Origin of the sequence: Paraburkholderia sp. (assembly GCF_050742655.1) — a bacterium.
Lineage (GTDB): Bacteria > Pseudomonadota > Gammaproteobacteria > Burkholderiales > Burkholderiaceae > Paraburkholderia.
In genome coordinates this window covers 229344-287014 of record NZ_JBOIGG010000007.1, presented here as the reverse complement: position 1 = coordinate 287014, position 57671 = coordinate 229344, and the positions used below count along the sequence as shown (strand labels likewise).

The following is a 57671-nucleotide window of genomic DNA, read 5'->3' as shown; positions in this document are numbered from 1 at the left end:
GATAGACATCGACCGCGCGGCCGATGTCCGCATCGCCGCAACCGGCGAGTGCCACCGCGAAATAGTTGACGAGCGCGCGCTTCGCTTCGTGCCGCACCGCTTCCGGTATTGCATCCCATTGCGTACCGGCGACGAACGCCGACAACGCGGCGGTCGGTCCGGATGCGCGCTTCACGTCGTCGATGGGTTCACGCTGCAAGCCAGCCTCCTTCGATCGGCATCATCGCGCCGGTGATCTGGCTCGCCGCGTCGCCGCACAGAAACACCGCCATCGCACCGACGTGCGCGGCGTCGACGAGCTCGCCGGTCGGCTGCTTGCCTTGCAGGAACTCGCGCACCGCGTCGTCGCGAGTCATTCCTCGCTCCTGCATCAGCGCGGCGATCCGGCCTTCGATGTTCGGCGTCGATACCGAGCCGGGGCAGATCGCGTTGCAGGTGATGCCGGTGTTGACGTTCTCGATCGCGACCGCGCGTGTCAGACCGAGCAGCGCGGTTTTCGTGGTCACATAGTCGACGCGGTTCGCGACGCCGCGCGCGCCATACACCGACGTCATGTTGAAGATGCGCCCCCAGCCGCGTGCGCGCATCGCGGGCAGCGTCAACTGGATCGCGCGGAACGCGGCGGTCACGTTGACCGCGAGCGCGGCCTGCCAGTGCGCGAGCGGGAGCGTCTCGACCGGCGCGAAATGACGGACGACCGCGTTGTTGATCAGGATGTCGAGCGTGCCGGCGCGTGTGTTTGCTGCATCGACGAGACGATCGGCGCCATCGGGCGCGGCGAGATCGGTCTGCACATAGTGCGCGTCGATGCCGTGACGCTGTGTCAGCGTCTGCGCGGCCCGCGTGCCGTCGGACACGGGCTCGAGCCCATGCAGCACGATGCGGCAACCGGCCTGTGCGAGCGCGTCGGCCATCGCGAAGCCGAGTCCGCTCGACGAGCCGGTGATCAGCGCGGTTTTTCCTTCGAGTGACATCGCGTGCCCCGGATCAGCGCGGCGCGACGTCGAGCCGCGCGATCCAGCCTGCGGTCTCGCGGTCGTGTGCCGCGTAGCGCTGCAGGACCTGCGGATCGTGACCCGGCACGACGTGTGCGGGCGAATCGGCGAGCTGGTGCACCGCGCGGAATCCCTCGAGCATGTCACCGACGTTGTAGACCGCCGGAAACGGCCGGCTCTCTTCCATGTTGGCGTAGAAATGCGACGCATCGGACGCGAGCACGACCCAGCCGCGCGCCGTGTTCACGCGCACGACCTGCAGCCCGTCCGTATGGCCGCCGACCCAGTGCAGGCTCAGGCCCGGCGCAAGCTGTGAGACGCCGTCGTGAAACTGCACGCGACCATCGAACACACGTCCCACCATCGACTTCACATCCTCCGGCTCGAACGGATGATTAAGCGGGTGATGGCACATGCAGCGCCCGGTGCAATACGCCATCTCGCGATCCTGCACGTGATAGCGCGCATGCGGGAACATCGAGCGATTGCCCGCGTGGTCGTAGTGCATGTGCGTGATGATCACGTCCTCGACCTCGTCGGGACGAATACCGATCTGCCGCAGGCCGGTATCGACCGGATGCGTGATCGTGCGGCCGCGTTGCTGTGCGCCGCTCTGATCGAAACCGGTGTCGACGAGAAACACGCGCGATTCGCCGACCACCGCCCAGACGAAATAATCGAGCGGCATCGACACGTCATGCGGATCGCCGCCGATGAAGTTGTCGCGCGCGGGGCGATCGTGAAAAGCGTATTTGACGGCGAAGATCCGGTACTGCTCGATCGGCTGGCTCATGCATGTCTCCATCGAAATTTCTGATCCGGTTGGCGGTGTGCGCTGTGCTTCAATGCTTTCAATGTGGCGCAGCGCTCGCGTGCGCTTCGCTTCGTCCGGCGATCACGGCGTCCTGCGCTTCGACCGCGAGGTCCTCGAGCGAACGATGCTTCGTCTCGGTACCGAGCACGCCGACGATCAGCGCCTGCACCAGCAACGTCCCCACGATCAATGCAAGCACGCCCGCAATGCCAAGGCCCGTGTATGCAGCTGCAACTGCATACGGCACCAGAATGCTGACGCCGCGCCCCACTGTGTTCGCGAGCCCGGCGCCGCGCAACCGCAGCGCGGTCGGGAAAAGCTCGGGCACATAACTCGCGACGCTGAACGACGACAGCACGTAAATGCATGCGGTGATCGCAAAGCCGAGTGCGGTGATCGCCGTCGCCGACTGCGCGAACGGATAGGCGACGCCGAACGCCGCACAGATCAGCGAAAAAATTACTGTGCCCCACTTGCGCCCGACGCGCTCGGCGAGTGCGAACGCGATCAGAGAGCCGATCGGACCGCCCGCGAACATCACTGCGGTGAGCCCGAGCGAACTCGACACGCTGTGGCCCTGCTTCACGAGAAAGGTCGGAATCCAGCTGACGAACGCATAGTTCACGATGAACAGCGAGACAAGCACGGTGATCGCGGTGACGGTGCGCGTGAGCATCCCGCGGGCGAACAGATCGCGGATGCGGGCGGGTTCCTGCGTCTGCGTGATGAATGCGACCGACGAATGCGGCACAGCATCTGTTGAAGGTTTGACACCGCTCGCCGCTTCGATCGATTGCACGATCTCGCGCGCTTCGGCTTCGCGCCCTTTCGATGCGAGCCAGCGCGGCGACTCCGGCATCGTCTTGCGCAGGAACCACACGACGAGCGCGCCACAGCCGGCGATCGCGAACATCCAGCGCCAGCCGAAATGCGGGACGATCAGCCAGCCGAGAAACGTCGACAGGAACAGCGACGTATTGATGATCAGGTTGAGAATCGTGCCGAAGCGACCGCGCCACGCAGGCGGAATGAATTCGCTCAGCGTGCCGTAGCCGACGACGATCTCTGCGCCCATCCCCAGACCCATCACGAGACGGAAGAAAATCAGCCAGTAGATCGATGGCGCGAGCGCTGCCGCCAGCGACGCGAAGCCGTAGATGCCGAGATTGAACTGGTAGCAGAAGCGCCGGCCGTAGCGATCGCCGAGCACGCCGGACAGCCACGCGCCGGCCATCATGCCGATGAACGTCACCGAGACGAACGTCGCGTTGAGCCGCAACGTCGACTCGCCGCTGTGGATCATCGCGGCGAGCACCGTGCCGGCGATGTAGATGTCGAACGAATCGAAGTACATGCCGGCCGCGATCAGCCCCAGCAACCGCCAATGGAAGCGGGACAGCGGAACGCTGTCGAGGCGTGCCCCGATACGGGCTTCAGCAAGCATGGCGTGTCTCCGTCCATGGTGGTGGCACGACGGGTGTTCTGTCGGGCTCGATGCGGACTGATTATATTCGTGTCATACAATCTGTCAATCTTTTAAGCGTTGGAGGAGGATTGCTGTGAAGGCGGTCTTGCGAGACTGCCGGGCTAACGCTTTCGTGCGTGGCTGGCGCGGTACGTCGTCCGGGTTCAGCCACTTTGAGACGTTCGACAGCGCCAGAGAGATCATTGACAATCGGCAAATGCAAACCAGATAGCGGCTGTCATCGGTCGTTCTTTCGTCGTCCGGTACTTTGGTTTCCCTTTCGCCCTGTTTCTTCAGCCATGACTATTGCCTTCGAATCACCCGATCAACCCGACGTGATCGCCCTCATTGCCGATCTGGACGCATACCAGGACACCCTGTACCCGCCGGAGAGCAGGCACGCCCTGGACCTCGCGTCGTTGAAGCAACCCAATGTCCTGTTTGCCGTTGCGCGGGACAGTGAGGGCCAGGCAATCGGCTGTGGGGCGATTATCCTCCGCCCTGAATTCGGCGAACTCAAGCGCATGTATGTCAGTCCTCGCGGCCGAGGACAAGGCGCCGCCAGGAAACTCATGGCTCTGCTCGAGTCAAGGGCAATAGACCTTGGCTGCAAGTTGTTCAAGCTTGAAACGGGACCATACCAACATGAGGCGCTGGCTTTGTATTCCTCAACCGGTTATGAGCGCCGGGGACCGTTTGGCGATTACACGAACGACCCACTGAGTGTGTTCATGCAGAAACACATCACGCCCTGAGACGTCGCTTCGAGATGATGAAACTGCGATAATCGACCGCTAATAGCGCAACGCTTAGAGCTGACCTCGATGTATCAGCAGCGAGCCGGAGGTAACCTATGGCCGAAGATGTCCAGTACAGTCGCCCGAGCGACATCCCCGGCTTGATTCTCAGCACGGCCAGGTATGCTGAATTTCGATTCGAGCCTCATTTTCACCTCGACTGCCATATCGGGCTGGTCGCCAGCGGCGCGCAGCTTCAATCGTTTCACGGCGAATCCCTGGTGCTCTCCCGTGGCGCAATTCAGCTTATGCCGCCCGGCGAAGTCCATGACAGCATTGCAAGTGCGGACCAGCCATACACTCTGCAAACGTTTCGCCTGTCGCCCGCCCTCCTGGACGGCTTAGGTGAGGAAATCACTGGCAGGCACTATTTCCCGTCACAGGCTGCCGCGGTGATAGAAGATAGCCGCCTCGCTGACCAGTTGCTCAAAATACATTCCGCTCTGCGACAGGGACCGACCGACCCGATGCGGAACGAAACCGTCGTTCTGGAGCTGCTGGAGTCGCTGTTTGCACGCCTGAAGCAACCAGCCCCTCAGACGATCACGGGAAATCTGTCCGCACAGCAACTGCGTATCGTCCGTGACTTTGTGGATGACCATATTTCCGACAAAATCGTTCTTGAAGACCTGTCCGTTCTTATTGGTCTCGATCGGTTCCGTTTCCTGAAACAGTTCAAACGAACCATCGGAATGACCCCTCACGCATGGCTATTGCGACTGCGGCTGGAGAAGGCAGTCGCGCTGATCAACGCAAACCGGACCATGCCGATTACGGAGATAGCACACGCCGTTGGTTTCTTCGACCAGAGTCATTTCACACGTGCGTTCCGCCATGCCTACGGCGTGACTCCGGCGCGCTTCTAGTGAAGCGTGCAGCAATTTTTTACAAGGAAACTGGATAGCGGATCGGTAACCTGCGGTTTTTGGTTTCGCGCCCCTGTCGCGTTACCTCTATCCAGGGCAGAAGCATCGAATGACTACTTTCAGCTTTCTCGACGATTACAGCGAAGGCGCACATCCCGACATCCTCAGTGCGCTTACTGAATCAAACTACGTCCAGCAGGCGGCCTACGGCGAAGACACGTACTCGGCCGATGCAACAAACCGGATCAAGGCTCGCCTCGGCAGCACGTTCAACGGCGCGATTCATTACGTTGCAAATGGGACGATGGCAAACATCGTCGCGATATCGAGCTGCCTGCGTCCTCATGAAGCCGTCATTGCGGTGAACTCCGGGCATATCGTGGTGCGCGAAGCTGGGGCGATTGAAGCAACGGGTCACAAGCTCATTACCGTTCCTGCCGTTGACGGGAAACTCACCCCCGAAAGCATCGAAGCGGTGCTTTCCAGCAACGCCCATTTTCCGCATATGGCGAAGCCACGGCTCGTCTACATCTCAAATGCCACCGAAGCGGGCACTGTCTATACCCTCCCGGAACTGCGGGCAATCTCCGCACTGGCAAGGCAACGCGGGCTAATCCTGTTCCTCGACGGCGCGCGATTGGGCGCAGCGCTCGCTTCGAGCAAGAACGACGCGACACTGGCCGATATTGCGTCCCTCGTCGATCTGTTCTGGATTGGCGGAACCAAGGTCGGCGCGCTTGTGGGTGAAGCAATCGTTGTTTGCAATCCAGCGTTGGCAGACGATTTTGCATTTCATATCAAACAGCGTGGCGGCATGCTGGCAAAAGGCCGCTTGTTGGGGATTCAGTTTCAGGAATTATTCGGCGTCAAGAATCTGTTCTTCGAAAATGCAAGGCATGCCAACGCGATGGCCGCAAAGCTGGCCGCTGGCATCGTGTCTCACGGTTACGCGCTGGATGCCGAAACGGCTACAAACCTGGTGTTTCCGATCCTGCCTGATTCCGTCATTGCCGCATTGAAAGAGCACTTCTCCTTCCACTTATGGGCGAAGGCCGGCAGCGAGTGTTCCGTGATCCGTCTGGCTACGTCATGGGCCACAGATGAACGGCAGGTTGATGCGTTTCTGGCCCGGATCGCTCAACTTGCAAACGCTGCAAAAGGTGGCCTTCGTCCTGTCGACGAGAGTCGGTGACAGTCCATCGATCACACAGGCTCTTGATATCCCGCAACAAAAGCATCCATCAGGTGGCGCACGGCCGGAACCATACCTCGTCGCGTGGGAAAGATCGCGTGCACGAGACCCGGCGTCGTCGCCAGATCGGGCAGTAGCCGGTTCAGGCGACCCGCGCGTATGTCCTCCTTCACGAACTCGCCTGGCAGCAGTGCGACGCCCACTCCCATCATTGCTGCCGTACGCAGGCTGGCAAGGTCGTCCGTCGCCAGTCGAGGTTTGTGCGTCATAGACGTCCCCTGCCCGTTGGGATCAACCAGGTTCCAGGTATAGCGGTCACTCTTGTCCGCCATTGCAAGCGTTGGCCAGTCCTTCAGTGAGTCGATGGATGTGGGGGCTGCACGCTGCGCCACCAGTTCAGGGCTGGCCACCAGAACGAGCACGGACAATCCCAACTGGCGCACGGCAAGATCGATATCGTCCAACGGCGGAAGCCGGACTCGAATGGCGAAATCCAGGCCTTCCTCGATCACATCCACCCGGCGGTTGGTCGCGTCGATCAGCACCTGAACCTGGGGGTTCTCCTGAACGTATCGGGCGACCATCCCGGCGATACCGGAACTCAACAATCCCAGGGGGCAACTGATTCGCACGGTGCCCTGTGGCTGACTCCGCGTCTGATCGACGAGGTCTTTGGCCGCCCTGGATTCCGCCACGACCGCCAGACAGTGCTGGTGGAACTGCCGCCCCGTTTCCGTCAGCGACAGGCTGCGGCTGGTGCGATTGAGCAGCCGTACTCCCAACTCCTCTTCCAGCGCGCGAACGTGCCTGCTCAGCTTTGACGTCTGAAGGCCGAGGCTGCGTGCAGCCGCGGTAAAGCTGCCGCGCTCGACGACTTCAGCAAAGAGCCGCAGGTCATTGAGATCCGAGATCTGGTCCATGGGCTAAGGGTCCGTATGCGTCCTTATCGTTCTACTGAAAGCAATGATACTTTGCAATGGCGGAGATATGCAGCACATCGTTGCGTGAATAATATCCTCTCCATCGGGAAAGGCACCTGTCGAATTCGATGCAGGGTCAGGGCGCCCGAACTACGGAGATTGAGATGCTTGCACACCGGCGCTGGAAATCGCTCGACATGGCTGACCACGGTTGGCTACGGGCGAAGTACCACTTTCAGGTCACCCCGGCAGGAAACCCTGCCCACCATGCCCTCGGTCCGCTGATCGTCTGGAACGACGATGAAATCGCGGTGGACAACGGCTTTCCCCTTCATGGGCACCGCGATGTCGAGATCATCACCTACGTCCGCGAGGGCGTGCTCGGACACCGCGACACGCTGGGCTCCGAAGGAACGATCCGCGCTGGCGACATACAGGTGATGAGCGCGGGCACCGGTATCCGGCATGCCGAGTTCAACAAAAGCGAGGTGCCGCTAAAGCTCTATCAGATCTGGCTGCGGCCGCGCGAGGCTGGCGGCAAACCTCGCTGGGATACCAGGTCGTTTCCGAGGAGCGACGGCGCCGGGCGTTTCACCGTGCTGGCCAGCGGTTACGACGGAGACAAGGGCGCGCTTCCCATCCGTGCGGACGCGCGCCTGCTGGGGGCAACGCTCAAGGCCGGAGAGACGATCCGGCACGAGTTGGGGCTGACACACAGTGCTTATCTCGTGCTGGTCTCGGGACAGATTGCCATTGATGGCGAACCCGTGGGGCCGCTCGACGGCGTGGCCATCACGGATGTGTCGGCGGTTGAGATCGAAGCTTTCGAAAACTCTGAACTGGTCATGGTGGAGACCGGCTGAGAGACTTTTTTCTTCCACCTACGGATTTTCATTTCTTAGGAGAGTGTCATGAACAGCTACAAGTTTCTTCCCCTGTTGGGCCGTATCCTGATCGGCGCGCCGTTTCTTTTGAGCGGCTTCAGCAAGCTCGCAGCGTATGCCGCGACCGTCGGGTACATCTCCGCGATGGGGTTGCCGGCACCGTCGCTCGCATACATCGTTGCAGTGGTCATCGAGGTAGGCGGTGGTTTGCTGCTGTTGTCGGGGTTCCGGGTCCGCTTCGCGTCGCTGGTGCTGGCGGTCTTTGCCATCGCCACGGCAGTGTTCTTCCACCATAACTTCGCCGATCAGAATCAGATGATCCACTTCCTGAAGAACGTGATGATGGCTGGCGGTCTGCTTCAGATTACCTACTTCGGAGCCGGCGCATTCAGCGTGGATGCCCGCTTCAAGGCACCGGCCTTGCTCAAAACGGTTGCGAGCGCGTCGTAAGGCTGACTTTCCATGTGGGCGCGCTTCGCACCGGCGTAGCGCTCCACCCTCTCCGGCGTCGCCGGGGACCTCAACAAGGAGTCGTTCAAATGTCCAAGGTTCTCGTTCTGTATTACTCGTCTTATGGGCACATCGAGGCACTCGCCGATGCGATTGCGGAAGGTGCTCGCTCCACAGGTGCCACGGTCGACGTCAAGCGCGTTCCGGAAACGGTTGCAGAGGACGTAGCCAAAACTGCGTACTTCAAGCTCGACCAGCAGGCCCCAGTGGCCACGGTTGACGAGCTCGCCCACTACGACGCCATCGTCGTCGGTACGCCAACCCGCTTTGGTCGCATCTCCTCCCAGATGGCCTCCTTTCTCGATCAGGCAGGCGGTTTGTGGATGCGCGGCGCCTTGAACGGCAAGATCGGCGGCGCGTTCACTTCGTCTGCCACCCAGCATGGGGGACAGGAAACGACCCTGTTCTCGATCATCACCAACCTGCTGCATTTCGGTATGACCATCGTCGGTCTGCCGTACAGCCACCAGGGGCAGATGACGCTGGACGAAATCGTTGGCGGCGCTCCGTACGGCGCGACGACGATCGCCGGCGGACAAGGGCAACGGCAGCCCAGCGCCATCGAACTCGCCGGTGCCCGTCATCAGGGCGAGCTGATCGCCAAAACGGCGAACAAGCTGTTCGACTAACTGGCGTCGAGGAGGGACATACCGATGATCGAAGTTCACGCATTTGCCACGGCCAACAGCGTCAAGGTCCCCATCGCACTGGAAGAGATGGGGCTCGACTATCGGCTCGTTCCCGTCAACCTGCGCGAGGGCGAGCAGAAAACTGAAGCCTTCAAGGCAATGAACCCCAACGCGAAGGTTCCGGTTCTCGTCGACCGCTCCGTTCCCGGGGCTGGCGATGTGGTGCTCGGCGAGTCCGCCGCGATCCTGGTCCACCTTGCGGAGAAGACCGGGCAGCTGCTTCCGAAGGATGGTCCCCAACGCGGCAAGGTCTTCGAGCAGCTTTTCTTCCACGCGTCAGGCCTCAGCCCGGCGTTCGTGCAGGCTTTCGTCGCCGGGAACCAGTCGCCGCCACAACCCGAGGCAAAAGCGCGTGCGCTGGCGGAAGTGGATCGGACGCTGGGCGTGCTCGATCACGTTCTCGAGCATCGTCGTTATACCGCGGGCGACGGGTACAGCATCGCGGACATCGCTCATTTCGGGTGGGTGTGGCGTCATCAGTCGATAGGCGCGAGCCTCGACAAGTTTCCGTTCGTCGCCCGCTGGCATGAAGCGATCTCGACGCGACCCGCTGTTGTTACCGCGATCGCTAAAACGATGGCGCTCGCTCAGTAATCCATTGCATCGATTTGAAGTGATAGACAGGCCGTCGAGAGACGACCATTTGCCTTAAGGAGGCAGCCATGTCCAACAGCATTTCGACCCTGCTGAGACGCAATCTCGACGTCTTCGGTGAGAACGATCCCGCGCGCCGGCGCGCGATCATCGACGAAATTTTCACCGAGGATTGCGTGTTCAATGACCCCAACACCGGCATCTCCCGCGGCCGTGACGCGATCGATCGGATCGCGGGCGTGATCAAGGCAACTCACCCTGACTTCCAGTACCAGCCGATCGCTGAGCCCGACGTGTTGGGCGATGGTGGGCGGATCCGATGGGTATCCGGCCGCCCAGGTGAAGCACCCGCTTACGCTGGAACGGACTTCATCGTTACCCGGGAAGGCCGCATCGCCGCCGTTTATCTCTTCTTCGACGCGCTGCCCTGATACGTGGCGGCGTCGCGCGACTCACGCAACCGCCGCCACGTCCCTACCCGACTAGAAGCGATGAATGATCCCCACGCCCGCCGCGAACTGGCTGCGTGAAGTCGCCGGCGTGCCGTTCATGCCGTCGCCGATACTCGCCGTCGCGTTGATGATGCTGCCCGCGCCGGCCGTGCCAAGCGTCTGGCCGCTGGCACGCTGATACGCTTCGAGCGCATACAGCCCCGTCCGCTTCGACAGACTGTAGTACTGCGACAGATTGAACTGCTGATAACGGGCCGAACTCGTGATGCCGTTCGACTCCGTCGCACGCGTGTAGCTGTAGCCCACCGCGAGATCGAGCACCGTGACCGGCTTGAAGTGCAGCACCGCGCCGCCGGTGTTGAAGATCGCCGTATCGTGGAACTTCGAGCCCGTGCCCGGGATGTACTGCACGTTCGAGTACGAGAACGACACGTCCCACTGCGAATTGAACGTGTAGCCGCCGGTCACCGCGAAGCGCTGTTGCGCCTGCGCCGTCTGGTAGCCGTTGTTGATCGCCGACACCGCCGGTTCGCCACCCGCGTTCGATGCGGTCGAGTCCGCGCCCCACGCACCGCCGCCGTTCGTCGAGTTGTTGATACGCTGGAAGCCCGCCGCAATACCGATCGGACCATTCAGGTACCGCACCGCCGCGCTCCACGTCGAGCCGGCATTCAGGCTACCTGCGACACCACCCAGCGAATACGAACCGCTCACCGTCAAACCGTAGAAGCTCGGTGACGTGTAGACCAGCGAGTTGTTCGCGCGATACAGCGTATCGAGCGAATCGAGATCGCCCGGGTGTGCGCCGTAATAGCCGGTCAGCCACGTGGTGGGACTGTAGGTCGACAGCAGCGTGTAGTACGACGTGTACTGGCGGCCCGCGGTCAGCGAACCGTACGTCGGGTTGGTCACGCCGACGTACGCCTGGCGATTGAACATCAGGCCGGTGGTCGACTGCGCGCCGGTCGCGCTGTTGAAGCCTTCTTCCAGCTGGAAGATCGCCTTCGTGCCGCCGCCGAGATCCTCGCCGCCCTTCAGGCCGAAGCGGCTGCCCGCCCACACGCCGTTGATCATCTTGACCGCCGAGTGACCACCCTTCGTCGCGCCGAGCGTCGACGTCTGACTGCTCTGATAGCCGATACCCGTATCGACGATCCCGTAAAGCGTCACGCTGCTCTGCGCATGGGCGCCAAGGGCGACCAACCCAAGCGCGGAGGTTGCCAGGGCCTGTTTCGTCTTTTTCATTTCCATCTCCTGTTGTTAACGATTGTTTTTGATGATTGTTTTGATGGGTGATGTCCACGTCGTCGCGCGGACTGTCCGTACCTCAATCCCTCCGTCAGAACACCGGGTGTCCGTTGATCAGACTCGGCAGCCATGTCGAAAACATCGGCAGGTAGGTCACGATGTTGATCGCGCTGAAAATCGCGAGGTAATACGGCCACGCCGTCTTGGTCGTCTCGCCGATCGACACGTTGCCGATCGCGCAACCGATGAACTGCACGGAACCGATCGGCGGGTGGACCAGACCCAGCGAGCAGTTGAGCAGGATCATGATGCCGAACTGCACCGGGCCCACGCCGGCATGCATCGCCATCGGCAGGAACAGCGGCGTCGTGATCAGGATGTGCGCCGCCATGTCGACGAACGTGCCGAGAAAAACCTGGATGATGTTGATGTACAGCAGCATCAGCCACGGAATCGTGGTCGCGCCGTCGAGCATCCGTTCGATCGCGCTGGGGATCTCCAGATAGGCCATCTGGAAGCGCAGCATGTTCGACACGCCGATCAGCAGCAGCACGACGCCGGTGGTCTTCGCCGCCTTCGACAGCGCGAGGAACAGCTTCTTCGCGGTCATCGTGCGGTACACGACGGTGGTCAGGATCAGCGAGTACGCGACGGCGATCGCCGCGGCCTCGGTCGCGGTCGCAATCCCCTTCGCGACGCACACGAGAATGATCGCGATCACTGTCAGGCCGGGCACCGCGCCGAGGAACGTGCGGCCCACCGCGAGCCAGCCGGGAAAGCGCTGCAGTTCCGTCGAACCGTCGGGGCGACGCGGATAGCCGTAGCGAACCGCCTGCCAGTACGCGGCGATCAGCACGAAGCCCATCACCCACAGCACCGGCAGCAGACCGGAGAACAGCAGATCGCCGATCGACACGCCGCTCATCGGCTGACCGTTCAGCGTGCCCGCGATGCCCTGCGCGGCGAACGCGTAGATGATCATGTTGGTCGACGTCGGCATCAGTGCGCCGGCCAGCGACGAGTGCGTCGTCACGTTCACCGCGTACGCCGCGCTGTAGCCTTCGCGCTTCATCAGCGGAATCACGACGCCGCCCATTGCCGACGTATCGGCCGACGGCGAACCCGACACGCCGCCGAACAGCGTGCATGCAACCACATTGGCCATCCCGAGGCCGCCGCGGAAATGTCCGACGGCCGCCTGCGCGAAACGCAGGATGCGGTCGGCGATCCCGCCGTGCAGCATCAGCTCGCCGGAGAAAATGAAGAACGGCACGGCAAGGAACGAGAACGCGTTCATGCCGGAAATCATCGACTGCATCGCGGTGGCGACCGGCAGACCTTCGTACAGATAGGTCAATACGCACGACAGCCCCAACGCGAACGAAACCGGAACCCCAGAAACGAGGAAGACGAGAAAACTGATCGAGAGAATGGCAAGTTCCATGGTCTTTCTATTTTTGATTCTTGACGAAGAGCATCAGCAGATGCTCGAGCGAGAACAGCGCCATGCACGCACTCGCGACAATCGGAATGAAGTAGCGCAAGGCTTCGGGCAAACCGAGAATCGGAATGTTGTCGTCGATCGTGGTTTCCGCCATCTGCAGGCAGCCAAAGAAAATCGCCACGGCAAGCGCGATCAGGCAGAGGTGCTGGAACGCTTCCGCGATGCGCTGCCCTTTCGGCGACAGCTTCTTGACGAGCGAATCGAGCCCGATATGACCACCCTCGCGAACCTTCAGCGCGGCACCGAACATCGCGATCACGATCACGAGCAGCAACGCGATCGGCTCGACGAAATCCGGCGCGTCGTTGAATACGTAGCGCATCACGACGCCGTAGATCACGATCAGGCTCAACGCGGCCAGACTCAGCGATGCGACGACGACCAGCGCTTGAAACAGAAAATCATTCGGGCGTGTGATGAATTTCATTGACCCCATCCTTGCATGCGCAAAACCGCGCACGGCAAGGCCGGCAGTGACTGCCTGCCTTGCGTATTGGCGTACTGCTTCGGGTTTCCCGCCTTACTTGATCGCCTGGATTTCGTCGACGATCTGCTTCATCTGCGGCGTCTTCTCGTACTTGGCCCAGACCGGCTGCATGACCTTCACGAAGGCTGCACGGTCGACCTGCGAGGCCGGGATGATCGTTGCACCACCCTTCGTGACCGTTTTGGCGGCGTCGTCTTCACGCGCGGTCCACAACTTCACGTAGTACGGCACGGAGTCGACTGCCGCCTTCTTGATGATCTGCTGTTCCTGCGGCGTCAGCGTGTCCCACACCTTCTTCGAGAACACGAGTACTTCCGGCGTCATCGAGTGCTGGGTTTCCGAATAGACCGTCGCGACCTCGTAGTGTCTGGTCTCTTCATAGGACGGCAGATTGTTTTCGGCTGCATCGACGAGGCCCGTCTTCAAACCGGTATAGACCTCGGAGAACGGCATCGGCGTCGGCGTGCCGCCCATCGCCTTGATCTCGTCGACCATCAGATCGGACGGCTGCACGCGCACCTTGAGACCCTTCATGTCGGCCGGCGAATGGATCGCCTTTTTCGCGTAGATCGAACGCGCGCCGCTTTCATAGAACGTCAGCGCGATCAGGCCTTTCGCCTTGAACGCATCGAGAATCTTCTGGCCTTCCGGCCCGTACATCACCTTGCGGAAATGATCGATGTCGCGAAACAGGAACGGCAGCGACGGGATCATCGATTCGGGCACGATCTCGTTGAACGCGGCGCCGTTGCAGCGGGCCATGTCGAGCGCGCCGATGCGCACCTGATCGACCGTATCGTTCTCGGAACCAAGCGCGCTGTTGCCGAAGACCTTCACCGAATCCTTGCCGCCCGTCGCCTTGCTGATTTCTTCGCCCATGTACTTCACGGCCATGTTGGTCGGGAAGGTATCGCTGTGCACGTCCGCCGAGCGAAACACGCGCGCGTGCGCGGCGCTCGTGCCGAGCGCGAGGACCGCGGCGGCGACGGTAGTGACCAGCGAAATACGGGAAGAGGCGAACTTGTTGTTCATCGTGTCGTTCCTTAAAAGTGGGCCATCCGATCGATCGCGGATGCTGCAACTGGGTTGTGAATGCGTCTCCGGCATGCGAGCGATCTGTCTCTTCGTTGCTTCATCGTGCCGCGCTGCCGGACATCCCCGTGACAGCCGCGCGACCCTGCTCGCTACAACTCGATTTCTTCCTGCTGCATCGGCATGAACCTCGCGCGCGAGGTTGCCGCTATTCGTCCCGCCGCCCTCTCAAACCGCCCTTCAAATTGCGAAAGGGATTTGTTTGGGCTCATATGTTGTACGACGACATATGAAGTCTATAAAAGCTGTCAGATGTTGTACAGACGGTATTTACCCGGACCGGGCGAACGTGAAAACAGTGTTATCGCGCTCTATGGAAATGGCTTGGAAGGCTTTATCAATATAGATAAAAGCGATGCGCGACGCCTCTTCTATTTCTGATGGTCGACGCGCGCTAATCGGAGAAAAGCGTATCCGACCGTTGTCTGACGAGTGATGAATTAGAGATAACAGCGCAATGGCTGTTCTGCAATGTCGCGCAGGCTGAACTGGAATCGAAAATACCAGCGAACCGTGCGACTGATGACCAACGCCGGGACCCGGTGGCCGTGGTACAGCGAGTTCGCCTTTTTCATCGCATCATCCTGGGCGACAGCGTCTCGAACGTGCCGTGCCTGGAGGAGTCGCGCAGCAGATGCCAAAAATTGATGCGAATCAGCATCAATGGAGATGATCATGCGTACCACCGTGACGGTCGACGACGCGCTTTATTCGCGGGCTCTTGAGCTCGCCGAACCCGGGACCAGCGCGGCCGACCTGTTCCGCGAGGCACTGGAAACGTTTGTGCGGATCCAGGCCGGCCGGCGGCTAGCCGCGCCTGGCGGTCACGCGCCCGACATGGCCGCGGTGCCCCGGCGGAGCCCCGCCGGCGTACCGGACGACGACGCCCGGTGAACGTACTGATCGATACTTCCGTGTGGGTCGAGCATTTCAGACGCCCCGACGCACGCCTCCAGCAACTGCTGCGCATCGACGCTGCAATAACCCATCCGCTGGTGATCCTCGAACTCACGTGTGGCACGCCACCGGGACGTACACGGACCCTCGGCGATCTCGCCTTGCTGCGCCACACGGGGCTCGCGCCCCATGATGAGGTTGGCGGACTGGTTGAGCGTGAGCGCCTGTTTGGGCCCGGATGCGGTGCAGTCGACTGCACGCTGCTCGCCTCGACGATGCTCACCCCTGAGACGCAGATCTGGACCTCCGACCTGCGTCTGGCCCGTCTGGCCGACCGGTTCGGCGTGCGATACACATACGCCGGCAGTCAGTGACCAATATGTGGCGCACGCTCTACAGCTTGCCGGCGTACTCGGGCTCGCGCAGACCGCAGACGCCCGGACGCACCGCGAACAGATGGCCGTCGTGTTCAGTGGCGCCTGTCCCCGGTCGGATCGACGTGATGAACAGCGTGTCGAGGTCGCGTCCGCCGAACGCGCACATCGCGGGCTTCGCCGCGGGCACCTCGATCTCGCGATCGAGTTCGCCTTGCGGCGTGAAGCGCAGCACGCGGCCCGCGTCGTTGGCGCAGATCCAGTAGCAGCCGTCTGCGTCGACGGCCGCGCCGTCCGGTCGCCCGACGTGCTGGTGCAGATCCGCGAACACGCGACGGTTGTGCGGCACGCCGTCGTCCGCGTCGTAGTCGAAGGTCCACACGAGCCGGCGCGATGGATGCGAATCGGACAGATACATCGTGCGGCCATCCGGCGACCATGCGAGCCCGTTCTGCACGATCAGCGCGTCGATCACCGGCGCGGACAGCACGCCGTGTTCGTCGAAGCGAAACAGCGCACCGGCAGGCGTTGCGGCGGCCATATCCTGCACCATCGTGCCCGACCAGAAGCGGCCCTGACGATCGCAGCGGCCGTCGTTGAAACGCATGTCGGTTGCGGGAAATTCCGGTGCCGCGAGCTTTCTGACCGACACGCCCGACGGCTCGTTAGCATGGGGCGCATCGGGAGCCGACAGCGTCACCGCGAAGAGTCCGCTCTCGCAACCGGCCAGCACCGTGCCGTCGCGATCGAACGCGATGCATGCGACCTTCTCCGGCAACACCCATTCGCTGCACTCGCCACTGTCCACCTGCAGACGCACGATCTTGCGCGCCGGAATGTCGACCCAGTACAGCGCCTGCTCTGCAACACGCCAGACGGGACTCTCGCCGACCGATGCCGGCACGACCGCCTCGACGCGCTCCGCTTTCATGCTGGAACGCACGCTCACTGCTTCGGCTCCATCGGACCGGCAAGCACAAACGCGCCACCCTGATAGTGCTGCGTCGGATCGTCGAGATTCGTGGTCGGCGCGCCGACCGGGAACAGATGCTCGAACTGCTCCGAGCTGTCCTGCGGCTTGAAGCCGAGGAACGCCGCCTTCGTGTTGTCGACCCACTTCGTGCGGTTATCCGACACGCCATACACGATCGCGTGCCCGACGCGATTCGTGAACAGCGAGCAGCGCACGAGCTCGATGAAGTCGCGATAGCTCAGAAACGTGACGAGCATCCGCGGATTCTTCGGCTGCTCGAACGACGAGCCGATCCGCAGACACACGGTCTCGAGACCGAAGCGATCGAAGTAGTAGCGCGACAGCGATTCGCCGAAGCACTTGGTCACGCCGTACAGGCTGTCGGGCCGCAGCGGCGAGTCGATATCGACGACCGACGTCGTCGGATGAAAACCCACCGCGTGATTCGAGCTTGCATAGACGATGCGTCGCACGCCATGTTTCTGCGCCGACGAGTACAGGTTGTACAGCCCGCGAATATTCGCTTCGATGAGATCTTCGAACGGCGCTTCGATCGAGATGCCGCCGAGATGCACGACCGCGTCGACGCCTTCGAGCAGCGCGTGCACCGCGTCGCAGTCGGCGAGATCGACGACGGCGGCTTCCTCGTGTGCGGCCACGTCGCCGAGCGGAGCGATGTCGCTCACGCGGACCACATCCGCCCACGCGGCGAGCGCCCCGCGCATCTGCTGGCCGAGGTTGCCAGCCGCGCCGGTCAGCAGAATGCGCCGGAACGGCTTCGAAGCGGCGCGCTCAGGGTTCTGGGAGTTCGAATCGGTCATGTCTTTGTCTGTCGGTCAATGATGATTTCAGGCCGGCGCGATGTCGGGCATCGTGCGATCCGTCCTGCGTGGTTCGTATGCGGCTCATTCACAGGCAACCGTGAGGCAGCCGCGAATCAGGTTACCGGCGCCGGATTGAACAGTACCAGCGCGTTGTGCAGCTTGAGCTTCTCCGCGCAGGTCCGCTTGTGCCCGCTCGCGATGTCGAGCATCAGGCGGAACAGTTCCCAGCCCACGTCCTCGATGCTCGCGGCACCGGTGGCGATCGTGCCGGCATCGACGTCCATCAGGTCGTGCCAGCGGCGCGCCAGATCGGAACGCGTCGCTACCTTGATGACCGGCACTTCGGCAAGACTATACGGCGTGCCACGGCCGGTCGTGAAGACATGCAGGCTGATGCCCGCGGCGAGCTGCAACGTGCCGCAGATGAAATCGCTCGCGGGCGTCGCTGCGTAGATCAGCCCTTTCTGCCGGACTTTTTCGCCGGGCGACAGCACACCCGAGATCGGCGCGTTGCCCGATTTGATGATCGAACCCATCGCCTTTTCAACGATGTTCGACAGGCCGCCCTTCTTGTTGCCGGGCGTCGTATTCGCACTGCGGTCCGCGCCGCCGCGTTTCAGATAATCGTCGTACCACTGCATCTCGCGGATGATCGCCGCGGCGACATCCGCGTTGGCCGCGCGCGCCGTCAACTGGTCGACGCCATCGCGCACTTCCGTGACCTCGGAGAACATCACGGTCGCGCCAGCACGCACCAGCAGATCGGTCGCGAAGCCCACCGCGGGATTCGCGGTCAATCCAGAGAATGCATCACTGCCGCCGCACTGCACGCCGACGACGAGATCGGCTGCCGGACAGGTCTCGCGACGGCGATCGTTCAACCGTTTCAGATGACCGTCCGCCATCTTCATGATGGATTCGATCATCGACTGGAAGCCGACGTGCGCGTCGTCCTGCAGCACCACGACGTCGCCGTTCGCGTCCGGCGCGGTCGTCGCGTCCGTCGCGGTCGTCGCGATAGGGATCGTGCCGGGCGGCATCAAACGCTCCGGCTGCAGTTTTTCGCAGCCGAGGCTCACCATCATCACCTCGCCGCCGAAGTTCGGATTCAGGCTGATGTTGCGTACGGTGCGGATCGGCACCATCGCATCGGGCGCGTCGATTGCCACACCGCAGCCATAGGTATGACCGAGACTCACGACATCGTCGACGTTCGGATAGCGCGGCAGCAGTTCGGCCTTGATGCGCGTGACCGCGTGCTGCACGACGTCGGCCACGCACTGCACGGTGGTCGTGATCGCGAGGATGTTGCGCGTGCCGACCGAACCGTCCGCGTTGCGATAGCCCTCGAACGTGTAGCCGTCGAGCGGCGGCATCTCCGGCGCACGGACGGTCGCGATCGGCAGATTCTCGAGGCCGGGCGGGCTCGGCATGCGGATCACGTGCTCGTTGATCCAGCTGCCCTTCGGCAACGCCTCCAGCGCATAGCCGATCACGACGTTGTAGCGGACGACTTCGTCGCCTTCGGCGAGATCCGTCAGCGCGACCTTGTGCCCTTGCGGCACGCGCTCGCGCAGGACGAGGCCATCGGGGAAGACCGCGCCTTCGCCGAGACCGCCGTCGTTGACGACGATCGCGACGTTATCGTTGGGGTGAACGCGGATGTAGAGCGGAGAGTGTTCCATTGCATCGATCCTTCGTAGCCCCGCGTCGGCCGCGCGAGACATTTATACAAGCATTCATACGTCATCCTACAACACATGACAAACCGGGAACGTCCCGTATTTACCCTATGGCCGGCATTATGCCGCAAAAGGGCGTTGAGTTCGCCTGATCCTTGTTGTACGATGACATATAAGAAATCTCTCATCTGATCTCTTTATCGCCCGAGCCTTATTGTCGAGCCACACCCAGGATACTCACCATGACGACACCGCAGGAACTGAAGCAGATCGTTTCCGAAGGCCTTCTGTCCTTCCCGGTCACCGATTTCGACGCCCAGGGCGAATTCCGCGCCGACACCTACGCCGGACGCCTCGAATGGCTCGCACCGTACGGCGCATCGGCGCTGTTCGTCGCGGGCGGCACGGGTGAATTCTTCTCGCTCACGCACGACGACTACTCGCAGGTCGTGCGCACCGCGAGCGCGGTCTGCAAGGGCAAGGTGCCGATCATCGCCGGTGCGGGTGGCCCGACGCGCGTCGCGATCGCGTATGCACAGGAAGCGCGACGTCACGGCGCGAACGGCGTCCTGCTGATGCCGCACTACCTCACCGAAGCGAGCCTCGAAGGCATTGCGCTGCATGCCGAGGAAGTGTGCAAGTCGGTGCCCGACATGGGCGTGATCATCTACAACCGTGCGAACTCCAAGCTGAACGCCGATACGCTCGAACGTCTCGCGGACCGCTGCCCGAACCTGATCGGCTTCAAGGACGGCGTCGGCGAGATCGAGAACATGGTGTCGATCCGTCGCCGCCTCGGCGAGCGCTTCTCGTACCTCGGCGGCCTGCCGACCGCGGAAGTCTATGCGGCGGCGTACAAGGCGCTGGGTGTGCCGGTTTACTCGTCGGCGGTATTCAACTTCATTCCGAAGACCGCGATGCAGTTCTATCGCGCGGTCGCCGCGGAAGACCACGCCACCACCGGCAAGCTGCTCGACGAATTCTTCCTGCCGTACCTCGCGATCCGCAATCGCCGCGCAGGCTACGCGGTCAGCATCGTGAAGGCCGGCGCGAAGCTGGTCGGCCGCGACGCGGGTCCGGTGCGCGCACCGCTGACCGATCTGACCGAAGAAGAGATGGGCCAGCTCGATGCGTTGATCAAGACGCTTGGGCCGCAGTAACGTAGCAAGGGCGTCGAGGCGCTAACGCACACGGCGGCTTGCCTTGCGCCGCGATGTCGCCGGACGCCTCTCTGTTTGTGCGGCCTCGCAGCGCATCTGCGGGCCGCAGCCACAAGAAAGATTCCGGAGACGATCATGGAAATGAGCCGCACGGCGAACCCCGCTGTCGCCGCGACGCGCACCCGAGTCCGCTACGCCATCCTGCTGCTGGTCTTTCTGATCACCACGCTCAATTACGCGGATCGCGCGACGCTGTCGGTGACCGGCTCCGCGATGCGCGCCGAGTTCGGCTTCGATGCAATCAGGCTCGGCTATATCTTCTCCGCGTTCAGCTGGGCGTACGTGCTGTCGCAATTGCCGGCCGGCTGGCTGCTCGACCGCTTCGGCGCGCGCCGCGTGTACGCCGCGAGCATTTTCCTGTGGTCGCTGTTCACGTTGCTGCAAAGCTCGATCGGCCTGTTCGGCAGCGCCGCCGCCGCGGTGACCGTGCTCTTCGCGTTGCGCTTCGCGATGGGTGCCGCCGAATCGCCGGCGTTTCCCGCGAACGCGAAAGTCGTGGCCGCGTGGTTCCCGACCAATGAACGCGGCACCGCATCGGCTATTTTCAACGCGGCGCAATACTTCGCGGCCGTCATCTTCACGCCGTTGATGGCGTGGCTCACGCATACGTTCGGCTGGCATTCGGTTTACGTCGTGCTGGGCGCGGTCGGTCTCCTGCTGGCGCTGACGTGGCTGAAGGTAATGAAGAACCCGGCCGATCATCCGCGCGTGTCGCGTGCTGAACTCGAGTACATCGAACAGGGCGGCGGGGTCGTGGACGGGCAGCGGCAACCGGTGCAATCCACGCAACCCGGCGCGGCGAAATCCGCGGGCTGGTCGCTGGTCCGTCAGTTGCTCGGCAACCGGATGCTGGTCGGCATCTATCTCGCGCAGTACTGCATCAACGTGCTGACTTACTTTTTCCTGACGTGGTTTCCGATCTATCTCGTGCAGGCGCGCGGCATGACGATCCTGCACGCGGGTCTGGTCGCGTCGCTGCCCGCGATCTGCGGATTCTCCGGCGGCGTGCTCGGCGGCATCCTGTCGGACGGGTTGATCCGGCGCGGCCATTCGCTGACGCTCGCGCGCAAGGTGCCGATCGTCGGCGGGATGCTGCTGTCGACCTGCATAATCGGCTGCAATTACGTATCGACCGACTGGATCGTCGTCGCGCTGATGTCGCTCGCGTTTTTCGGCAAAGGCATCGGCGCGCTCGGCTGGGCCGTGGTCGCGGACACGTCGCCGAAAGAAGCGCTCGGCCTGTCCGGCGCGATCTTCAACATGTTCGGCAACGTCGCCGGCATCGTCACGCCGATCGTGATCGGCTATCTGGTCGCGAAAACCGGCTCGTTCAACGGAGCGCTGGTTTTCGTCGGACTCAACGCGCTGCTCACCGTGTTCAGCTATCTGGTGATCGTGAAGGACATCAGGCGGGTCGAACTGCGTCACGCTTGAATCGGCGCTCACACCGGGTAAATCGATTGTTCGGCCGATCCTGCAAGTCAATTCGTTTCGAGCCGCTTTATCCCCTCTCGCGGAGTCTCTACATTCGTACCGTCTCCGGCTTGCTGCTTCGTGCGGTTTCCGCTGCAGCGCCGGTTCCGGTCGATATACGACTCTACGTTGAGGGAACAGATCATGAGCAAGCTTGCAGGCAAGGTGGCTGTCGTCACGGGCGCATCGAAAGGTATTGGGGCCGCCATCGCGAAGGCGCTCGCAGCGGAAGGCGCTTCAGTGGTAGTGAACTATGCGACGAGCAAGGCCGGTGCCGATACCGTCGTCGCGGCGATTACGTCGGCCGGTGGCAAAGCGGTTGCGGTTGGCGGCGATGTGTCGAAGTCAGCCGATGCGCAAGGCATCGTCAGCGCGGCCATCGAAACGTATGGCCGTCTCGACATCCTCGTCAACAATTCCGGCATCTACGAATTTGCGCCGCTCGAAGAGATCACTGAAGCGCACTACCGCAAGCAGTTCGATACGAACGTGCTGGGCGTGCTGCTCACCACGCAGGCGGCAGCGAAGCATCTCGGTGAAGGGGCGAGCGTGGTCAACGTGAGTTCGGTCGCGTCCAGCATTACGCCACCGGCAACCGCGGTGTACAGCGGCACGAAAGGCGCTCTCGATGCGATCACCGGCGTGCTCGCACGCGAACTCGGGCCGCGCAAGATCCGCGTGAATTCGATCAACCCGGGCGTCGTGGTGACCGAGGGCACACATACCGCGGGCGTTATCGGTTCGGACATGGAGACCCACGCGATCAGTCAGACGCCGCTGGGCCGCTCGGGTCAACCCGACGACATCGCATCGATCGCCGTGTTTCTCGCTTCCGACGACGCACGCTGGCTGACCGGCGAACAACTGATCGCCAGCGGCGGTATGCGGTAATTGCTGGGGCAAGCGAGGTGCGGCTGCACCTCGCCTGGTTCGAATCTGCGTTTCACCGTAAGCGGTTTCAGCTCGCGACGAATCGCGAGCCCGCTTCGCAATCAAGCCGGATGTTCTGCGTGCACCGCGCCGAACGTCCGGCTTTTTTCAGTCGACGCCAGCCGTTAAAACGGCGGAATCGCCATTTCCGCACGTCTCCCGATCGCTTCGCGTACGCTCGCCGATTACATCGGATGTAATTGGCGCACTGCACCTTCACCCCTACTCTTCGACCATCGCGTAGCCATTCCGGCCGCGCTGACCATCGAGGAGAGATACCATGGCAAGCTATTCCGTTTACACGCTCGAATCGGCACCGGAGCAATCGAAGCCCGTGCTGAAGCAATTGCACGAGGCGTTCGGCCTGATTCCGAATATCGCGGGCACAATGGCCGCTTCGCCGGTGCTGATCAACGGGTTCATCGGACTATTCCAGCGCGTGCATACGAGCAGTCTTAGCGAAGAGCAGATCCAGACGCTACTGCTAACCAATGCAGTCACGAATGCGTGCGAGTGGGCAGTCGCGTTTCACACCGCGCTCGCGCTGCAGCAAGGCGTTCGGCATTCCGACGTCGACGCGATCCGCCACGGCGGGTTGCCCGACGATGCGCGGCTCGCGGCACTGTCGTCGCTGGCGCGTGCATTGATCGGCAAGCGCGGACGCGTTTCGGAAGCGGACCAGCAGCATTTTCTCGACGCGGGGTTTAGCGCCGAGCAGATACTCGAAGTCATTGCGGTGGTCGCCGCGTCGACGATCACGAACTACACGGGCAGCGTCACCCAGCCGCCGCTCGAAGCAATGTTCGAGGAATTCGCGTGGCAGGCTCCTGCATAACGAGAGCGTTAGCAAAAAACCCTGAGGAAACCCGATGAACGTCGCCCAGTCCCGGCAGAAATCCACAGCGAACGAACTCGGCGAGCTGCTGCGTTACTGGCGGGATGTGCGCGGCGTGAGTCAGCTTGCGCTGTCGTTCGAGGCCGGCGTGTCGCAGCGTCAGATCAGCTTCATCGAAAGCGGACGCAGCGTGCCCGGCCGGCAGACGATCCTCGACATCGCGCAGACACTCGACGTCCCGTTGCGCGAGCGTAATGCGCTGCTGCTCGCCGCGGGCTACGCGCCGCTCTATCCGGACACGCCGTGGAATGCGCAGGAAATGCAGGGCGTCGTCCGCGCGCTGGAGCGCGTGATACGCCAGCACGAACCGTTTCCGGCGATCGTACTGGACCGTCACTGGAACGTACTGATGACGAACGACGCGGCGCCGCGTTTTTTCAGCAGCTTCATCGACATGGCCACGCGCAAGGAGCCACGCAACATGCTGCACCTGATCTTCGATCCGCAGGGGATGCGCCCGTTCGTCGCCGATTGGGTCAGCGTGTCGCGCAGTCTGCTGCAACGCGTGTACCGCGAATCGGTGGGTCGTGTGATCGATGCCGGTACGGGACGTCTGCTCGACGAACTGCTCGCGTACCCCGACGTGCCGCACGACTGGAAATCGCGCAGCACGTCGTCTGCCACGCCGACGCTGCCGGTCGTTCCGCTCGGCTTCGTCAAGGACGGCATGGTGCTCAACTACTTCTCGATGGTAACGAGCGTCGGCACGCCGGAAACGATCGCCGCGCAGGAGCTGCGCATCGAGTGCATGTTCCCCGCCGATGAAGCGACCGAGGCCCGTCATCGGCAGTTGTTCGCGAGCGAGAAACCCGCGAAAAATTCACGTTGAGTTCAGCCCGCAAGCGGGCCAAGCTTGACGCCAGCAACACAGCCGATGATGACGATCAGAAGCACCAGCGCCGCGATGCCCGCGAAGCGGTACTCGCGCCCGGCGCAATACATCGCCAGCATGAGGATCAACCGCGCGACAGGGAGCAGGATGACGATGCATACGCCCGCCGTCATCGCCACCGATGCGAACCTCGTGGCAAGTACGCCGTGAAGGCCCGCACCAACGCTCGCGCTCAGCACGACACCGACCGCCATGACGACCGAACCGGTCCAGGTGCCGTATTCGAGCAGCGACGCAAGCCATCGCTCCAGCTTCGACATGTGCATCGTGAACCACTCCTAGAAAGGATCGATGCCGGCGCCCTGCAGCAACATCTGCACGGCAACCACCAGCAGGACGACGACGAAGAAAACGCGCAGCTTGCGGATCGACGTCTTCATCAGAATGCGTGCGCCGATCATCGCGCCGACGACCGACCCGAGCGCGATCGGCGCCGCAATAGACGTGACGATCTCTCCGCGAAGGAAATAGGCGCACGCACTCGCGGCGGCCGTCACGCCAATCATGAAGTTCGACGTCGCGGTCGAAACCTTGATCGGCAGCCGTAGTGCTGCATCCATCGCCGGGATCTTCAGTACACCGCTGCCGATACCGAGCAGCGCGGACACGAGCCCCGCCACAACCATCAGCGACAAGCCCGCCGGTACGCGCTTGACCTCGTACGGAATGTCGCGTCCGGTGTCGGCGTCGAAATAGCTGGCGTTCAGCCCGAGACGCGACAATGAACGTGGCGCAGCGTTAGGGTCCGGGTCGATTGCGAGAGCAGGATCGGCACGTCGTATGAACATCTGCCATGCCGAGATCAGCAAGATCCCCGAGAACAGGAAATACAGTGCCTTGACGGGCACGGCTCCCGCGAGCAACACGCCGGTGAGCGCACCGAGCGTGGTTCCGCTTTCCAGCAGCACGGCGAGCCGCACATTGGTAAGACGGCCGCGAAGATAGGCGGAGGCACTCCCGCAGGAGCACGCGATCACCGACACGAGACTGGCGCCGACCGCCGTGTGAATGCCCATGTGACCGAAGACAGTCAACGCCGGCACGATGAACAGGCCGCTCGCCATGCCGAGCATTCCGCCCAGCGCGCTCGCACCGAGTGCGACCGTGAAAAGCCAGAGTGTGAATTCGATTTTCCAGACTACCTGTAACGACCGAACAGGTTATATCTTGTCATAACAAGTTGCGAAAATCAATCCATTCGCCCACGCCACCGGGCGCAATGTCGCTCCGCAACGCAGCGTTATAATCCGACGACCTCAAGTCACGCGCTCCGACGTGCTGTCGCCCGTCCGCTCATCGCTCATGCCGACCCGTCGCCCGACCTTCGAGATCGACTCTCCGGTCCCGCTCTATCAGCAGATCAAGAACACCTTGCGCACCGGCATTCTCGAAGGCCAGTATGCGCCGCACAGCCGCATGCCTTCCGAGAGCGAGCTTCAGCATAGGTTCGACGTGAGCCGCATCACGATCCGGCAGGCGCTTGGCGATCTTCAGAAGGAAGGTCTGATTTTCAAGGTGCATGGAAAAGGTTCGTTCGTCTCGCAGCCGAAGGCGTCCCAGAACATCACTTCATTGCAAGGGTTCGCCGAGGCGATGGCGAGCACCGGACACGAAATCGTCAATCGCGTGCTGTCGTTTCGCGTAGTGCCCGCGCTCGCGGAAGTCGCGGCGAAACTCGGACTGCCCAAAGGGGCCAAGGTCGTGGAAATTCATCGGGTCCGTCTGCTCAATCGCGAACCGGTGTCCTACGAGATCACGTTCCTGCCGGAGAGTCTCGGCAAGAAGCTGCAGAAGGCCGATCTCGCCACACGGGATATCTTCCTCATCCTTGAGAACGATTGTGGCGTAACCCTGGGCAGCGCGGACCTGAGCATCGACGCGATATCGGCAGAGGCCTTCGTCGCCCGAGCGCTCGATATCAAGAAGGATTCGCCGCTGTTACGGATCGAACGGCTCACGCACGATAATCGAGGCCAGCCCGTCGACTTCGAATACCTCTATGTGAGAAGCGGCACGTTTCAGTACCGGCTGCGCATCGACCGCAAGCGCCCTGCGAAAGCGAATCGAAACGCGAAGACATCGAACTAGAAAAGCATGGCTCTCGATTATCCAGCGTGGAATCTTCACGCCGTCACCGCTCCATGCCTGCAAGGCATATCCCCCAACCTGCAAAGTATTATTCGCGCACACAACTGATGCCTACAGTGGGTACCAGGGACGCAGAGATCGTCGATAGACCGACAGGTCGCTGCTCTTCAGGACGTTACCTTCATGTACGAGTTATCAGGAGTCGTGCCATGAACACGCAAGTCGTTTTGATCACCGGAGGCCTGACAGGCATCGGTCGCGCCGCCGCTGTCGCCTTCGCTAAAAAAGGCGCGAAAGTCGTCGTTGCCGGCCGGCGTGACGAAGCCGGGAAGACGCTCGTCGAGGAGTTGCGTACGTTCGGTTCCGAGGCCGAGTTCATCAACACCGACGTCCGCAACGAAGAGGACGTGCGCGCACTGGTCGACAAGACGGTCGCGCGATTTGGTCGTCTCGACGTCGCGGTGAACAATGCCGGCACTGAAGGCCAGGTGGGTCCGATCACGGACCAGACCGCGGAAAGCTATGCCGCAACATTCGACACGAATGTGCTCGGCGTGATCCTGAGCATGAAGCACGAAGTGCGCGTCATGCAGAACCAGGGAAGCGGCAACATCATCAACATTTCGTCGACCTACGGGCATGAAGGTGCGGCGGGCGCGTCGGTGTATGTCGGCAGCAAGCACGCCGTCGAAGGCATCACCAAATCCGTGGCGCTCGAGATCGCCGCTTCGGGGATTCGTGTGAACGCTGTCGCGCCGGGTCCCACGGACACGGGTATGTTGACCCGCTTTACCGGCACGCAGGAAAACAAGGCGGCACTGGTGACAGGTGTCCCGCTGGGTCGCCTCGGTCTATCGGAAGAGCTTGCCAACGCGATCGTCTTCATCGCGTCGGACGAAGCGTCGTTCATCACCGGCCATGTCCTCAACGTCGATGGCGGTCACTCCGCGAACTGATCACGTCCGTGCACGAGCGCTCGCTCCGCGCCTGGTTGCGGAGCGAGCGGACGTCCAGGCACCGGCGGAAACGCGAACGCGATGGCCATCGCACCGAACGCGACGCAGGCCATGCTCGCACCCACAATCACGATGATCCAGCGGTAGTTGCCCGTCGATTGGCCCGCGCCTTGCGGGACCGTGTCGTTCCGATCGCGCTCGATGGCACTTCCCCTCGCCCGACTGATATCTTCACAACGAACAGCTTGGCCCGAGATCGACAGCGTGAAAAAAGTCCCGGCCTCTTTACGCCGGTGACCCAATCCCCCCACTCACCATAGTGCCTTCTTGAATATCGTCAATTTACGATATATGATTCGGTCTGAAGCGATACAGACATCCGGGCCTCCGGCTACGGGTCTGCCCCGCTGTTCATGGATTCGAGATCCGGCAATGACGACGATCGACATCGACGCGATTCACAAGGCGCTCGCCAATCCGGTGCGCCGCGAGATTCTTGCGTGGTTGCGCGAGCCGTCGACGCACTTCCCCGATCAGGAGATCACGCTCGAGCACGGCGTATGTGCAGGCGAGATCGACGAGCGTTGCGGTCTGTCGCAGTCCACCGTGTCGGCGCATCTGGCCGCGTTGCAGCGGGCGGAACTGGTGACGTCGAAGCGCGTCGGCCAGTGGGTGTTTTTCAAGCGCAACGAGCCGGTCATCACGGCCTTTCTCGAACACATGAACGCGGATCTTTGACACGGGTGCGGCGCCCTTGCGCTGCGCTCTTCCCTGACGTTGTCCTGAAAGCGGCGGACCCGGTCCGCCAGCATGGGTAAATGATTATGCCGACACTTTTCGATCCTCTCCTGATTGGCGACCTTACGTTGCCGAACCGCGTCATCATGGCGCCGCTCACGCGACAACGCGCCGGCGAAGAACGCGTGCCGAACGCGCTGATGGCCCGTTACTACGCCGAGCGCGCCTCGGCCGGTCTGATCCTCAGCGAGGCGACGTCGGTGACGCCGCAAGGCGTCGGCTACGCAGAAACGCCCGGCATCTGGTCGCAGGAACAAGTCGAAGGCTGGAAGCTCGTCACGAGCGCCGTGCATGCCGCCGGCGGCCTGATCTTCCTGCAACTGTGGCACGTGGGCCGCGTTTCCGATCCGGTCTTTCTGAACGGCGAACTGCCGGTCGCGCCGAGCGCGATCGCGCCGCAAGGCCACGTTAGCCTCGTGCGTCCGCAGCGCGAATTCGTGACGCCGCGTGCACTCGATCTGTCGGAGATTCCGGGCATCGTCGCCGCGTATCGCAAGGGCGCGGAAAACGCGAAGGCCGCGGGCTTCGACGGCGTCGAAGTGCATGGCGCGAACGGCTATCTGCTCGACCAGTTCCTGCAGGACAGCACGAATCGCCGTACCGACGAATACGGTGGCTCGATCGAAAACCGCGCACGTCTGCTGCTCGAAGTTACCGACGCGTGTATCGATGTGTGGGGCGCGAACCGCGTCGGCGTACACCTTGCGCCGCGCCGCGATTCGCACACGATGGGCGACTCCGATCCGGCCGCGACGTTCGGCTATGTCGCGCGCGAACTCGGCAAACGCAAGATCGCGTTCATCGCAGCGCGCGAGTATGTCGGCGACGACCGCCTCGGCCCGCTGCTGAAGCAGGCGTTCGGTGGCCCGTATATCGTGAACGAAAAGTTCACGAAGGAAAGCGCGCAGCGCGTGCTCGACGCGGGTGAAGCCGATGCGGTCGCATGGGGCCAACTGTTCATCGCGAACCCGGATCTGCCGCGCCGCCTCGAACTCGATGCGCCGCTGAATGCACCGAACCCGGCGACATACTACGCACGAGGTGAAACGGGCTACGTCGATTATCCGGCGCTCGAAACGACGGCCTGATCGAAAGGGCTTCGCGCTTCACTGTCGATACGCTGTCGATTCGCTATCGATTTACGAAGCCCATGTTGTACCGCACGCGGCGAGTGCCGCCGGACGAGATTCCGGCGGCACTCGCCGCGTTTTCATTTGCCTGACTGAAGTGGCCGGGCGCTTCGGCATGCAGTGGATACTCGACGCCCGTCCGCAAGGGCGACTACACTGCGCACACCGCCCTTGTACCTTCCTCCGCTTCGGATCTGCCCATGCATCTGCTGACTCTCGCGCTGCACTTCGACCGCAATCTCGGCAGCCTGATCGCGCAATACGGCACAGCCGTGTATGCGATGCTGTTCGCGGTCGTTTTCGTCGAGATCGGATTCCTCCCGTTGTTCTTTCTGCCCGGCGATCCGCTGATCTTCATCTGCGGCGCGTTTGCCGCGACCGGTGCGCTGAACGTGTGGATCGTGACGCCGGTGCTGTTCGCGGCGACGATCGCGGGCAGCATCGTCTGCTATGGAATTGGCCGCGCGGTGGGTGAAACGGTTTATACGTCGCAGTATCGCTGGCTCGACCGCAATGCGTTGCGACGTGCCCATGCATTTTACGAAGCCCGAGGCGGGCTCACGTTTCTCGCGTCGCCGTTCATCGCGGTGGTGCGAACGTTCGCGCCGTTCGTCGCCGGTGTGTCGCGGATGACGTTCGCGCGCTTCGTGTCGTACGTCACGGCGGGCGCGGCACTGTGGATCGGCTCGCTGGTCGCGGCCGGCTATCTGTTTGGCAATGTGCCGCTGGTGCGCGATCATATGAGTTCGATCGTGCTGCTGGGCGTGGCGCTCGGTGTCGGTTCGCTGGTGGTCAGTGCGCTGTGGCGCGCGGTGCGGCACACTGGTCGGCCGCGTGCGTGACGGGATTTGAAGCTCGCATAAGCACAACCCGCTTGAAGAAGGACACGTTCATGGCCCTATCCGGTCTGCTGGTATTCGCACTCGCGCTAATCGTCGTGGCCGGTTCGCCGGGCCCGAGCGTCGCGGCACTCGTCGCGCGCGTGCTGACGAACGGTCTGCGCGACGTGCTGCCGTTCCTCGCCGCAATGTGGCTCGGCGAAGCGCTGTGGCTCACGTGCGCGGTTGCAGGTCTCGCGGTGATCGCGCACACGTTCGCGATGGTGTTCATCGCGGTGAAGTTCGCGGGCGTCGCGTACCTGCTGTTTCTCGCATGGAAGATGTGGTTCGCGCCGACCGACGTCCACGAAAATCCGCTGCCGGGCGGTCAGTCGCCGTGGCGGATGTTCATCGCCGGTTTGATGGTGACGCTCGGCAACCCGAAGATCATGGTGTTCTATCTCGCGCTGCTGCCGACGATCATCGATCTGTCGCGCGTCGGTACGGTCGCCTGGATCGAGCTGACGCTGACGATGCTTGCGGTACTCGTGTTCGTCGACGTCGCGTGGGCGACGCTCGCTGCGCGCGCCCGCGCGCTACTGACGAGCCGTCGCGCAGTGAAGATCGCAAACCGGACCAGCGCAACGATGATGGCCGGCGCAGCCGCGGCGATCGCGACGCGCTAAACCGCACCGCCGCGCGCGAATCGGCAGCAGGACTTTTTCTTCAGACCGCAGCAGCCATCCGTCGCAAATACGCCGACGCATACGCATCGACCGCACACAGCACCGCGCCCTGCAATGCCGCGCCGTGCTCGAATGCCGCGGGCACCACTTCGGGCGGATACGGCACCGCGCGCGCGAGCATCGCCGCGAGCCCGGGCAGGATCCGCGGCACTCGCGCCATCCCACCGCCCACGGCGATACGCGAAGGGTCGAACATCAGCGCGACGTTAGCGACCTGCACCGCGAGCACACGCAACGCATCGTCGATCAACGCGGCGACGCGCACATCGTCGGCAGCGATCGCGAACGCTTCACGCGCGCTGACCGGACGCCCGAGCAACGCACTCGTGCGCGCCGACAGAGCACTGCCCGACACGAACTCCTCGAGCGGCGAACCACCTTCGGCAAACGGCGTCTCATCCGGCACGCCGCGCAACTGGTAGCCAATTTCACCGGCCGCGCCATGCGCGCCGCGCAGCACCTTGCCGTCGATCACCGCAGCCGCTGCGAGTCCTGTCCCAAGATTCAGATACAGCCCGCATTCGACGCCCATCAACGCGCCGCATCGCGCCTCCGCGAGTGCGGCCGCCTTCACGTCGGTCTCGACAGCAAGGTCGACGTCACCGAATCCATCGCGCAATGTGCGCACGAGCGGCAACGTGTCCCAGCCCGGATTGTTCGGCGCGAGCTTGATGCCGTCCGGTTCGACGATGCCCGGAGTGACGACCGCGACCGTCCGCAACGTGCCGCCGTGTTGCACGGCCGTTTGCGCGACCAGCGCGTGCGCCGCATCGAACATCCGCGCCATCACGCGCGCGGCGCCCTGCTGCGCCTGCGTCGGCAGTTCTGTTTCGACGAGCCGCGTGCCCTGCCCGGTCGCCGTCGTCAGTGCGATCTTCGTGCCGCCGATGTCAACCGCAAGCACGAAGTCCGCGCCGCCTTCCGCGTGAATGTGCGACCCGTTGCCCGCCGTCGTGCCCGCGCTGCGGCTTTCTTCGCTGTCGTTGTATCGCATGCCTGCCTTATCCGTTCACTGCACTGCACTACGCTTCAATCCCGTTCATTGTCCGCGCGCCGCGGCATCGTCCTCGCCCTGACGCTCGAGAAACACTTCGCGCACTTCCTTTGGCCCGAACGGCCAGACCCGCACGACCCGTGCCCAGATCAGAAACGCAACGACCCCGACGACGATCCACCCGGTCGACAGCCATTGCGATTGCCGGTCGGTCGCGTAGTACACGTACAGCCAGCCGACCAGCGCGACGAGACTCGGCACCGGATAGAGCCACTGCCGGTACGGCCGGCGCAGTTCCGGCTGACGACGCCGCAGCACCGTCAGCGCGGCGATCTGCGCGACCGACTGCAGCAGCACCGACACCGCGACCAGCATGTTGATCACCGTCGTCAGATCGAAGAAGCTGCCCGCCGCAGTGATCACGCCCATCACCAGCAGCGCGACGTGTGGGAAGTTGTGCTTCGGATGCAGCTTGCCGAACGCCGCGAGGAACACGCCGTCGCGGGCCGCGTGAAACGGCACGCGCGAACCGCCGAGCAGCCCCGCGAACACCGATGCGAACGCCGCGATCAGGATCAGGATCGTCACGATTGCCGCGGCCGTGTGCCCCCAGTTGCGCGACACCACCAGCGACGCGACCGAGCTCGACTTCGCGACGTCCTGCCACGGTACGGTGCCGATCACGCCGACGTTCATCGCGAGATAGAACACCATCATCGCGACGATCGACACGATGATCGAGCGCGGCATCACGCGGCCGGGGTTCTCCAGTTCGTCGCCCATGTACGCGGTCGTGTTGTAGCCCGCGTAGTCGTAGATCGCGATGATCAGACCCGCGCCGAGTCCGGTCATGAACTTGCCGACATCGCCGGCACCCGGCGGCAGCGACATCGCGAGATTCAGATGGAAGTCGGAATACGCGGCGGCCGTGGTGAGGCCGACGGCCAGCACCATGATGATCCACAGCACGGCACTCAGCGAACGGATCGACTCGATGCGCCGGTACAGCGCGAACACGACGAGCGCGGTAACGACGAGGCCGATCGCATGGCTCTGCCACGGCTGCAGGTTCGGCAGGAAGAAGCCGAGGTACTGCACGAAACCGATGATCCCCGTGCTCATGATCAGCGGAATCGACAGCATCGCGGTCCAGATGAACAGGAACGGCATCAGACGTCCGGTGCGGTACTGGAACGCTTCGCGCACGTACAGGTAGGTGCCGCCCGCGCCCGGCATCGCGGCGCCGAGTTCGGCCCACACGAGGCCGTCGGCCATCGCGAGCAGCGCGCCCACGATCCAGCCGACCACCGCGAGCGGTCCATTCATCACCGCGACGATCGCGGGAATCGTGATGAACGGGCCGATCCCGCAGATCTGGATCATGTTCACGGCGATCGCCGGGAACAGCCCGACCGAACGACGGAAGTGTGGTGCTGGCGGCGTCTGCGTTGCATCGCCGTTCGCGGAACGGCCATCCGTCCAGGTCGAGGAGGAATCGCTCATCGGTTGTCTCCATGCGGCAGGGCCGCGCTTGTCGTCGAAAGAGGCTGCTGCGCCGTTCGGGCTTCGTCGCGCTTTGTTGTTTTGTTCCGCCTGCTGCTGCTTTGTACGGCTGCGCGACGTCGATGGCCGGATGATAGGAAAGTTTCTTTACGAATGCAAATACGCCAAAATTCGGCGAAGCACCGAGACGCCCCTGCCGGACACCGACGCTTGCCCCGATCCGGCCCGATTGTTAGCATCGCCCGTCACCCGCACGAATCCGCCATGAATCTGCCCACGCGCAAACGCACCCGACCGAAACCGCCCGTCACCCGAGGCCCCGCCTTCGTCCGGCAAGGCAACGAATGGGCGATCTACCAGCATCTGCTGGACCTCGCGCCCGCGTCGAGCCCGCAGCTCGCGGAAACGATCGGGCTGTCGAAGGTCACGATTTCGGCGGCATTGAACAATCTGGAGCGGCTCGGTCTCGTCGAGCAGAGCGGCGTGCGCGCGGGCAACGCAGGACGCGCGCCGCGGCTCTACGCGCCGCGCGCGGACGCGGGATTCGTCGTCGCGATCGACGTCGGCGCGGAGTGGATTCGCGGCGCGCTCGCCGACCTGACCGGCCGCGTGGTCGCACGCATGGACAAGCGCACGCCCGCGCGTGTCGCGCGGCTCGTCGCGCAGATCGTCGAACTCGTCACGACGATGCTCGACGAACGCGGCATCCAGCGCGACGACGTGCTCGCGACGGTACTCGGATCGCCTGGCGTGTTCGATCCGGAGAAAGGCCGACTGCGGCTTGCGGCAAATCTGCCAGGCTGGGAGCGTACAGATCTGATCTCGTCGCTGCGCGACGCGCTCGGTGCGGACATCGTGATCGAGAACGACATCAACCTCGCGGCGCTCGGCGAGCAGAAGCACGGTATCGGCCGCGGCGTCGACAATTTCGTGCTGATGTGGGTCGGCACCGGCATCGGCATCGGCATCGTCACGGACGGCAAACTGCATCGCGGCGCGCAGGGATTCGCCGGCGAAATCGCGATGCTGCCGCCCGCGCCTTCCGGCGCCGATACGCTGCCGGCAACCCGCCATCGCGGACTGTTCGAAGCGCAGGCCGCGGCGAAGGCGATCGTCGCGCATGCGCACCGGCTCGGTCTGCATGTCGCAAGCGCGGAGGACGTGTTCGCGGCGGCGCACGCAGGCGATCGTCGCGCACTCGAATGCGTAGCCGACGAAGCGCAACATCTCGCATGGGCACTCGCGTCGATCGTACCGATTCTCGACCCGACGCTCGTCGTGCTCGCGGGCGGGATCGGCCGCAACGGCACACTGCTGCTGCCGAGGATCCGGGAGTATCTGTCCGAACGTCTGCTGATGCCGGTGCCCGACTTCGCAATTTCGACAACGGGCACCGACGGCGTGCTGCTCGGCGCGATCGAGCAGGGACTGGATCACGCACGGCGGCGCGCGTTTGAGCGGCTCGGCTATTAACGCTACTGACCGGTATTGTCTGGCGTGCGCGTGCGATACGACGCGAGTAACGCCTGCCACCATTCCGCGTGACGCAGCAGGAAGATGCGGTCGGGAAAATGATGACGCGCCACGTGCTCCTGCGGCACGGTGTCCCAGCCGCGATGCTCGACGGTCACACGCGTTTCGTTCCCGACGGCTTCGAAGCGCACGTCGACGTGCGTCAGTTGATCCGCCGCGAAACTCGCCTGACGCCATTCGAATGCGAGCCGTTCACCCGGCTCCCATGCGGTGATGCGCCCGATCTCGAACACACTGCCGTCGGGCTGCGTTTCGATCAGGCGTCCATCGTCGATCGCATCGCGCTCGAACGACAGCACGCCCCTGCCCTGCGGCGTGAACTGGAACAGGTCGTTCGGTTGCCACCACGCGCCGATCTCCTGCGTAAAGACGTCGAAGGCCTGCTGCGGCGAAACCGCGACGCGCAGCGACACCAGCACGTGCGAACTCACGACCACCGCTCCACGTGCGCCTTGAACGCCTGCAGTTGCGTCGACCAGAGTTGCTCGGTCTGTTCGAGCCACGCGCGCAGTTCGCTCATCGGCGCGGACCTCAGCATATAGACGCGTACGCGCGCATCGAAGCCGTCATGTCCATCGCCGTGGCGAGACTCTTCGATCAGCTCGCTCGCGCGCAGCACGCGGAGATGGCGGCTCATCGCCTGTGGGCTCAGACCGGTGGCCTGCGCGAGTTCGCCGGCGCGCATCGGCCGCTCGCGCAACAGATCGACGACCTGCCGGCGATTCGGATCGGCGAGCGCGGCCAGCGTCCGGTCGAGCGAGGCTGGATCTAGCGCAGCGGTAGCCGTGCGTCGCATGCGTCACACCCACCCGTCGATCTTCAGCCCGCTCGCCTGCTCAGCTTCCTCGCGCGACACCTGCCGCATCGTCTGACCGAAGCTCCACACGTGCCCTTCGAGGTCGCGCGCCGCGTAGGTGCGATCGCCATAGAACTGATCCTCCGGTTCGCGCGTGATCACGGCGCCCGCCGCGCGTGCCCGCGCGCAGTGGTCATCGAGACCGGACTGCAGATGCACGTGGATCGATTGCGTGTTCTTGCCGTTGAGCCCGGCGGGACTCACGGTGTACTCGGCGTATTCGCTGCCGATCATCAGCAGGCCGTCGCCGAACTTCATCTCGGCGTGCGCGACGTGCCCTTCGTTGTCGGTGATCACCATCGAGCGCTCGAAGCCGAACGCTTTTTCGAGCCAGTCGAGTGCGGCAAGAGGATCGCGATAGAACAGCCCAGAGGCCAGTGTGGGACGACGGAACGGATCGGACATGACTGTCTCCTTGATTAACCATCGAGTTGATATTTAACATCGTAGTTAAACAATTCGAAGAATTCAAGGACCGCGTTTTGTGCCGCATCACAGACGAAGATCCCTCCGCAAACACGCGGAGCACCATTCGATGTCGAGCAGCCCCGCCTACTGACCTTTACTCCGAGCGGTTCGAGCGGCCAGGAATCCGCCAATCGCGCCGCCAAGATGGCTCTGCCATGAAATCCCGGGGTAGATCGGCAATACGCCGAGCAGCATGCTCAAGCCGTACGTACCCACGACAAAAAGCGCAACCAGAATCGTGAAGACATTGCGCGTATAGATGCCGCGGCCGATAAGGTAGCCGGCAAATCCAGACACGACGCCGCTCGCGCCGATGTGATCGGACGACGCCGAGCCGAAAACCCACGCACAGAGTCCCGCGCCCAGCATCGAGCCAATCAAGGCCGGGAAGAAGTTTGAGATTCGCGGCCACATGGTCAGCCAGCCGAGTATCAGCAGGCCACCCGTGTTGGCCACGATGTGCTGGAGGTTCGCATGCAGCCAGGGGGCAAACAGAATCCCCTGCAAGCCGCTCGCGGTGTGAGGAATAACGCCATGCCGGTTCAGATGAAGTCCCGGTATGGCAACGGACAGAAAGAACGTCAACCATATCGAGCCGACGAATACCGCAAGCGTAATCACTCGCACCTTGATCTGCTCGCTCGTCGCCCGAGAAGTGCCGGGCCTGGCTTTCAAAGCTACCCCTTATATTTTGGCAAAGTAACTTTTTGCTTATACCAAATTAAAGGACTCCCGGTCATTGGCCACACTTTGCGTCCTCACCGTGTGCGATGGCTGATGGTCATTAGCGTCGACGAACCGCGGCCCGCCCCCGACACAGTCTCACAGACCTGCATCGTCGACGGGCCGCACGCTTACGTTACTTCAACGTTATTTCAACGTCACTTCACCATCACTTCCGCCCCTGCACCTTGATCGACACATACCGATCCGGTTGCAGGCAAGCGATCAACGCGCGACTCTCGCCACCTTCCGGGCAATTCGTTCTCGGTTCGCTGGAGCCGACGCCCGTCGCGTGAATCAGGTTGCCGTCGAGTCCACGGTCGATGAGGTAGGTCCGAACGGTATTGGCCCGCGCAACCGACAAAGGCCCATTGATGGATGCCGGACCCAGCCTGTCGGTATGACCGACCACGTCGATGCTAGTCACACCGTCATGCTGACGGATGCGTTCGGCAATTCCGTCGAGTTCGGTTTTGCCGGCCGGCAGCATCGACCCCGCACTCGACTTGTCGAACGGAAACAGCGCATCGCTCTGCAACGTGAAGTCCTCGATCGTCACCGGTTCGGACTTCTTCGTTTCCACCGGTGCGACGGCGGCGGTGTCTGTACCGCACCGGAAAAGCAGATGGCGAGGATCGCTACGCGTGTCGTCGGCGGCGCGCACAAGGTCGGTCTTTTCGATCGGGTGTACGCCCTTGTCACCGCAGATACGCTGCGCCACCTTCATACACGTCTTCGAGCTTTCAAAGAGTCCACCACACTCGACCTTATAGATCTGAACGCCGTTGGCCATGTTGACCGAATACGCGTTGAACATCGGCCCCGAAGATGACGTACAGCCGGTAACGGCAAGCACCCCTGCGGAGAACAGGCCTGCGAAAAAAAGTCGTTTCATCACTTGCTCCATAGATTTGTTGGTGGCGAAAGAGACGCGGCGAGTAGTCGCCGCGCGGTCCTCGCGATTTACCATTGCATTGCCGCACCGACACCGAACGTCGTGCCTCCGGGGCTCATGCCGACGCCGGCCTTCATCTTGATGTTCTCGGTCAGCCGCGCGGTGCCCCCGAGCGCAACAGCCTGATAGCCTCTAAAGCCTCCCGTACCGATCCCGAACGACAACGTCTTGTCCTTGTCGACCTCCGGAATCATGGTCAGCGCCGTTGCGGCAGCGATGCCCGAATACGCGTTGCGCGCGACGGAATTGATGCCGTTCTGCAGATCGTTCACGCGAGCGTCGGTGTAGGCATTCGCCTGCGAGAGCGAGGCGTTCAGCTGCTGGACGTTGACCGCGTCGTTAGGCGCAGTTCCAGCCCCCACGTTGGTAATTTGCCGCGGCGACGTGTCCGAGCCTACCGAGACCACATTGGAGCGCCCCCCATCGTTACTGCCCGCACCGAGCGCAACGGAATTGTTGCCGCTGGACGTGGACCCCGCGCCGATCGCAGTCGAACTGTTGCCCGACGCCGTCGAGCCGTTGCCCACCGCGGAGCTGTTGGTCCCGGACGCCACGGCGCCCTGCCCGCCAGCCGACGAATTCGAGCCGCTGGACGACGGTGACGTCGAGGTTCCCGGACTGGACGAGAAGCTGCCGCCACCGGTGTTGCTCTGGTTGATCAGCGAGAGCAGGTTTTGATTCACCGCCTGAAGCTGACTGACGTTGACGGCATCGGTGCCAGCCATACCGGCTGCGACGCCGGTAATCTGCCGGTTGCCGATGTTGACCTCGCCCGCCGACGACTGCGGACTGCTCAACCCGTACGCGATGTAGTTGCTCAACGCGCCGACCGTCGTCACCGATCCCGCGCCTAGCGCAACGCTGTTCGCCATCGATGCAGTAGAACCGGCTCCGAGTGCGACGCCGTCGATTGCGCTGCTGTTGGACCCCGAGCCGATCGCGATACCGCCGGCATTCGCCGCGCTCGCGTTCGCACCTTGCGCGATCGACTGCGCACCGCTCGCGAGCGAGCCGCTGCCGAGTGCGATCGCATCCGCCTGAGCCGCGCTCGAGCTTTCGCCGATCGCGACACCGCCGGGCGCCGTCGAGTCGACGATCGCGCCGTTGCCGATGCCCACACCGTTATCGCCGTTGACGACTGTCGTCGGTCCGACGGCGATCGATTCCGCGCCGACGGCCAGCGAATCCGCCGCCGTCGAATTCGCGTGGAAGTACAGCTGACCGGTGACCGCAAACGACGACAGCGCGCCCGCCAACTGCCGGATGGTGACCGCGTCGTGCGCCTGCGTGCCGTCGGCGACGTTCGTCAGCTGGCGATACGTGTTGCCCGTCGCGCTGCCGACCGACACGGCACCCAGCAAGGTTTCGTCCGACGTGTTGAACGGGATCGAGTGCGTGCCGTTGGCGATCGAGCCGACACCAGAGAGCACTGCGCGATCGGACACCGAGCCTGAGCCGAGCGCGACGCCGCCGGCTATCGACACGTTCGTTTGAGCGCCGAGTGCGACTGCGTTGTCCGCCGCCGCCGCTGCACCGTTACCGCCGGAGAAACTGCTCACGCCGCTCGCCGTCGCGCCCACGCCAGCCGCGAGCGAGTTGGTACCGGTGGCGCCGTTGTTGTTGAAGTTACCGCCCTGCGTGCCGCCGTCGTTGACGCTGTAGTAGTGCGTCGCGTCGGCCGTCACGGTCGCGGCGAGATTGTTGACCGCCTGATCCGTCGCGAACAGCTGCGAGCCGTTCACCGCGTCCGTGCTCGTCCCGCTGACCTGGCCGGCCGACACGTTCGTGATCTGGCGCGTCCCGGTCGCCGTGCCGACGCTGACCACGCCGGCCGGTGTACCGCCCGCGTAGTTAAACGTGGCGCCGTTGATCGTACCGGTCGCAGTGAGCACGGCGGGAGTGGTCACCGTGGCACCCTGACCCAGCGCGACGTTCGACCCGGTCACGCCAGCGGCGATGCTTGCGCCCTGGCCGAGCACGGTGGAATTGGCGACGCCGTTATCGGTCGACTGATTGCCGACCACCACCGAAGCCGCACCCGTCGCCGTTGCGCCGAAACCGCCGGCTGCGGCGTTCGCTCCCGACGACACCGGCTGGACCGCCGTCACCGAGTTGTTGGACACAAACGGACCGACGGTGCCGCTGGTCAGGTTGCCGACAGCCTGGTTCGTCGCATACAGCTCGCTGCCGTTCACCGCATCCGTGCTGGTTGGGTTCACGCGGCCTGCCGCGAGGTTGGTCAGCGTGCGTTCATTGCCCACTGAGCCGATGCTCACGGTACTGCCTGGCGTCACGCCTTGCACCGCGCTCGTGACGCCGCCCACCGTGACCGTGGGCGTGGCGACCGCGGCGGCGGTCGTGCTGCCCGCGCCGAGCGCCACTGCGTTTGCGTTGCCGGCCGACGCGTTGGCACCCAGCGCGATCGCATCTGCCTGGTTCGCCACCGCCGTGTCGCCGAATGCGAGCGCGCTCGCGCCAGTGGCGTTGCTCGCGTTGCCCAGCGCGACTGCACCCTGTCCGTTCGCGGTATTGCCGTCGCCCTGCGCAATCGCCCCCTGGCCTGTCGCCGTGTTGTTCTGGCCCACCGCGATCGCACCGTTGCCGTTCACGGTGTTGGGATCGCCGATCGCGACCGCGCCGTTGCCAGTCGCAGTCTGCCCCTGACCGAGCGCGACCGCGCCGGTCCCGCCGAGCACCTTCGAGTTCTGTCCGCCGGCGATCGAACCCGCGCCGGCTGCCGCGGCAACGGTATTGGTGTCGCCGAACGCGACTGTCGATGCAGCGAGCGCACTTGAGCCGTTGCCGACGGCGACCGCGTTGGCGGCGCTAGCCGTTGCGGAGGTGCCCACCGCGAGGGCACTGACTCCGTTGGAGATGGAGTTGACACCGAAGGCGATCGCCGATGTCCCCACGGCGCTGGCTGCTCCGCCGATGGCTATGGCATTCAGATCGGTAGCACTCGCGGAGAAACCGACGGCCATCGCATGCGTGCCGTTGGCGACAGCGACATCGCCGATCGCGACAGACGCGTTGCCCGCCGCGGTCGCGGACGTGCCCAGCGCCGTGGCCAGCAGGCTGTTCGCCGTGCTCGCGCTGCCCAGCGCTATCGCACCGTCATTCGTTGCCTGAGACTGACCGCCGGCGGCAATCGCGTTGTTGCCCGATGCGATGGCACCCGCGGTGCCGTTGCCGCCCAGGGCGAGCGCGCCTGCGCCGGATGCCTGAACCGCCGTAGCCGCCGCGGTGCCGCCCATACCCAATGCGGTTGCATTGGCGCCGGTGGCCTGCGAAAACGTGCCGATGGCGGTGGATTGCGCCCCCGACGCGTGGGCGAGGGAACCCACGCCCGTACTCCATGTTCCCGTGGCGACGGCTGAATTACCGATCGCCACGCCTTGCATGCCTGTCGCGGTCGCACCATTGCCTAGCGCAACTGCCTCGAATGTCGTCGCCGTGGTGCCACTTGGAAGTACGGTTCCCGACGCACCGGTCGCCACTGCATTCGCACCGATCGCGATCGGCGAGCCTCCAGCGCCCGAGGCGACGGCCTTGGCCCCGCCGCCGAGGGCGACAGCGGGTCCGTCGACAGTACTAGCCGTCGCGCTAACGCCGATGGCGGTGGCGTTCTGCCCTAGAGCCTGCGCGCCTATGCCCGCCGCGAACGCATTGGCTCCGTTTGCAACGGAATTGGTACCAACGGCGATTGACGCATCGGTCATGGCATTAGCTGCCTGACCGAGAGCAAAGGCGTTCGTGCCAGTCGCGTGGGAGTTGTAGCCGATCGCCATCGCATTGAGGCCATTGGTGGCACTGGTATAACCGATGGCGATCGAAGCCCCTCCACTTGCGATACTGCCGACGCCCATCGCGATGGCAACCGAGCTGTTCGAAACGGCTCCGTTCCCCACGGCCACGGAGGCGATGCCCGCTGACGTAGCCCCGGTTCCCACTGCGGTGGAGTCTCCCCCCGATGCCGTTGCACTCCCGCCCACCGCGGTGTCGCCGGCACTGCTGGCCGTGGACTGAAAACCCACGCACGACGAACTGCCGTTGTAGGCGTTGAATGGCGACGCAGCGCAGCTAACCTGTGCCTCCGCCTGCGCAGCCCATCCGCCCATGCCGACCAGCAACAACGCGGCCAGAACGCGCAGACGGGAACCGGGAAGCGATGAAGCGCCGGGCTGACCGCTTCGCCCGTCGCATACGGCCGCACTAGCCCCCGACCTGCCCTTCCCACACGACTTGTCGAGTTCCGACGCGGCTACAAAAGCGCCTAACGATTTATTCCAGATAGTCCGATATGCCCTGTTCATGTCGATTCCTTGGTAAGTGAATATGACTCTATGCAAATTGCATGGTCACAAGCCCGCGTACTCGTCCATTTAATTAGGATCACTATATGTAGTGATCAAATGGATGAGTTGCGGTTGATGCTGCTTTAGCGTTTGAACTGCGGTGTCTGCTTCCGCTCTCGATGACGAATCTTTAGCGCGAGCGAATCCCGTCCTCCCGGCAGGAGGAGATATTCGTACGGCTGGTGATCGATGAGGGCGGCTAGACGACTTTCGTTTTCGCGCGACCTGTCCGCACAGACGGTGTGCGGGCCGCTATCTCAGGAAGGTCCGAAGGGAAGCGATAGAGGAACGGCATTAGCACCGTGCGGCACTAATAGCCGGGCAGGATGAGGCTTTTCTTGTGCGGGACTTTCTGCCGACTTTGCTATGCCTGGAATACTCATGATTACCGAACCCCCTCAGTAAACTGCCGCTTCCTCGTGCACGACTGGGTAAACGATCTTATGTGACGCAGTCTGCGTCGTATTTCATCGACAGCTATTCAGGCACTATTTGGGACGATGACTACTGGAGTATTTCCGTTGGCCTGGTTATTCTTGTCATCGCATGATGTAACGAATAGTAAGTTCAGTGCCCGATCGAACTTTCTCATATGACTTTTTATTTGTCTACATTGAGTTCCAATTAATGATCGGGTATTGCCAAATTTAACAATTTGACCCTTTGAACCGTCCACAGAGATTCATCGGCGAATCCGCTCCCGGTTACCCAGCGGGACTTCCTCGTCCTGTCCAGTCACGGCGAGAGGCCTACTGGATATGGTCTTCCGACGATCATCAAATAGTGTGTACGCCTTGTTCGCCCGTCGGCCGCGACGCACTACCGGGGTCTACAGCTGGAAATTTCCGGGCCGGAGCACGATGATTGCAAAGGCCTTGCGCCTTCTTCATGACTCAGACATTCATAATAGTGTCATTAATAAAACAAGAGACGATCGCTAATTCCCATAAGGATTTCCTTATTCGGAAACGGTAGCCGGCCAGACACTTTTAGCTTTGCGGCCATAGCCGCAGACAGCACCGACAAGGCTTTGCCGGTGACAAGAGCGAAGAATGAGGACTAAAGGGTGGGGTGGGCGATTCGTGAGCGAATCGCATAAAGCAATAGCACTGCGCATGAAAATGAGCGCTATGCGATTACTGCGCCAATTGCGGGAAGCGGGTTATTCCACTGCTATTCCCGAACCCAGCCCCTGAACGATGGACGAAACAACCCGACGCGCTTCGGCATCGGGTTGCGGGGGGAGCGGTTCGCGCAGGCTTCTGAGGAAGAAGCCGGTGAGGCTGGCATGGATGACCGCCGAGGTACGGCGTGCATCCAGATCGGGACGCAGCTGGTTGCACGACATCGCGGCGCGCAACGCGTGCTCTATCTGCGTTTCGGCATGGCGCCGGCTGCCGTCCATCCTGTGCCAGAACACTTCGGTCTCGAGTGCCGGTTCGCAGCGCGACAGCAGGATCGTATAGAGACGTCGTGCAGACCCGGCAGACAGCACCTGCGTGAGAAGGAAGGTCAGATTGCGTTGAAGCTGTCCGAGCGGATCGTCGCCCGACCCGCCTGCCTCGACGAGAAACGGGTCCACCGGCAACGACGCATCGTCGAACAGCGCTTCGAAGACTGCCAGCTTGTTCCTGAAGTGACCGTACACCGCGCCGCGGGTGACGCCGGCCGCATCCGCAACATCCGACAGCGATGCGCGCGACAGACCGCGCTGGATAAAGACGTGTTCGGCAGCGTCCAATATATGCGCGCGGGTATCGAGCGCGTGTTGCCTGGTTCGTTTCATTGCCCAGAGTCCTGCCGAACATTGGCGCGCGCCGACGTGGCGCCGAACCAGATTGATCCGGCGCGTTCGTGGCGGCAGCGGGTGTGTCACCCGCCAGCGCTCACGAACGCGCCTCCGCCAGGGGCGGCCGGTTCTCTCAGGCCTCGGCTTCGCCGTCGTGCCCTTCCGCAAGACGCAGCTTGTGCGTGACTTCGTCGAGCTTGTCGCCGAGCATGCGGCGCACCGACACGTAGAACACCGGGATCAGCAGCAAGCCGAAAACCGTGGCGAACAGCATGCCGCCGATCACGCCGGTGCCGATCTCGTGCCGCGACGCCGCCCCCGCGCCGGACGAGATCACCAGCGGGAACACGCCGAGGATGAAGGCCATCGAGGTCATCAGGATAGGTCGCAGGCGCAGCTTCGCCGCGTTCAGCGTGGCGTCGTACAGCGTCATCCCGTGAGCCTGGCCGTCCACCGCAAACTCGACGATCAGAATCGCGTTCTTCGCCGCCAGCCCAATCACCGTCACCATGCCGATCTTGAAGTAGATGTCGTTCGGAACGTTAAACAGCAGACAGAACGTCAGCATGCCCAGCAAGCCTAGCGGAACCACCAGCAGCACGGCAACCGGTATCGACCAGCTCTCATACAGTGCGGCGAGGCAGAGGAACACGATGAATATCGACAGAACCGTCAGCAGGGTCGCCGAGTTGCCGGCCAGGATTTCCTGATACGACTGTCCTGTCCAGTCCGCGGCGAAGCCCGGCGGCAACGACTTGTTGACGATGTTCTGGATCGTGTCCATCGCCTGGCCGGTCGAGTAACCGGGCGCCGAGTTGCCGACGATCTCGATTGCCGAATAGCCGTTGTAGCGCGGCAGCGCCTGCGGACCCACACCCCAGTTCGTCTTCACGACGCTCGACAGCGGCACCATGTTGTACGGACTGATCGCGCTGTTGCTGACCGACGGATTGACCGGCGTCTGGTAGCCGCTCGAGTTGGTGGTCGTGACCGTGCTGCTCGAACTGGCGGTAGTGGACGACGTACTCGTCACACCGGTCGGCGTGAAGGTGTGCTGGAGTGAGTCGAGTCCCATCCGGAAAGGTGCATCGGCCTCCAGATAAACGCGCTTCACACGACCTGCATACGTGAACTGGTCGATGTAGTTCGGCGCCAGCTGCATCTGGATCGCTGCATAGACGTCGGTCAGCGACAGGCCCATCGACTGAGCCTGCACGCGATCGACAGTCAACTGCAACTGCGGCGCCTCAGGCAGCGAGTTCGGGCGAACACCGAAGAGCACAGGGTTCTTGCTGGCGAGACCCAGCAACATGCCGGTGGCCTTGCCCAGTTCCGCCCGCGATTGGCCGGCACGCGCCTGCAGGTACATGTCGACCCCGCCGAACTGGCTCAAGCCGCGAATGGTCGGCAGATTCACGACGAAGATCTGCGCATCGGAGATGCCGTGCAGGATCCCGTTGGCCTCCGGGATCAGCTGCATGGCCGTCTTCGAGCGCGCTTTCCAGTCGGTCAGCTTGATGAAGACCATGCCGACGTTTTCGCTGTTACCGACGAAGCTGAAGCCCTTGACGTCGAAGATCCCCGCAATGTCCTTGCCGATATCGCTTTTCTTCAGCTTGTCGCCGATCTCGGCCATGACCGTGCTGTTGCGCTCCAGCGTCGCACCGGTCGGAAGGCTGACGAGTGCCAGCATGAAGCCCTGATCCTCGTCGGGAACGAAGGACGTCGGCAACCGGGTAAACAGGAACCCGGTCAGCACGGCGACCAGTGCAAACAGGATCATCCAGCGCGGCGCATGACGAACCGCCCGGCCGACCTGGCCGAAATACGTGGTGCTCAGCCGGTCGAATGCCTTGTTGAACCAGCGGTAGATGGTATTCGGTTTCTCGTCATGAGTCGGCTTCAGGATCGCCGCGCACAGCGACGGCGTGAACGACATCGCGAGGAACGCCGAAAAGCCCATCGAAATCGCGATCGTCAACGCGAACTGCGCGTAGATGATGCCGGTTGCCCCCGGTTGAAAGGCGGATGGCACGAACACCGCGATCAGCACCACCGTAATCGCGACGATGGCGCCGGTGATCTGGCCCATCGCCTTGCGCGTCGCCTTTTTCGGTTCGAGCTTCTCGTCGGTCATGATGCGCTCGACGTTCTCGATCACCACGATCGCATCGTCGACGATAATCCCGATCGCGAGCACCATGCCGAACAGCGTGAGCTGGTTGAGCGAGAAGTTCAGCGCCTTCAGCCCGATGAACGTGCCCAGCAGCGCGACCGGAATGACCAGCGTCGGAATGATGGTCGCCCGCAGGTTCTGCAGGAAGATCAGCATCACGAAGAACACCAGCACGATCGCCTCGACCAGCGTGCGGACCACGTCGGAGATCGATGCCGTGATGAACGGTGTGGTGTCGTAAGGCACGTCCCACGTGACGCCGGTCGGCAGATCTCTCGCGAGGATCGCCATCTCGGCCTTGATCGCCTTGGCGACCGACAGCGCGTTGGAACCGGGCAGCAGATACAGACCGAGGCCGCCCGCCGCCTTGCCGTTATACGTTGCGGAAGAACCGTACGACTGCGCGCCGAAGGTGATGCGCGCGACGTCGCTCAGGTGCACCACCGTACCGGTGTTGGTCGTCACCAGAATGATGTCCTTGAACTGCTGCAGCGACGAGAACAACGTATCGCCGGACACGGTTGCCGTGAACACCTGCCCCTTGACCGCGGGGTCCGCGCCCAGTGCCCCGGTGGCGAACTGGGCATTCTGTGAGTTCACCGCATTGAGCACCTGGGTCGTCGACAGCCCATAGCCTTGCAGCTTGTCCGGATCGAGCCAGATTCGCACGGCATATTCCGACCCGAGCTCGAAGGTATTGCCCACCCCGCTGATCCGCGCGACCACCGGCTGGATCTGCGAAGCGACGATGTCGCTCAGGCGCCCGGCGTCGATGGCGGGATTGGTGGACTGCAGGGCGATGAACAGCAGGATGTCCGGGCTCGCCTTGGCCACCACCACGCCTTGCTGCGTCACTTCGGTCGGCAGCAACGGCTGTGCGAGCTGGACTTTGTTTTGCACCTGAACTTCGGCGATATCCGGATTCGTGCCGGTCGCGAAGCTCAGCGTGATCGTCGCCGTGCCGTTGCTACCCGACGTCGAGCTGAAATACAGCAGGTTGTCGATGCCGGTGAGCTGCTGCTCGATCACCTGCGTCACCGTCGATTCCATCGTGGCGGCGTTCGCGCCCGGATAGGTCGCGGTAACCGTCACTTCGGGCGGCGCGATGTCGGGGTACGAGTCGATCCCCATGCGCGTCAGCGAGATGATGCCGAGCAGACAGATCAGGATAGGGATCACCCAGGCAAAGACCGGGCGATCGATAAAGAAACGTGGCATGAGTCAAACTCCTTACGACTTGTTGCCAGCAGGTTGACCGCCCGATGCGGGGGCCGAGCCGACCTGCGCTGAACTCGCGCCCGTCGCCGGCGCCTGCCATGGGCTGGCCTTCACCGCTGCCCCCTCACGCACGCTTTGCAAGCCCGTCACGATCACCTGATCACCTTCTGCCAGGCCGCCTGTGACGATCCAGTTGTTGTGATAGCTGTCGGTCGTGTTGAGATCCTTGCGCGCAGCCTTGCCGTCCGCACCGACGATCAGCGCGTACGCGCCGGCGGTATCGCGCTGGACAGCCTGCTGCGGAACCAGGAACACCTTGTTCTGCTGGCCAAGCGCGACGTTCAGCGACACATACATGCCGGGCAACAACTGATGCTGCGGATTCGGCAACCGCGCACGCAGATTGACCGCCCCGGTGGTCGAATTCACTTCGACGTCGGAGAAGTCCAGCGTCCCCACCTGTTCATACGGGTGGCCGTTGGGCAGGACCACCTGAACGGCAGTGTCGTTCTGCGCGGCGAGCGCAACGTTGCCCTGGCTTTGCGCCTGACGCAGCGTGATCAGATCGGCGGCGCTGATCGTGAAGTTCACGTAGAGCGGATCGATCTGCTGCACGGTCGTGAGCAACGTGCCGCCGGAGCCGGCGTCGGTCGTGCTGCTGCCGACAACCGCGCCGACCGTGACCTGCTGCTGTCCGGCAATGCCGGTGATCGGCGAGGTCACCTTCGTATAGCCGAGGTTGATGCGCGCACCGTCGACCGCGGCCTGATCCGCCTTGACCTTGGCCGCGGCGCTGCGTTCTGCCGCATCGGCATCGTCGACGGTTTGTTGCGAGACCGAGCCGACCGGCAGCAGCTTGCGATCGCGCTCAGCGATGATGCGATCGTTCACGTAGGTCGCCTGATCCTGCGCGAGCGTCGCGAGATCGCTGTTGAGCACCGACTGATAGAAGGTCGGATCGATCTCGAACAGCAACTGCCCCGCCTTCACGTCGCCGCCTTCCGTATAGGCGCGCTTGACGAGCACCCCGGAGACGCGCGCGGTGACATTGGCGCTGTAATAGGCAGACAGCCGCCCGACGAGGTCGCGGGTCAGCGGCACAGTCTGCAGCTGGGCCTTCACGACGCCGACCTGCGGCGGCGGTGGCGCCGGTGGAACGGCCTTGCCGCAACCCACGAGGGCAAGGAAACTAAAGGACAGCAGCGACGCGCGCACAGGCAGTAACGTCATAGGACACCACGCTTGCATGATCGTGAAATGGAAAGGACCGGGAGTCGATGCGAAACGGTCGGCAATGGACAGCACCTCGAGGCCGGTCTGAATGGACCGGCTCGCGGCGCGCAATACAACACGTGATCAGGACATCGCACCTGAACCGAACACGATAAATCAAACGGGATAAACCTCTGCATGCTCACTGCGCCGGAGAGGCTGACGTGGATGCCGCTGCCGCTGCCGGTTGCTGCCCGGACGACGCGACGGTATCGGCCGCCCTCCCTTTCTCGTCATCCCACTGCCAGCCACCACCGAGGTTCCTGACCAGCGAGACGCTGCTCTGCGTCAGCAGAGCCTGCGTATCCACCAGGTTTTGCTGCGCGAGCAGCAGTGTGAGCTGCTGGTTCAGCAGGCTCTGCTCGCTGACGGAGCCCACCTGAAACTGTGCCTGCTCGCTTTTGAACAGCTGCTGGTTGCGCTGATAGATGTTCGAGAACGCATCCGCCTGCTGCTGCAGGTGGTTCCACGACGACAGGCCATCCTCGACGTTCTGGAATGCAGTCAGCACCGCTTGCCGGTAGGCCGCGACATTTTCGTCATAGGTCGCACGCGCTTCGCGTACTGCGGCCGTGCGTGCGCCGCCATCGAAAATCGTCTCTGCAAGGGACGGGCCGAGTGTCCAGAAACGGTTCGGCAGCGAGAACAGATTGGCAAGTGTGTTGTGCTGATAGCCGCCTTCCGCCGACAACGTCAACGTCGGGAAAAATGCTGCTTCGGCCGCGCCGATCCTCGCATTTGCCGCGGCGGCCGTGCGCTCAGCGCTCACGACGTCGTAGCGCCGTTCGAGCAGTTGCGACGGCAGTGCGAGCGGCACGGCCGGCGTGACGAACGCGTAGTGCTGATTAGGTTCGATCGAGAAACCGCCGGGCGGCACACCGATCAGCACCGCAATCGCATGCTCGAACTGCTCGCGGGAAGTTTCCGTCGTCTGCAGATCGGCGATCACTACTTCGAGCGTATCCTGCGCGATCAGCACGTCGTCGCTGGACGACGTGCCGACCTTGAAGCCAGTACGCGTCATTTCGAGGATGCGGGCATCGATCTGTTGCTGCTGCTTCAGCAGATCGATGTCGACATCGGCCTGACGTAATTCGAAGTAATTGGTGGCGATACTGGCGGCGATCGACAGACGCTCGCCGGCCAGTTGCGCGTCGCTGGCCTGCGCGCTTTCCTTCGCCGACTCGAGTTCACGCCGGAATTGTCCCCACAGATCGAGTTCCCAGCTTGCCGAGAGGTTGGCGCTGACTGAATTGCGCACACCCGCGATCGATGCACTCGTCGAACCGGTGCTTGCCCCTGCCGCACCCGCTCCGGTGCCCGAGCGCGAACCCGAGAAACCTGCGCTGACCGTCGGGAACAGGCTGGCCGTGTTGGCCAGCACGGTTGCCTGCGCTAACCGATAGGCGGCTTCGGCCTGGGCAATCGACTGATTGGCCTTGACCGACTGTTCGATCAGGTGCGTGAGCGTATCGTCGTGGTAGTCGAGCCACCACGTGCTGGACAACGACGCCTGCGGATTGGCCTGCGCCCGCTGCCAGTCCACCCCTTCCTTGAAACTGGCGGGAATCTCGACGGTCGGCTTGCGATAGTCCGGCCCGACCGCGCAGCCCGTCGCAATCAACACCGCAACGGCTATGCAACCGTACTGCAGGGCGCGTCGACTTGCCCGCGCCATAGGCAACTTTCGGGTACCAAAGCTGGGGGATACGTTCATTCACGAACCTGCGGATGAGGATTGACCCTGGGACAATTTGTTCCAAGCGTAAGATATTCTAATCAACGAATCAATTAATATATAATTACAAAGCCTTCAATTCTTAATAGATATATTAATGAAAAAGTTAAGACAGCCTGCTGGCCGCACGGCTTCGAAACCGAAGGACGCGCGAGAGTACATGCTCGACACCGCGACTCGACTCTTCTCCGAGCAGGGTGTGGGCTTCACTACGATCGCACAGATTGCGGCCGCCGCCGGGGTAACGTCGGCGATGGTGCATTACTATTTCACAAATCGCGACACATTGCTCGACGCAATTGTCGACGAGCGTCTTGCCCCTACGGTTCAGTTTGTCTGGGGGCCGGTGACGGAAGCATCAAGTGATGATCCTTTCGAAATGGTCGACGCACATATCGGTCGACTGTTCGTTATTGCCGAACAGATGCCATGGCTACCGTCGCTCTGGATGCAGGACAATCTGTGTGAAGGCGGTCTGCTGCACAAACGGATGGAGAAGCACCTGCCGTTCGAAAAGAGCGCGCTATTTATCAAATTGATCAAGCGCGCACAGCGGAAGGGGATCGTCAACCGGAAGATCGACGCCCTTTTGCTGGTCAATTCGCTGTTCACGCTGGTGATGACGCCGCTCGCGACGTCGCAGTTCGCAGGCCGGTTTCCCGGCGCGACCACGGTCACACGGCCGATGCTCGAGCGGCACGTGAAGGCGCTGGTGACGGGCGGGATGCGGCCGCTCGATGCGGGACCGCGTCGTTGACGATCGGGTGGTTTGGGAAAGAACTGGGTAGGTTCACGCGGAACGCATGAACCACCGTATGAAACGCCGCATGAAACAGACGTCGCAGCCCGTTGCGGACCGCGACGCCCAACACTCAGTGAACCAGGCTCGAGAAATTACCGCTCGGATAAGCGCTGTTCATCCAGGTGGCAAACCGGTTCAGCTGTGTGCCGTCGACCCCTTCGGTACGCATCAGCGGAATACGGTTGAACGCCCACGTCGGGAAATTCTCGACGGTTGGAGTATCGCCACGCAGCGTGCCCGGCACGTAGTCGATCCAGCATAGAGAACGCAGACTCCAGCCGCACCACGTCGATTCCCCGGACGCCGGGTTCGCACCCAGACGCTGCCACTTCGACACGTCGAAGCTGGTCGTGCGATCGAGCCACGTCGTGAGGAACGCGTTGACCACCGCCTGCTCCGTCGTGGGCGCGACGCCCTTCCAGATGCCGCTCTGACCGAAGTCCCACACGTCCATCGGACTCGTGTCGCGCGTGGTCCAGCCGCGATTCACGTCCGTGACGCCGACGCCGTTGTCCATCTCCTGCGCGCCCTTCACGACGAACAGCAACTTGCGCGCCGGCTCGGTCCGCCCGCTCGCCGACGACAGATCGTCGAACAGTCCGTATGCATACTGCCAGTCCATCGGCAGATGCACGAGATGCGCACCGTTGCCTGGATTGAGCAGCAACTGCATTTGATACCACTGGTTCGCCTTCATGATGTCGGCGACAGGGCTGCCGAACATGCTGGCGTTCACCGGGAAACCGAGGATGTGCGGCGACACGTTGAACACAAAGCGCCAGTAGCCGCACCAGCCGCGCGCCTCGACCTTCGTTCCGTTGTGCGCGGTCCACGCCTGCGGACACTGCGCTTCGAGATTGAAGTCCTGCGCGAGCTCCCACGACTTCAGCAGTTGCCATTGCGCGGTGCCGTACAGGTTCTCCTGCTGCGCGACGGTGTACGAACCCGACGTGCCTTCGTTCGGCGGCGTGAAGTGATCGCCCAGTTGATCGCCCCAGTAGTAGAGATCGTTGAAGATGTCGCCTGACTTGCCGGTCGCGTAGGCTGCGCCGCCCGCCGCGAGTTGCGCGCGCATGTTGTAGGTCGCGTTGCCGGTGCCCTCGCCCGCGTACATCTTGTTCAGATTCGAGTTCGTGAAGTAGTCGCCCCACGCGTCCTTCGGATGGATGTGCGGCACCCAGTGATTCCAGTCCGGCAATTGCAGACTGATCGGAATTTCGCGCGCATTCAGATGGCCGCCAGTCGCGATCGCGCTCTTGTTGATACCGCTCGGGAAGATCGCGTTCAGCGTGTCGAGGTCGTTGTCGGACACCGCTTCGAGACCCGCGCCACAAGTCCAGTTGCGCACGTCGCCGGCATCGAGGCCCGGCCCCGGCTGATATGGCGGATTCCACGGACGGCAATGCGGACCCGGCACGCCGAGCGTGCTGTTCAGGCTGCGGATGTAGCTCGCGATCTGCGCGCCCTGATCGCTCGTCAATCCATGAAACTGCGCGCGCACGGCGATCGCATAGTTCGAGTAGTTGAAGCGCTGCAGATCCGAACCGTTGGCCGCGTGGCAATCCATGCAGTGCGCCTTCAGTTGATGCCCGGGATTGATCGGCGATTCGAAGAGCGTCGCGGCCTGCCACAGTTGCGCGCCGGCGGCGATGTCGGCGGCCGTGTTGCGCGGCGGGGTCCATTTCGTCGGATCGTCGTCGGTGAAGTTGCTGCTGTCGACGAGACGGTTGCCGGACGCGTCGAGCAGATTCAGCGCGAGCACGCGATAGCCCGACGAGATGCCATCGGTCTGGTTAAAACGGAAGCTGACGAGATTCGAACCGTTGACGGCACCGCTCACCGCGACGCTCATCTTGAGCGTATCGAAGCCGCCGCCGATACCGCCGTAAAAACTCCCCGCCCCTTCGATCGTGACGTTCGCGTTCTTCAGGTCGACCCACGGGCCGTCGTTCACTTTCACCGAACCCTTTGCGTCGTACGACAGGTTGTTCACCTGCAGCCACACCCGTTTCGCCGTGCCGCCGTTCGGCACGTTCAGCCTGGCCGTCACGACCGAGCCCGCGACGCCCATCACCTCGAGCGGCATGACGGCCGCGCCGGCCTGGGTCGACGTGGGATTGCTCGGACCGGATGCGAGGCCGACCGGATTGCTCGTCGGGACCTGAGTCGTCCCGCCCGGGTTCGCCGCGGCCGGGTTCGACGTAGCCGCGTTCGACGTCGCGTTGCCGCTGCCGCCCCCGCCGCCGCCACATCCGGACAGATTCAATATCGATGTCGCGAGCGCGGCCAGCGACAGAATACGCAAAGCGCGAATTATATTGTTTGTCATTTAAAATGGCGTTCCGGTCCAATCAGAGGCCGAATCTTATACGTTATTTAATAATATTCATCCATTTTACCCGGCGCTTTCATTCCGTTACATTTCCACATCCGGCTACGAACAAGCCCTTCGGGGAACGAGCATGCAGAACCCTCACAGCCCCGCAATACAAGGGTTTTTAGCTGTTTACATGACCTCCTGAAGTGTGGTCCAGACCACATTGAATACGCGCAACGCGAAGTAAAAATGACTTTTGTATGAACGAATAAATCGAGGAATTTTATTTACCCATAATGCGAACATTCGCGAATCGCGGATTAAATCCGGCGATGCCGAAAATGGATTTTCACGCGGCATAATAAAATCGAAAGCCAATGGTGATTCATTGGAACGCGCGACGTTGACCGGGCGGCCTGACGCGTTCAATCGCGCGATGCTGGCGTTCGTTGGTCGGGGGCCACAATAAACGCGTCGATCTCGGCGGCGAGCGGCGCGGTGGCCGGGCCGTGGCGAGTGACCGCGAGTGCGGCGGCGGCGTTCGCGCGGCGTGCCGCGTCGATCGGCGAAAGTCCCGCGGCGAGCGACGCGACGAACACGCCCGCATGCGCATCGCCGGCGCCGTTGCTGTCGACCGGTTCGACTGCAAAACCCGGCACCTGCGTGACTCGACCTGCATGCGCAAGGCGGCATCCCGCGGCGCTGTCGCGCACGATCACGAGCGCATGTGCGGGCAGATGCGATGCGATCAACGCGAGCGCATCGTCGATCGATTCGCTGCTTGCGTAGCGCAACGCCTCGACGCGATTGCTGGTCCAGATCGACAGCTTCGCGGCAACGCGACGCAACACCGCGCGATCGATCGAACCGACGAGCGGCCCCGGATCGAACGCGATGCGCACGTCCGGCGCGAGCGTATCGAGCCAGTCGAGCAACACGGCGCGCTTGTTCGCATCGCACAGACTGTATCCGCTCACGTAGACGATATCGTCGGCGGTGACGTTCAGACGTTCGAGCACGTCGCGCTCGAGCTGCGCCTCCGCGCCGAGATGCGACGCGAAGGTCCGCTCGGCCGACGCGTCGACGAGCGCGACGCAGATGCCCGTATCGCGATCCTCGACGGGCGCGGCGGCAATCTCCACGCCTTCGCGCACGAGCGCCTGCCGCACGAGATCGCCGAAACGTCCCCGCCCGTGACCGCCCGGATAGACGACCGCCATCCCGCTGCGCCGCGCCGCCGCCATCACGTTGAAACCGCCGCCGACCTCGAAGGTCGCCGACGACGCGAGCACGTCACCACCCGGCTCGGGTAGCGCGTCCACCCGCATCACCAGATCGACCAGCACCTGGCCCGTGTGCACGAGCCGCGGCAATCGTTGCGTCATGCGGGCGTCTCCATCAGCGCGCGGGCGCGGCGCGAGCCGCCGGCGAGCGCATAGCCGCCTGCCGCGACGACGAAGGTCACGATCCAGCCGAGGCCATTGCGTCCGAGCCAGGAGCCTGTGAACGGCCCGTGAAAGCTGCCCACCGACAGAAAGCAGAAGCCGAGCACGATCGCGACAGCCCATATACCGAACGCGCGCCACTCGATGCCGCCGCGATACCAGTACGCGCTCGCCGGACTCACGTCGAGCAACGCGTGCGGCAGATAGACGTCGCGATGGATCAGGTCGACGACAAAGATGCCGACCCACGCGGTGATCGGCACCGCGAGCAGCGAAATGAAACCAATGAACGGACCGTAGAAGCTGCCCGCGATCAGCATGAAATAAATCGAGCCCGAGAAGATCACGACGACATCGACGACGACCGCCTGCACGCGCCGCACCTTCAGCCCGAGCGTGAGCGTCGTGAGGCCCGCCGAATACACGGACAGATAGTTCGACAACAGCAACCCGCCGAACGCGGTGACCAGGTACGGAATCGCCATCCAGTTCGGCAGCATTTCGCGGATCGCCGCGATCGGATCGGTAGCCGACGCGAGATGATCGTTGCCCACCGCGAGCAGCGCGCCGAGCGTCACGAGCAGAATCAGCGGAATGCCCGCGCCGAATGCGGCCGATGCGACGAGCGACGAACCCTTCACGTCACGCGCCTGGTAGCGTGACATGTCGGCGCCCGCGTTCGCCCAGCCGATCCCGGTGCCCGCCGCGATCGTGCCGATGCCGATGATGACCGCGCTCGCCGGCGCGGGACGCGCGGCGAATACCGCGCTCCAGTCGATCGTCACGACGAGGAACCCTGCTACCAGCAGGTTCAGCGCGCCGAACACCCACGTCGACCACTTCTGGATCACCAGCAGCGTCGCGTGGCCGAGCCCCGACACGATCAGCGTCAGCACGACGAACACCGCGATGAACACGAGCGTGAGCACCGGTGCATCTTTCGCCGCGGCCGGCGTGCCGAATGCGATCGTCGACAGCGACAGCAGCACGAATGCCGCGGTCGTCGTGTTGACCGTCTCCCAGCCGAGCCGCGACATCAGCGACACGAGCGTCGGTCCGATGTTGCCGCGCACACCGAAGATCGCGCGCGACAGCGTGAGACTCGGTGCATGGCCGCGACGTCCGGCGATCGAAATCACGCCGACGATCGCGAACGATCCCGCCGCGCCGACCGTGGCGACCAGCAGCGCCTGCCAGATCGCGAGGTGCTGGAACGCGACCAGCGTCGCGCCGAGCGGCAGACCGAGAATGCTGATGTTGGCCGCGAACCAGACCCAGAACAACTGCAACGGATGACCGTTGCAATCGCTTTCGGGAACCGGTTCGATACCGCGTGCCTCGATCTTGCCGGCACCGCTTGACGTGACTGACGAAGCCATCTGGAGCCTCCAGAGGTTGAGAAAAAAGCCGCCGGCTAGCCGCGTCGCGCGCGCAGCGCGAGCAACTGGTCGACGAGCGGATCGAGGTCGAGGCCGTTGACCCGGCGCACGATGTCGACGAGATCCTGCGGTAGTGCGCGATAGCCGGCGCACGCGCCGAGCATCGCGCCGAGCATCGCGGCGATGGTGTCCGTGTCGCCGCCGAGACTCGCCGCCGTGCCGAGCGATGCGGCGATACCGGTGCCGCGTCTCGCCGCATCGCTCGCGAGCGCGAATGCCGCGACCACCGACTCCTGCGACGCAACCGATGTGCCGACGACGTCATACAGCTTCTGTTCGACTGCATCGGCCGGGCACTGCGCGATCAGCTCGCGCGCCCAGCGGATGCGCTCGCCGATCCGGCCGCCGGCTATCCAGAAGCCGCGCGTTTCGCCGCGGTCGGCGAATGCTGCTCCGGCATCGAGCGCTTCGTCGAGCGACGCGCCGTCGATCCCCGCGGACACGGCTGCCGCGACCGCCGCAGCGCTCGAGATGCCCAGCGTCGTGTTGTGCGTGACACGGCACGACTGCACCACCGCATCGACGAACGCGTCGGGATCGGCGAGACTCGTCGCGATACCGACTGGCGTCACGCGCATCGCTGCGCCGTTGGTCGTGCCGAAACGGCCGGACACGTCCGGGCCTTCGCCGTCGACGATCATCTGGATGGCGCGCTTCGTCGACGGGCCGAGCAGGTCGAGCGAGCCGCGCGCTTTCATCGATGCTTCCCATTCGATCAGCCGCTCGGCGAACGCGCGCGGTTCGATCGTGCCGCTGCCGGCCACCAGCAGTTCGCCGACCAGCACAGCCTGTTCGGTGTCGTCGGTGATCGAACCCGCACGCAGGTTCGGCGCGATCGGTTGATCGGGGAACGCGTCGACAAGCGTATCGATGCGACCGAACT

At 63.0% G+C, this 57671-nt stretch carries 53 protein-coding genes and 2 pseudogenes (2 of these 55 cut by a window edge); 23 read left to right on the top strand and 32 right to left on the bottom strand.

The features are described from left to right. The 4 genes in view from ACREXZ_RS13045 to ACREXZ_RS13030 are tightly spaced (at most 58 nt apart) and all read right to left on the bottom strand, a layout consistent with a single transcriptional unit that may run on beyond the window. Positions 1-199, bottom strand: the start of a protein-coding gene (locus tag ACREXZ_RS13045; RefSeq protein ID WP_431764483.1) for an MmgE/PrpD family protein. Its footprint begins 1214 nt before the window's first position; the window shows 199 of its 1413 coding nt (coding positions 1-199); its start codon is at positions 197-199; its stop codon lies beyond the left edge, outside the window. After that, positions 189-974, bottom strand: coding sequence for an SDR family NAD(P)-dependent oxidoreductase (locus ACREXZ_RS13040; RefSeq protein ID WP_431764482.1), 786 nt, complete (start codon positions 972-974; stop codon positions 189-191). The genes ACREXZ_RS13045 and ACREXZ_RS13040 overlap by 11 nt, the downstream gene beginning before the upstream one ends. Positions 975-987: 13 nt before the next feature. Beyond that, the gene (locus ACREXZ_RS13035; RefSeq protein ID WP_431764481.1) at positions 988-1788 is read right to left on the bottom strand and encodes an N-acyl homoserine lactonase family protein; all 801 of its coding nucleotides are present in this window, start codon (positions 1786-1788) and stop codon (positions 988-990) included. Positions 1789-1846: 58 nt separating this feature from the next. Continuing rightward, positions 1847-3253 (bottom strand): MFS transporter, encoded by a 1407-nt coding sequence (locus ACREXZ_RS13030; protein WP_431764480.1) that lies wholly within the window; start codon positions 3251-3253, stop codon positions 1847-1849. Positions 3254-3573: 320 nt separating this feature from the next. Between ACREXZ_RS13030 and ACREXZ_RS13025 the strand changes: the two genes are divergently transcribed. The 3 genes from ACREXZ_RS13025 to ACREXZ_RS13015 all read left to right on the top strand — a co-directional run bounded on the left by ACREXZ_RS13025 (position 3574) and on the right by ACREXZ_RS13015 (position 6129). After that, entirely contained in the window at positions 3574-4029 is a 456-nt protein-coding gene (locus ACREXZ_RS13025; protein WP_431764503.1) for a GNAT family N-acetyltransferase, read from the top strand. 98 nt (positions 4030-4127) lie between these two features. Continuing rightward, a complete protein-coding gene (locus ACREXZ_RS13020) occupies positions 4128-4937 on the top strand; it encodes an AraC family transcriptional regulator (protein WP_431764479.1) in 810 nt (269 codons plus the stop codon). Between the two features lie 109 nt (positions 4938-5046). Further along, complete coding sequence (locus ACREXZ_RS13015; RefSeq protein WP_431764478.1) at positions 5047-6129, top strand: threonine aldolase family protein; 1083 nt, start codon at positions 5047-5049, stop codon at positions 6127-6129. A gap of 11 nt (positions 6130-6140) precedes the next feature. Here ACREXZ_RS13015 and ACREXZ_RS13010 read toward each other — a convergent pair whose 3' ends face one another. Beyond that, positions 6141-7049 (bottom strand): LysR substrate-binding domain-containing protein, encoded by a 909-nt coding sequence (locus ACREXZ_RS13010; protein WP_431764477.1) that lies wholly within the window; start codon positions 7047-7049, stop codon positions 6141-6143. 164 nt (positions 7050-7213) lie between these two features. On the opposite strand from ACREXZ_RS13010, the gene ACREXZ_RS13005 reads away from it, so the two are divergent. The 5 genes from ACREXZ_RS13005 to ACREXZ_RS12985 all read left to right on the top strand — a co-directional run bounded on the left by ACREXZ_RS13005 (position 7214) and on the right by ACREXZ_RS12985 (position 10157). Continuing rightward, a complete protein-coding gene (locus tag ACREXZ_RS13005) occupies positions 7214-7912 on the top strand; it encodes a pirin family protein (RefSeq protein ID WP_431764476.1) in 699 nt (232 codons plus the stop codon). Positions 7913-7960: 48 nt separating this feature from the next. Further along, the gene (locus ACREXZ_RS13000; RefSeq protein ID WP_431764475.1) at positions 7961-8383 is read left to right on the top strand and encodes a DoxX family protein; all 423 of its coding nucleotides are present in this window, start codon (positions 7961-7963) and stop codon (positions 8381-8383) included. A gap of 89 nt (positions 8384-8472) precedes the next feature. Further along, on the top strand, positions 8473-9072 hold the full coding sequence (gene wrbA, locus ACREXZ_RS12995; RefSeq protein WP_431764474.1) for an NAD(P)H:quinone oxidoreductase: 600 nt from the start codon (positions 8473-8475) through the stop codon (positions 9070-9072). A 24-nt stretch (positions 9073-9096) separates the two neighbouring features. Continuing rightward, on the top strand, positions 9097-9726 hold the full coding sequence (locus tag ACREXZ_RS12990) for a glutathione S-transferase family protein (RefSeq protein ID WP_431764473.1): 630 nt from the start codon (positions 9097-9099) through the stop codon (positions 9724-9726). 68 nt (positions 9727-9794) lie between these two features. After that, positions 9795-10157, top strand: coding sequence for a nuclear transport factor 2 family protein (locus ACREXZ_RS12985; RefSeq protein WP_431764472.1), 363 nt, complete (start codon positions 9795-9797; stop codon positions 10155-10157). Positions 10158-10208: 51 nt separating this feature from the next. On the opposite strand, the gene ACREXZ_RS12980 is transcribed toward ACREXZ_RS12985, so the two are convergent. From ACREXZ_RS12980 to ACREXZ_RS12960, 5 genes and pseudogenes are all read right to left on the bottom strand, one after another. Further along, entirely contained in the window at positions 10209-11423 is a 1215-nt protein-coding gene (locus tag ACREXZ_RS12980; RefSeq protein WP_431764471.1) for a porin, read from the bottom strand. A 94-nt stretch (positions 11424-11517) separates the two neighbouring features. Continuing rightward, positions 11518-12870 carry a TRAP transporter large permease gene (locus tag ACREXZ_RS12975; protein ID WP_431764470.1) on the bottom strand — a complete coding sequence of 451 codons (1353 nt, stop codon included), beginning with the start codon at positions 12868-12870 and terminating at the stop codon, positions 11518-11520. Between the two features lie 7 nt (positions 12871-12877). Further along, positions 12878-13366, bottom strand: a complete 489-nt coding sequence (locus ACREXZ_RS12970) for a TRAP transporter small permease (protein ID WP_431764469.1) — start codon at positions 13364-13366, stop codon at positions 12878-12880. An 84-nt stretch (positions 13367-13450) separates the two neighbouring features. Then, on the bottom strand, positions 13451-14449 hold the full coding sequence (locus ACREXZ_RS12965; RefSeq protein WP_431764468.1) for a TRAP transporter substrate-binding protein: 999 nt from the start codon (positions 14447-14449) through the stop codon (positions 13451-13453). 524 nt (positions 14450-14973) lie between these two features. After that, positions 14974-15084, bottom strand: a pseudogene (locus ACREXZ_RS12960) (IS6 family transposase); the annotation flags it as partial. A 100-nt stretch (positions 15085-15184) separates the two neighbouring features. Between ACREXZ_RS12960 and ACREXZ_RS12955 the strand changes: the two are divergent. Next, on the top strand, positions 15185-15403 hold the full coding sequence (locus tag ACREXZ_RS12955) for a type II toxin-antitoxin system VapB family antitoxin (RefSeq protein ID WP_431764467.1): 219 nt from the start codon (positions 15185-15187) through the stop codon (positions 15401-15403). Further along, the gene (locus ACREXZ_RS12950; RefSeq protein ID WP_431764466.1) at positions 15400-15780 is read left to right on the top strand and encodes a type II toxin-antitoxin system VapC family toxin; all 381 of its coding nucleotides are present in this window, start codon (positions 15400-15402) and stop codon (positions 15778-15780) included. The genes ACREXZ_RS12955 and ACREXZ_RS12950 overlap by 4 nt, the downstream gene beginning before the upstream one ends. Before the next feature lie 19 nt (positions 15781-15799). On the opposite strand, the gene ACREXZ_RS12945 is transcribed toward ACREXZ_RS12950, so the two are convergent. The 3 genes from ACREXZ_RS12945 to garD form a co-directional block, all read right to left on the bottom strand. Beyond that, on the bottom strand, positions 15800-16711 hold the full coding sequence (locus ACREXZ_RS12945; RefSeq protein WP_431764502.1) for an SMP-30/gluconolactonase/LRE family protein: 912 nt from the start codon (positions 16709-16711) through the stop codon (positions 15800-15802). Between the two features lie 14 nt (positions 16712-16725). After that, a complete protein-coding gene (locus tag ACREXZ_RS12940) occupies positions 16726-17574 on the bottom strand; it encodes an NAD-dependent epimerase/dehydratase family protein (RefSeq protein ID WP_431764465.1) in 849 nt (282 codons plus the stop codon). Between the two features lie 116 nt (positions 17575-17690). Next, the gene (gene garD / locus ACREXZ_RS12935; RefSeq protein ID WP_431764464.1) at positions 17691-19262 is read right to left on the bottom strand and encodes a galactarate dehydratase; all 1572 of its coding nucleotides are present in this window, start codon (positions 19260-19262) and stop codon (positions 17691-17693) included. A gap of 239 nt (positions 19263-19501) precedes the next feature. Here garD and kdgD point away from each other — a divergent pair, with 239 nt between their 5' ends. The 5 genes from kdgD to ACREXZ_RS12910 all read left to right on the top strand — a co-directional run bounded on the left by kdgD (position 19502) and on the right by ACREXZ_RS12910 (position 24606). Continuing rightward, entirely contained in the window at positions 19502-20419 is a 918-nt protein-coding gene (kdgD, locus tag ACREXZ_RS12930) for a 5-dehydro-4-deoxyglucarate dehydratase (protein ID WP_431764463.1), read from the top strand. A gap of 135 nt (positions 20420-20554) precedes the next feature. Next, positions 20555-21913, top strand: a complete 1359-nt coding sequence (locus ACREXZ_RS12925) for an MFS transporter (protein WP_431764462.1) — start codon at positions 20555-20557, stop codon at positions 21911-21913. Between the two features lie 183 nt (positions 21914-22096). After that, positions 22097-22843 carry a glucose 1-dehydrogenase gene (locus ACREXZ_RS12920; protein ID WP_431764461.1) on the top strand — a complete coding sequence of 249 codons (747 nt, stop codon included), beginning with the start codon at positions 22097-22099 and terminating at the stop codon, positions 22841-22843. 319 nt (positions 22844-23162) lie between these two features. Further along, a complete protein-coding gene (locus ACREXZ_RS12915) occupies positions 23163-23717 on the top strand; it encodes a carboxymuconolactone decarboxylase family protein (RefSeq protein WP_431764460.1) in 555 nt (184 codons plus the stop codon). 34 nt (positions 23718-23751) lie between these two features. After that, positions 23752-24606 carry a helix-turn-helix domain-containing protein gene (locus ACREXZ_RS12910; protein ID WP_431764459.1) on the top strand — a complete coding sequence of 285 codons (855 nt, stop codon included), beginning with the start codon at positions 23752-23754 and terminating at the stop codon, positions 24604-24606. A gap of 2 nt (positions 24607-24608) precedes the next feature. Here the strand turns inward: ACREXZ_RS12910 and ACREXZ_RS12905 are convergent, their stop codons facing one another. Further along, positions 24609-24935 carry a DUF1634 domain-containing protein gene (locus ACREXZ_RS12905; RefSeq protein WP_431764458.1) on the bottom strand — a complete coding sequence of 109 codons (327 nt, stop codon included), beginning with the start codon at positions 24933-24935 and terminating at the stop codon, positions 24609-24611. Positions 24936-24947: 12 nt separating this feature from the next. Next, on the bottom strand, positions 24948-25799 hold the full coding sequence (locus ACREXZ_RS12900; RefSeq protein ID WP_431764501.1) for a sulfite exporter TauE/SafE family protein: 852 nt from the start codon (positions 25797-25799) through the stop codon (positions 24948-24950). A gap of 172 nt (positions 25800-25971) precedes the next feature. Here ACREXZ_RS12900 and ACREXZ_RS12895 point away from each other — a divergent pair, with 172 nt between their 5' ends. From ACREXZ_RS12895 to ACREXZ_RS12870, 6 genes are all read left to right on the top strand, one after another. Beyond that, positions 25972-26757: a GntR family transcriptional regulator gene (locus ACREXZ_RS12895; RefSeq protein ID WP_431764457.1), complete on the top strand. Its 786-nt coding sequence runs from the start codon at positions 25972-25974 to the stop codon at positions 26755-26757. Between the two features lie 209 nt (positions 26758-26966). Next, positions 26967-27713 (top strand): SDR family NAD(P)-dependent oxidoreductase, encoded by a 747-nt coding sequence (locus ACREXZ_RS12890; RefSeq protein ID WP_431764500.1) that lies wholly within the window; start codon positions 26967-26969, stop codon positions 27711-27713. A 432-nt stretch (positions 27714-28145) separates the two neighbouring features. Continuing rightward, on the top strand, positions 28146-28451 hold the full coding sequence (locus ACREXZ_RS12885; RefSeq protein ID WP_431764456.1) for an ArsR/SmtB family transcription factor: 306 nt from the start codon (positions 28146-28148) through the stop codon (positions 28449-28451). 86 nt (positions 28452-28537) lie between these two features. After that, entirely contained in the window at positions 28538-29599 is a 1062-nt protein-coding gene (locus tag ACREXZ_RS12880) for an alkene reductase (protein ID WP_431764499.1), read from the top strand. Between the two features lie 242 nt (positions 29600-29841). Beyond that, positions 29842-30483, top strand: coding sequence for a VTT domain-containing protein (locus ACREXZ_RS12875; RefSeq protein WP_431764455.1), 642 nt, complete (start codon positions 29842-29844; stop codon positions 30481-30483). A gap of 50 nt (positions 30484-30533) precedes the next feature. Beyond that, a complete protein-coding gene (locus tag ACREXZ_RS12870; RefSeq protein WP_431764454.1) occupies positions 30534-31145 on the top strand; it encodes a LysE family translocator in 612 nt (203 codons plus the stop codon). Positions 31146-31185: 40 nt separating this feature from the next. Here the strand turns inward: ACREXZ_RS12870 and ACREXZ_RS12865 are convergent, their stop codons facing one another. Beyond that, positions 31186-32199, bottom strand: coding sequence for an ROK family protein (locus tag ACREXZ_RS12865; protein WP_431764453.1), 1014 nt, complete (start codon positions 32197-32199; stop codon positions 31186-31188). A 45-nt stretch (positions 32200-32244) separates the two neighbouring features. Continuing rightward, positions 32245-33702 (bottom strand): APC family permease, encoded by a 1458-nt coding sequence (locus ACREXZ_RS12860; RefSeq protein ID WP_431764452.1) that lies wholly within the window; start codon positions 33700-33702, stop codon positions 32245-32247. A gap of 264 nt (positions 33703-33966) precedes the next feature. On the opposite strand from ACREXZ_RS12860, the gene ACREXZ_RS12855 reads away from it, so the two are divergent. Continuing rightward, positions 33967-35175, top strand: a complete 1209-nt coding sequence (locus ACREXZ_RS12855) for an ROK family protein (RefSeq protein WP_431764451.1) — start codon at positions 33967-33969, stop codon at positions 35173-35175. Between the two features lie 2 nt (positions 35176-35177). Here ACREXZ_RS12855 and ACREXZ_RS12850 read toward each other — a convergent pair whose 3' ends face one another. The 11 genes and pseudogenes from ACREXZ_RS12850 to ACREXZ_RS12800 form a co-directional block, all read right to left on the bottom strand. After that, positions 35178-35666: an SRPBCC family protein gene (locus ACREXZ_RS12850; RefSeq protein ID WP_431764450.1), complete on the bottom strand. Its 489-nt coding sequence runs from the start codon at positions 35664-35666 to the stop codon at positions 35178-35180. Continuing rightward, on the bottom strand, positions 35663-36031 hold the full coding sequence (locus ACREXZ_RS12845; protein ID WP_431764449.1) for an ArsR/SmtB family transcription factor: 369 nt from the start codon (positions 36029-36031) through the stop codon (positions 35663-35665). Before ACREXZ_RS12845 ends, ACREXZ_RS12850 begins: the two co-directional genes overlap by 4 nt. A 3-nt stretch (positions 36032-36034) precedes the next feature. Next, entirely contained in the window at positions 36035-36496 is a 462-nt protein-coding gene (locus ACREXZ_RS12840) for a VOC family protein (protein ID WP_431764448.1), read from the bottom strand. 147 nt (positions 36497-36643) lie between these two features. After that, positions 36644-37234, bottom strand: coding sequence for a rhomboid family intramembrane serine protease (locus ACREXZ_RS12835; RefSeq protein WP_431764447.1), 591 nt, complete (start codon positions 37232-37234; stop codon positions 36644-36646). A gap of 217 nt (positions 37235-37451) precedes the next feature. Continuing rightward, the gene (locus ACREXZ_RS12830; protein WP_431764446.1) at positions 37452-38189 is read right to left on the bottom strand and encodes an OmpA family protein; all 738 of its coding nucleotides are present in this window, start codon (positions 38187-38189) and stop codon (positions 37452-37454) included. Positions 38190-38245: 56 nt separating this feature from the next. Continuing rightward, positions 38246-42355: a beta strand repeat-containing protein gene (locus ACREXZ_RS12825; protein ID WP_431764498.1), complete on the bottom strand. Its 4110-nt coding sequence runs from the start codon at positions 42353-42355 to the stop codon at positions 38246-38248. Positions 42356-42448: 93 nt separating this feature from the next. Continuing rightward, positions 42449-42550: pseudogene (locus tag ACREXZ_RS12820) on the bottom strand (ESPR domain-containing protein); the annotation flags it as partial. Positions 42551-43754: 1204 nt separating this feature from the next. Next, a complete protein-coding gene (locus tag ACREXZ_RS12815) occupies positions 43755-44378 on the bottom strand; it encodes a TetR family transcriptional regulator (RefSeq protein ID WP_431764445.1) in 624 nt (207 codons plus the stop codon). Positions 44379-44514: 136 nt separating this feature from the next. Next, positions 44515-47775: an efflux RND transporter permease subunit gene (locus tag ACREXZ_RS12810; RefSeq protein ID WP_431764444.1), complete on the bottom strand. Its 3261-nt coding sequence runs from the start codon at positions 47773-47775 to the stop codon at positions 44515-44517. 12 nt (positions 47776-47787) lie between these two features. After that, positions 47788-49005, bottom strand: coding sequence for an efflux RND transporter periplasmic adaptor subunit (locus ACREXZ_RS12805; RefSeq protein ID WP_431764443.1), 1218 nt, complete (start codon positions 49003-49005; stop codon positions 47788-47790). A gap of 184 nt (positions 49006-49189) precedes the next feature. Beyond that, a complete protein-coding gene (locus tag ACREXZ_RS12800) occupies positions 49190-50725 on the bottom strand; it encodes an efflux transporter outer membrane subunit (protein ID WP_431764442.1) in 1536 nt (511 codons plus the stop codon). 220 nt (positions 50726-50945) lie between these two features. Between ACREXZ_RS12800 and ACREXZ_RS12795 the strand changes: the two genes are divergently transcribed. Further along, positions 50946-51542 (top strand): TetR/AcrR family transcriptional regulator, encoded by a 597-nt coding sequence (locus ACREXZ_RS12795; protein ID WP_431764441.1) that lies wholly within the window; start codon positions 50946-50948, stop codon positions 51540-51542. 115 nt (positions 51543-51657) lie between these two features. On the opposite strand, the gene ACREXZ_RS12790 is transcribed toward ACREXZ_RS12795, so the two are convergent. The 4 genes from ACREXZ_RS12790 to ACREXZ_RS12775 form a co-directional block, all read right to left on the bottom strand. After that, positions 51658-53916: a hypothetical protein gene (locus ACREXZ_RS12790; RefSeq protein ID WP_431764440.1), complete on the bottom strand. Its 2259-nt coding sequence runs from the start codon at positions 53914-53916 to the stop codon at positions 51658-51660. A 413-nt stretch (positions 53917-54329) separates the two neighbouring features. Then, positions 54330-55289, bottom strand: a complete 960-nt coding sequence (locus ACREXZ_RS12785; protein ID WP_431764439.1) for a PfkB family carbohydrate kinase — start codon at positions 55287-55289, stop codon at positions 54330-54332. Beyond that, a complete protein-coding gene (locus tag ACREXZ_RS12780) occupies positions 55286-56728 on the bottom strand; it encodes a purine-cytosine permease family protein (protein WP_431764438.1) in 1443 nt (480 codons plus the stop codon). Before ACREXZ_RS12780 ends, ACREXZ_RS12785 begins: the two co-directional genes overlap by 4 nt. Positions 56729-56763: 35 nt before the next feature. Then, positions 56764-57671: the 3' portion of an ADP-ribosylglycohydrolase family protein gene (locus tag ACREXZ_RS12775; RefSeq protein ID WP_431764437.1), read on the bottom strand. The gene runs 127 nt beyond the window's last position; 908 of the gene's 1035 nt are visible here — the last part of the coding sequence; its start codon lies beyond the right edge, outside the window — the gene reads right to left on this strand; its stop codon occupies positions 56764-56766.

Coding starts and splice junctions, on each gene's coding strand:
- ACREXZ_RS13040 (WP_431764482.1), bottom strand. CDS start 974: ATGTCACTCGAAGGAAAAACCGCGCTGATCACCGGCTCGTCGAGCGGA.
- ACREXZ_RS13035 (WP_431764481.1), bottom strand. CDS start 1,788: ATGAGCCAGCCGATCGAGCAGTACCGGATCTTCGCCGTCAAATACGCT.
- ACREXZ_RS13030 (WP_431764480.1), bottom strand. CDS start 3,253: ATGCTTGCTGAAGCCCGTATCGGGGCACGCCTCGACAGCGTTCCGCTG.
- ACREXZ_RS13025 (WP_431764503.1), top strand. CDS start 3,574: ATGACTATTGCCTTCGAATCACCCGATCAACCCGACGTGATCGCCCTC.
- ACREXZ_RS13020 (WP_431764479.1), top strand. CDS start 4,128: ATGGCCGAAGATGTCCAGTACAGTCGCCCGAGCGACATCCCCGGCTTG.
- ACREXZ_RS13015 (WP_431764478.1), top strand. CDS start 5,047: ATGACTACTTTCAGCTTTCTCGACGATTACAGCGAAGGCGCACATCCC.
- ACREXZ_RS13010 (WP_431764477.1), bottom strand. CDS start 7,049: ATGGACCAGATCTCGGATCTCAATGACCTGCGGCTCTTTGCTGAAGTC.
- ACREXZ_RS13005 (WP_431764476.1), top strand. CDS start 7,214: ATGCTTGCACACCGGCGCTGGAAATCGCTCGACATGGCTGACCACGGT.
- ACREXZ_RS13000 (WP_431764475.1), top strand. CDS start 7,961: ATGAACAGCTACAAGTTTCTTCCCCTGTTGGGCCGTATCCTGATCGGC.
- wrbA (WP_431764474.1), top strand. CDS start 8,473: ATGTCCAAGGTTCTCGTTCTGTATTACTCGTCTTATGGGCACATCGAG.
- ACREXZ_RS12990 (WP_431764473.1), top strand. CDS start 9,097: ATGATCGAAGTTCACGCATTTGCCACGGCCAACAGCGTCAAGGTCCCC.
- ACREXZ_RS12985 (WP_431764472.1), top strand. CDS start 9,795: ATGTCCAACAGCATTTCGACCCTGCTGAGACGCAATCTCGACGTCTTC.
- ACREXZ_RS12980 (WP_431764471.1), bottom strand. CDS start 11,423: ATGAAAAAGACGAAACAGGCCCTGGCAACCTCCGCGCTTGGGTTGGTC.
- ACREXZ_RS12975 (WP_431764470.1), bottom strand. CDS start 12,870: ATGGAACTTGCCATTCTCTCGATCAGTTTTCTCGTCTTCCTCGTTTCT.
- ACREXZ_RS12970 (WP_431764469.1), bottom strand. CDS start 13,366: ATGGGGTCAATGAAATTCATCACACGCCCGAATGATTTTCTGTTTCAA.
- ACREXZ_RS12965 (WP_431764468.1), bottom strand. CDS start 14,449: ATGAACAACAAGTTCGCCTCTTCCCGTATTTCGCTGGTCACTACCGTC.
- ACREXZ_RS12955 (WP_431764467.1), top strand. CDS start 15,185: ATGCGTACCACCGTGACGGTCGACGACGCGCTTTATTCGCGGGCTCTT.
- ACREXZ_RS12945 (WP_431764502.1), bottom strand. CDS start 16,711: ATGAAAGCGGAGCGCGTCGAGGCGGTCGTGCCGGCATCGGTCGGCGAG.
- ACREXZ_RS12940 (WP_431764465.1), bottom strand. CDS start 17,574: ATGACCGATTCGAACTCCCAGAACCCTGAGCGCGCCGCTTCGAAGCCG.
- garD (WP_431764464.1), bottom strand. CDS start 19,262: ATGGAACACTCTCCGCTCTACATCCGCGTTCACCCCAACGATAACGTC.
- kdgD (WP_431764463.1), top strand. CDS start 19,502: ATGACGACACCGCAGGAACTGAAGCAGATCGTTTCCGAAGGCCTTCTG.
- ACREXZ_RS12925 (WP_431764462.1), top strand. CDS start 20,555: ATGGAAATGAGCCGCACGGCGAACCCCGCTGTCGCCGCGACGCGCACC.
- ACREXZ_RS12920 (WP_431764461.1), top strand. CDS start 22,097: ATGAGCAAGCTTGCAGGCAAGGTGGCTGTCGTCACGGGCGCATCGAAA.
- ACREXZ_RS12915 (WP_431764460.1), top strand. CDS start 23,163: ATGGCAAGCTATTCCGTTTACACGCTCGAATCGGCACCGGAGCAATCG.
- ACREXZ_RS12910 (WP_431764459.1), top strand. CDS start 23,752: ATGAACGTCGCCCAGTCCCGGCAGAAATCCACAGCGAACGAACTCGGC.
- ACREXZ_RS12905 (WP_431764458.1), bottom strand. CDS start 24,935: ATGCACATGTCGAAGCTGGAGCGATGGCTTGCGTCGCTGCTCGAATAC.
- ACREXZ_RS12895 (WP_431764457.1), top strand. CDS start 25,972: ATGCCGACCCGTCGCCCGACCTTCGAGATCGACTCTCCGGTCCCGCTC.
- ACREXZ_RS12890 (WP_431764500.1), top strand. CDS start 26,967: ATGAACACGCAAGTCGTTTTGATCACCGGAGGCCTGACAGGCATCGGT.
- ACREXZ_RS12885 (WP_431764456.1), top strand. CDS start 28,146: ATGACGACGATCGACATCGACGCGATTCACAAGGCGCTCGCCAATCCG.
- ACREXZ_RS12880 (WP_431764499.1), top strand. CDS start 28,538: ATGCCGACACTTTTCGATCCTCTCCTGATTGGCGACCTTACGTTGCCG.
- ACREXZ_RS12875 (WP_431764455.1), top strand. CDS start 29,842: ATGCATCTGCTGACTCTCGCGCTGCACTTCGACCGCAATCTCGGCAGC.
- ACREXZ_RS12870 (WP_431764454.1), top strand. CDS start 30,534: ATGGCCCTATCCGGTCTGCTGGTATTCGCACTCGCGCTAATCGTCGTG.
- ACREXZ_RS12865 (WP_431764453.1), bottom strand. CDS start 32,199: ATGCGATACAACGACAGCGAAGAAAGCCGCAGCGCGGGCACGACGGCG.
- ACREXZ_RS12860 (WP_431764452.1), bottom strand. CDS start 33,702: ATGAGCGATTCCTCCTCGACCTGGACGGATGGCCGTTCCGCGAACGGC.
- ACREXZ_RS12855 (WP_431764451.1), top strand. CDS start 33,967: ATGAATCTGCCCACGCGCAAACGCACCCGACCGAAACCGCCCGTCACC.
- ACREXZ_RS12845 (WP_431764449.1), bottom strand. CDS start 36,031: ATGCGACGCACGGCTACCGCTGCGCTAGATCCAGCCTCGCTCGACCGG.
- ACREXZ_RS12840 (WP_431764448.1), bottom strand. CDS start 36,496: ATGTCCGATCCGTTCCGTCGTCCCACACTGGCCTCTGGGCTGTTCTAT.
- ACREXZ_RS12830 (WP_431764446.1), bottom strand. CDS start 38,189: ATGGAGCAAGTGATGAAACGACTTTTTTTCGCAGGCCTGTTCTCCGCA.
- ACREXZ_RS12825 (WP_431764498.1), bottom strand. CDS start 42,355: ATGGGCGGATGGGCTGCGCAGGCGGAGGCACAGGTTAGCTGCGCTGCG.
- ACREXZ_RS12815 (WP_431764445.1), bottom strand. CDS start 44,378: ATGAAACGAACCAGGCAACACGCGCTCGATACCCGCGCGCATATATTG.
- ACREXZ_RS12810 (WP_431764444.1), bottom strand. CDS start 47,775: ATGCCACGTTTCTTTATCGATCGCCCGGTCTTTGCCTGGGTGATCCCT.
- ACREXZ_RS12805 (WP_431764443.1), bottom strand. CDS start 49,005: ATGACGTTACTGCCTGTGCGCGCGTCGCTGCTGTCCTTTAGTTTCCTT.
- ACREXZ_RS12800 (WP_431764442.1), bottom strand. CDS start 50,725: ATGGCGCGGGCAAGTCGACGCGCCCTGCAGTACGGTTGCATAGCCGTT.
- ACREXZ_RS12795 (WP_431764441.1), top strand. CDS start 50,946: ATGCTCGACACCGCGACTCGACTCTTCTCCGAGCAGGGTGTGGGCTTC.
- ACREXZ_RS12790 (WP_431764440.1), bottom strand. CDS start 53,916: ATGACAAACAATATAATTCGCGCTTTGCGTATTCTGTCGCTGGCCGCG.
- ACREXZ_RS12785 (WP_431764439.1), bottom strand. CDS start 55,289: ATGACGCAACGATTGCCGCGGCTCGTGCACACGGGCCAGGTGCTGGTC.
- ACREXZ_RS12780 (WP_431764438.1), bottom strand. CDS start 56,728: ATGGCTTCGTCAGTCACGTCAAGCGGTGCCGGCAAGATCGAGGCACGC.